Raw genomic sequence first — 53,918 nt, forward strand, 5'->3', positions numbered from 1 at the left:
TGCTGATGCAGGTTTTGCTGCTTCTGCTATGTATGATGCCGGTACTGGTATTACATTTGGTGCTGCTTATGACAACGATGTCAACCTAGATGGTGATTTACTCCGTGCCACTGCTGCTGTTGATCTAAGCAAGTATATGGCAGCTCCTGTAACTGTGGGCGCGATGTACCAAGTTGCTGATTTCGATGCCAGTCAGAAAATGGGCACTAGAGGTAGTGAGAAAGAAAAAGGTCTAGTCGTTAGTGCTAAGATGGGTCTAAACAACTTTGCTAAGCCAGCAGCTGTTTATATTCAGTATAACAATACTGACAACTTACTCGGCTTCAGTGATGCTGATTCTGATCAGATCGTTGTCGGTGGCGAATACAATTACAAACCTAACATGATTGCTCATGTTTGGGCCGGTCAAAACTCAGCTGACCTTGGTGGCAGTGATTATGATCTACTCGCAATTGGTGGTGGTCTAGAATACAAATTCTAATCTAAGCATTAGAATCTGATTAAAAAAACTCATCCTTCGGGGTGGGTTTTTTATTGTGTAGTACTTAAATTATAGAAAAATGTTGATTACCAACACGAAAACATAATAGTTTCTGACAGTTTGCATTTTTGCCCTATATTTTATAGCGTATTTTTAGTAAAATCCTTCTTTACCAATTACCGAAAGAGTACTATGACCAAGTTTATATTTGTGACCGGTGGGGTAGTGTCCTCACTAGGAAAAGGTATCACCGCAGCATCGCTTGCCGCTATCTTAGAAGCACGTGGTGTGACAGTCACGATGACCAAGATGGATCCGTACATCAATGTCGATCCAGGTACGATGAGCCCATTCCAACATGGCGAAGTTTTCGTTACTGAAGATGGCGCAGAGACAGATTTAGATTTGGGCTACTACGAGCGCTTTTTACGCCATTCAAAGATGAGTAAAAGCAATAACTTTACCAGTGGTCGTATTTACCAAAACGTCTTAAACAAAGAGCGTCGCGGTGAGTATCTCGGCGGTACAGTGCAGGTTATCCCGCACATCACTGATGAAATCAAGAGTAAAATCTTGGCCAGTGGTGAGGGTTATGACATCGCTATCATCGAGATTGGTGGTACAGTCGGCGACATCGAGTCACTGCCTTTCATGGAAGCAGTACGTCAAATGCAAGTAGAGCTTGGCCGTAATAGAGCCATGCTGATGCATTTAACGCTAGTACCTTATATTGCTAGCGCTGGTGAGACCAAAACCAAGCCTACCCAACATTCTGTAAAAGAGCTGCGTTCTATTGGTTTGCAGCCTGATATATTGATTTGTCGTTCTGAACATCATATTTCACAAGACAACCGCCGTAAGATTGCGCTATTCACTAATGTGGAAGAGCGTGCGGTTATTATGTGTGAAGATGCTCAAAGTATTTATCAAATACCGCGTACGTTACATGAGCAAGACCTTGATGACTTGATTTGTGAGCGTTTTGGTCTTGATGTACCTGAAGCAGATTTGAGCGATTGGGATAAAGTCGTTGAAGCTCAGCTTAATCCTGAGACGACTGTTACCGTAGCGATGGTTGGCAAGTATGTCGAACTGCCTGATGCGTATAAGTCTATCAATGAAGCATTACTTCATGCTGGCATCACACATAAAGCAGACGTGAAGATTGATTATATCGATGCCGAGCGCTTGGAAAGTGATGATAGTTTATTCGCGCAGTTGAATAATGCTGATGCTATCTTAGTACCAGGCGGTTTTGGAGAGCGTGGTACTAATGGCAAAATGAAAGCCATTACTTATGCACGTGAAAACAGCGTACCTTATCTAGGTATTTGCCTTGGTATGCAGCTGGCAGTGATTGAGTATGCTCGCAATGTGCTTAATATTGATGCCAACTCTTCTGAGTTTGATCGCAAGACTGCTGAGCCTATCATCGGTCTCATCACTGAGTGGTTAGATGAGCGCGGTGAGCTACAGATTCGTAGTGATGATTCAGATCTTGGTGGCACTATGCGTCTAGGCGCACAGCAAGCTGAATTAGTTGCTGGTAGCAAATTAAGCCAAATCTATGGCGCGAGCAATATTACGGAACGTCATCGTCATCGTTATGAGATGAATAACCGTTATATCGAACCACTAGAGCAAGCAGGTATGACCATATCTGGTTATTCTGCCAAGCAGCATTTGGTTGAGTCAGTTGAGATTAGCGAGCATCCATGGTTCGTTGCTGTACAGTTCCATCCTGAATTTACTAGCTCACCACGCGGTGGTCATCCACTGTTTAACAGCTTTGTAAAAGCGGCGAAAAACCATAACGAAGCTAGATAATTCAAACCCAGTCGTTATCAACGTATTCAATGTTTACATGTATAAAAAAGACTGATTTTCGAATCGGTCTTTTTTTGAGCCTATATTTTAGGATTAGGATTAGGATTAGGATTAGGATTAGGATTGGAGAGTATGGCTATGGCTAATATGACGATTGATTATAGATAATATCAAACCCAAAAAATATAATTAATCACGTTAAAAGTGCTTAGTCTACTAAATGAGGTAGTTGCCCTCATTTCCCTCACTATTCTAATTTTTAGGAATGGTATGATTACGCTTGGATACTTTTATTAATTGGGCTATCGGTTACAATATGCGATAGAACTACGGATAACAATAAAGAGGATAGTTGTTTAATGGATAATTTATTAAAAGCACAATCACATATTCAGCTTAATACGCCTAACAATAATATTATTAATATTGGTAACGATCAGCCGTTTGTATTGTTCGGCGGTATGAATGTCTTGGAATCTAAAGAGTTAGCATTTGAGATTGTTGAACAGTATATTGAGATATGCCAACGTTTGGGCATCGACTATGTCTTTAAGGCCAGCTTTGACAAGGCCAACCGTTCAAGCCTGCACTCTTATCGTGGCCCGGGTTTGGCGAAAGGCATTGACTGGCTTGGTCAAATCAAAGAGAAGTTCCAAGTTCCAATCATTACTGACGTTCATGAGCCTCATCAAGCAGCACCTGTCGCTGAAGTGGCTGACATCATCCAGTTACCTGCATTTTTGTCACGTCAGACTGATTTGGTCCATGCGATGGCGAAGACAGATGCCATTATCAATATCAAAAAAGCCCAGTTTTTAGCACCACATGAGATGCGTCATATCGTTAATAAATGCCTAGAAGGTGGCAATGACAAACTGATATTGTGCGAGCGTGGCAGTGCTTTTGGTTATAACAATTTGGTCGTCGATATGCTTGGTTTTGATACCATGAAGCAGATGGATATTCCTGTATTTTTTGATGTGACTCATAGTTTGCAACAGCCAGGCGGACGTAGTGATAGTGCAGGCGGTCGTCGCGAGCAAATTACGACGCTTGCACGTTCGGGTATGGCAGCAGGGTTGGCAGGATTATTTTTAGAAGCGCACCCAAGTCCAGAAACAGCCAAATGTGACGGTCCTTGTGCACTACGTATGAGTCAGTTAGAGCCGTTTTTATGTCAGCTTAAGCAGATTGATGATTTGGTCAAAGGTTTTGAAACGTTAGACACTCATTAGCAGTGCACGCTAATAGAGTAAGGATAGGAGGCTAATGTAATGGCGATTCAAATGGCGCAAGTCAGTATTAAAAACATTGATGATACGGTAGGACTAGATAGTGTGATGACGGCATTAAAGAACATTACGGGCGTAACAGCTATCGATTTGGATACTACTCGCCACGTTGCCACTGTGCGTTATGAAGATACCGATACGAGTATCTATGCTCTGACGGCAGCGATTAGTATGGTTGATTATGTTACTCAGCCATTTCCTATCGATGCACCACAAAACCCACATCATAGTGATTAGTCTTTGATAGCGGGTGTTATTCTTCGAATGATATCTCAGATAAGATCTGCGTATCATTCATTTGAAACAGTATTATATTAATAAATAAAAATAAGGAGTCTCATATGACAGACCAAACTCGTATTATCAAAATCGACGGCATGACTTGCGGTGGCTGCGTAGCCAGTATATATAACGCTACTGCTGATATTGATGGCCTAGATGATATCAGTATTGAGCTGATAGACAATCAAGCAACCGTTACTTTTGACGATAGTAAAACAAATATACAAGCCATTGTTTCAGCCATTGATGACGCTGGCTTTGATGTGACCGTCGCTAACTCATAAGTACCGTCCCTCATTCGAAAAAACCAGCTATTATGGCTGGTTTTTTAATGGTTGAAGAGTAGAGATATTAGATTGCTTTCTAGATGGCTATAAATAAATGGATTGATTTGAATGGATAGTAATCCTGAGTATTTTTTAATTTAGACTCATCTATCCACTGATATTTTTATGGTTCATCCAATTTTACAAACGCTATAACGAATAAATGCCATACCGAGTTTTCTTTATGAATGATATTACCCGCACCACTAATGACAAATCCTACGATGTTGAAACTGAGGTTCAGTCAAATACGTCACTTACGCCGCAGCGTGCGCATCTACAACTGGCGATTGATGGTATGACATGTCAGGCTTGTGCCTCACGAATCGAAAAGGTACTTAACAAAAAGCCATCGGTATACGATGTGAGTGTGAATTTTGCAGGTAAGACTGCCAATGTCGATTATGATCCGACTCAGACCACACCAGAGCAGGTTGCAGAATGGGTGAATAAAACTGGTTTTGTGGCTAATTTACAAGTAGGTGAGAGCTTGTTTGAAAGAACAGACAAGGTTACAGCAACTGAGTATCCTTGGCGCTTGATTGGGCTATGGGTTTGCTTAGTACCCTTTTTAGTGGGTATGGCAGGCATGCTGACGGGTTTTGGTATGGCGTGGATGCCACCGGTTTGGATACAGTTCCTCATAGCGACGATTGTGCAATTTGGACTGGCACTGCCATTTTATAAGAGTGCGTGGGCATCGATTAGAGGTGGTCTTGCCAATATGGACGTATTGGTCGTTATCGGTACGGTCACCATTTGGGCATATTCAACTTATCTTTGGCTGACACATGGCGATGGCACTCTAAATAGCTTGCTGCAAGATGCCCACATGGGTGGTTATGGTGCAGGTAATAGCCCAGCCGTGTATTTTGAAGCAGGAGTGATGGTTATTGCTTTTGTTCGTACGGGTAAGTATTTAGAAGAGCGTACCAAAAAGCACAGCCTAAACAGTATCGATTTATTACTGTCGTTGACGCCTGATGAAGTAGAGCAGCAGCAGTCAAATGGTGATTTTCATAATGTTGCACTCCAAAATGTGCAAGTTGGTGATATTCTTCGCGCTAAGCAAGGTAGCCGAGTAGCCACCGATGGCATGGTTATAGGTGGTAATGGTTGGTGTGTGGAGAGTCATTTAACTGGTGAGTCAGTACCGCTCAAAAAAGAAGAAGGCGATGGTCTACTAGCAGGCGCTCTAGTCGAAAACGGCAGCTTACTATATCGCGTCAGTGCTAAAGGTAGCGATACCAAGCTAGGTGATATGGTGCAAGCACTCAGCGATGCACAAGGCTCAAAAGCCAATTTAGCGCGTCTGGCTGATAGAGTGACAGCTATTTTTGTTCCTATTGTGGTTACTATTGCATTGGTTACTTTTGGGGTCACGTGGTGGCTGACAGGTATGGTGGATACAGCACTAATGCACGCAGTATCTGTATTGGTTATTGCCTGCCCTTGTGCGCTTGGCTTGGCCACACCCGCTGCAATTATGGCGGGTATGGGCGTTGCTGCTCGTCATGGTGTTTGGTTCAAAGACGCACAAAGCCTCGAAGCAGCGGGCGACATCGATACCGTTGTTTTGGATAAGACGGGCACATTGACTATTGGCAAACCTACTATCGTTGACCATGTCATGGTGGACAAATCGCTTGCTGTTGATGATGTCTTGCAGATTGCAGCGAGCGTTGAGGCACATGCTAGCCATCCGCTCGCCACAGCGTTGGTTAACACTGCTAAAAATCGTAATTTGCCATTAATGAGTGTTACTGATATCAGTGTGATCAAAGGCGCGGGTATACAAGCAAATATTGAAGGCCTTGGTCTTATTAAGGTTGGTACGGCAGAGTTTGCTCACTTGACGCTGCCAAAGTTTATGCCAAAAGCATGGCAAGTGGCCAGTACGGTTGCAGTTAGTATTAATGACGAACCACTAGGCGCTTTTGCTTTAGCGGATGACCTAAAAGCGGATACACCACAAGCAATTACTGCACTACAGGCTGCGGGCATTAATGTGATTTTAATGAGTGGTGACAAGCAGTCAGTCGTCGATTATGTCGCAGGGAAACTGGGTATCAAGGCTGCTTACGGCAAGATGAGCCCGAGAGATAAGGCGAGCCAAATTGCTAAATTGCAAACGGCGGGTCATAAAGTCGCTATGGCAGGTGATGGTGTCAATGATGCACCAGCGATGGCAACAGCCGATGCTAGTTTTGCTATGTTTGAAGGCACTGACGTGGCACAGCACAGTGCCTCAGCACGATTGATGGGTGAGTCATTGATGCATATCGATGCGGCACAAAAAATCGCACAAGCAACATTGCGTAATATTAAGCAAAATTTGTTTTTTGCCTTTATTTATAATTGCATTGGCATTCCACTCGCTGCTTTTGGGTTTTTAAATCCTATGATTGCAGCGGCAGCCATGGCGCTTAGTTCCATCTCAGTATTAATGAATGCACTGCGATTGACACGATTTAAGACAGAGGTGGAGCTGGATAATACAGTCTCTAACACTAATATTGACGCAGAGCGTTTGTCTAACGTATAAACATCCATTCGCTTTTTACATCGTCATGAATAAAAGGATTCGATAACGGCTGACATTGCTGCTCATATTTTATTTTATGGGCGCAAGTTGGTGTAAGATAAGGGAAGTTTGGCAAAATTTATGCTATGATGCCAAGCACTATAGCCCGCTGTCGATACGCCAAATAAACCTTTAATCGTACTTAGAATGGGCCGATTTTACAAATAGGCAAGGCTGTTTTAAGCGCACAGGCTATACGATAATTTGCTTTATATTTTTTGTATTCTAGTTGCCGTTATTTACCCCATAAACTTGGCATGACCAAAGGAATTAACAGACATTATGTACGCTGAAGAAACCAACAACGTCACCGCAATTAAAGACATTCGCGCTCGTGAGATTTTAGACTCACGCGGTAACCCAACGATTGAAGCCGATGTTATCTTGGCTGATGGTACGATTGGCCGTGCTGCTGCACCAAGTGGCGCGTCAACTGGCTCACGTGAAGCGCTTGAGCTGCGTGATGGCGACAAAGATCGCTACATGGGTAAAGGCGTGAAAAAAGCCGTTGCCAATGTGAATAGCCAAATCCGTAGCGCTTTGATGGATAAAGACGTTACAGAGCAGCAAGGCATTGATGATGCAATGATTGCGCTAGACGGTACAGAAAACAAAGACAGCCTTGGTGCCAACGCTATGCTAGCGGTGTCACTTGCCACTGCTAAAGCGGCTGCCAAATCAAAGAACTTGCCATTACACCAGTATATTGCTAATTTGCGCAATCAGACGTCGCTTACTATGCCTGTGCCAATGATGAATATTTTAAACGGTGGCGAGCATGCTGATAATACCGTTGATATCCAAGAGTTTATGATTGAGCCAGTTGGGTTTACGAGCTTCTCAGAAGCATTGCGTGCAGGTACAGAGATTTTCCACAGCTTAAAGTCTGTTCTAAAATCACAAGGCTTGAATACAGCGGTCGGTGACGAAGGCGGTTTTGCACCAAACCTACGTAGCAACGAAGAAGCCATCACTGTGATTATGCAAGCGATTGAGCAAGTCGGCTATAAAGCCGGTGAAGACATTCATCTTGCGTTAGATTGTGCAGCGAGTGAATTCTATAAAAATGGTCAGTATATCTTGGCAGGCGAAGGTAACAAATCTTTTGATAGCCAAGGTTTCTCAGACTATCTAGTTGGTTTGGCACGTCAATATCCTATTATCTCTATCGAAGATGGTCTTGATGAGTCAGATTGGGATGGTTGGAAGTACTTAACTGAGCAAATTGGTGATAAAGTGCAATTGGTTGGTGATGATTTATTCGTAACCAATCCTGCTATCTTGCAAGAAGGGATTGATAAGAAGATTGCTAACGCGATTTTGATCAAGTTCAACCAGATTGGTACGCTATCAGAAACGTTAGATGCAATTTATCTGGCGAAGAAAAATGGTTATGCGACGATTATCTCGCATCGTTCTGGCGAAACGGAAGACAGTACTATTGCAGACCTAGCAGTTGGTACTGCTGCTGGTCAGATCAAAACTGGCTCACTATGCCGCTCAGATCGCGTTGCAAAATACAATCAACTGCTTCGTATCGAACAGCAAGTACGTGCAAGCTATCGTGGCCGTGAAGAGTTCATCGGTCTACGTGGTTAATAAGTCCAAGTTAATCAGGACTTAATGTTAAAGCTGAGCATTATGTAATCATTATTATGTTTATATATTGCTTAGCTGCTTTAGCTAATTTTTACTATATCTCTGTCGTTTGGCGTTATCCTCTTATGAAATATTTTAGCCAATTTATGTTACTCGCGTTAGCCGTTGCCGTTCTTTTAGGGCTGCAATATCAGTATTGGCTAGGCGAAAATGGTCGTTTCGAGCACAACGAACTGATGACTCAGACAGAAGAGCAACAGCGTTTGAATGAAAGCCAAGTAGCAGCAAATAATTTGTTACGTACCGACGTATATGATTTAAAAAATGGTCTCGAAGCAGTAGAAGAACATGCTCGTTTAGATTTGGGTTTGATTAAACCAAACGAGACATTCGTGCAAGTATCTACGGCACCTACTACACACAGCAATTATTAATTGTTCTTAATTTTCGAAGAAATACTATCTATTAGTATCTAGAATAGATATTCGGTTTACCTCAATCTCTTTACCTCTCTTAGCACTTACCTTTCCTTAGCCATATTGTCATGGATCTTAACCATGAGAGCTGTTTGATGAGTACTATCCTATGAATACCACCCCTCATATACATGCCATGATCGTCGCTGCTGGTCGCGGTAGTCGTTTTGGTGCATCTGTTGCTAAGCAATACACTCTGTTGCAGGGACAGACATTGCTACAGCATAGTGTGGCAAGGCTCGCCTGTAGTGATTATATTGATAAGTGCTTGCTGGTCATTGCAGCAAATGACACCACCGCTCAAACGCTCGATTTTGCACTTCCTATAGATTATGCCATTGGCGGCGCTGAGCGTTGGCAATCAGTGCAGGCAGGTGTAGAGGCAATCAGTCATTCAGGTGCTGACGATTCAGACTTAGTTTTGATTCATGATGCTGCGCGTCCTGCTGTACCCAGTAATGATATTGATCAAGTGATCGAAGCGGCGATGACAGAGCTATATGGTGCTATTCTAGCAACACCTGTAGCTGATACGCTAAAAGAGTCGCATATCTATTCTACGGCTCAGTCTGAGCTTGCAAATAAGCCTATCAGTAGCAGCACATACTCTTATGCCAAACGTACTATCGACCGCAGTAACATGTGGCAAGCGCAAACCCCACAAGTATTTCGACTCGGAGAATTGAAGAGGGTATTGGCTTATGTTCGTACCCATAACCTTTCTATTACTGATGAAGCCAGTGCGTTTGAGTACTTGGATCTCCCCATTCGTTTAGTGTCTGGCAGTCGCCAAAATATAAAGCTCACTTATCCCGACGACGCCATCTTTCTTGCAGCGATTCTGAAAGCCCAATTATGATTATTCTAAAATATTTCCCATAGTCCTTTCCTATGCATTTGTGATTATTCACATCGTATCGAATACGTCTATTTAATACAGGTGTAGAGATGTAGGTATGCTTATATCTTGCATATCTCAGCTGACATCTATGAAAAAATAAAAACATAGGCTACTTCACTCATTTTGAGTCTTTCTTTATCGTGGAAAATAAACAGTATTATTAAACATATATTGCTTTGATGACCAAACTAGCCTATGATGTAACCAACTTAATACAATTAATATAAACATTTATAAAATCAATAATATACCAGACCAATTTGATGCTTTTAAAAGTCTTGTCTCTATGTTTTTTCTAAAGTTAGTATGGTTGTTTTAGCTCCATTTATCTAAAAATAGGGAGAATCGAATTGTCACAAATTAATGATTCGACAAATCCAGTTACAACCGACCTCTGCCAGCTTGTATATATCAGTCAAATCACTTCGACTGGTCTTTCAGGCCCTAGTACGCTTAATGATATTTCAGAGACTTCGATTGAGCAGAACCAAGCCGATAACGTCACAGGTATTCTTTGCTATGGCAATGGTTACTTTTTACAGTGTGTAGAAGGGTCAGAACAAGCTCTCACTAATTTAAAGAATCGATTACTAATAGATGATCGACATAAAGAACTACAAATTTTAGATTTTTCAGAAATTACCCAACGCCGCTTTACGAATTGGTCTTTACGTTCTATCACACTTGAACGTTGGATGACTAAAGAACCTGAACTGAAAAAGTTTATGCCGTTTAAGCCTTACGACTGGGATTCTAGTGAATGGCCAAAGTTTTTAGATATCCTAAAAGGGTATTATGAAGAGCAGGCAAGAACAGGCAATATGGACACGCCACCTATTAAGTACAGTACATTAGGGGTGACCTTAAGTAAGGTAGTCGGTCAGCACCAAGCGTTCTTTTTGATCCAGACCATACTTGGTGTGATGGTTGTCATGACATTGTTGTGGTTGATGTTATCAGATAAAATCTGGTAGATTATTATAAAAAATCGTATTTGATCTGAAAAGCCAGCATTTGATGTTGGCTTTTTTGTGAGTAAATTTTGATAATATCTTTAATATAAATACAGCAGTAAATCAATTCACGTATTCATAGTACACATTACGAGCTGCATTTAATTAATGGTGATAGATATTCGAAGGTTTTAAGCATTATTTTTGAGAAAGTCAAAAGGCAGGCATAAAAAAAGCCCAATCACAATGTGATTGGGCTTTTAGATGGTACGCTTGTTAGTCTTAATAGATGCTTTGCAGCAAATTTGCTAACGAGTGACGCCAAATAGTGGCGTCCCCAGGGGGATTCGAACCCCCGTTACCGCCGTGAAAGGGCGGTGTCCTAGGCCTCTAGACGATGGGGACTAGTAACACAACACCTCAGCTGCTTTCACCATTTATGCTGAAGTGGTGCGTATTCTAATAGTGTCTGCGCCTTCTGTCAAGCCTTTTTCTTCGTCTTTTTAAAATTAAATATCTTTTTTTGATTGCACGGCGAGGATGTAAGTCTTTACGCTTTAAATGATAGCGAATCCATAAAGAAGTACAGGCGCTAATAGTTAAAGCTAGCAGCATATAGCCTATGATTGTTCCCCATAATTTGAGTTGTGGATCCATGATAAAGTCCCTCCTATCAAGCCTGATAGTATGAGCAATGTCACGCTATCAGGCAGTGTGGGTAACTTAAACCATCTATAGGATACGACAACACCATTTTAAAGTGCATAATCACAGGTCGTCGACTCGTTTGTTACTTTTGAATGATTGCCATAACATGCTCAATAGTGAAACGAGTGGCTTGTCTATCATGATATCAATCATATCCCTATTGATTGCGAAATCAAGATGCCAAAGTCATCAAGTATTAAAAATAGCACTATTAGGAGAAGTGGGCAATGTAGGATATGTGGCTTATTTATTATCGCCGTCAGGCAACTCATCTGTATTTGCTTCATTGTGCATTGCATTAGCCAGCATAGGGTAATGGTTAAGAATATGACAAAACAGCTCGGCAGTCTTTTGCGTATCATATAGCGCTGAGTGAGCGTCTTTACCATCGAAATCTAGCCCTGCTGCCTTACAGGCGCGTGCTAGTACAGTCTGACCAAATGCGAGCGCTGATAGCGTCACGGTATCAAAGACTGAAAAGTTATGGAACGGATTGTGGCTCTTATTATTGGTACGTAGCACAGCTGCATTCAAAAACGCCAAGTCAAAATGGGCGTTGTGTCCGATCAATACACATTGACGGCAGTCTTCCTCACGGCGTACTTCTTTTAAACCCTTAAAAATCCGGCGTAAGGCAGTTTTTTCATCTTCAGCAATGGCTTTACGCAGTGGGTTTTTAGGATCAATCCCTGTAAAGGCGAGTGCGCTTGGCTCTAGATTTGCCCCTTCGAAAGGTTCGATATGAGCATTGAAAGCCTCCCCTGGATAAAATACACCTTGCTCATTGAGTAGCACGGGAATACAGGCAATTTCTAACAAAGCATCGGTTTGTGCATTAAAACCGGCTGTCTCTACATCAACGACGACAGGTAAAAATTTACGAAAGCGCTCTTTTAAGCGCATAGGTGTTTGCTCATCTGTCGCGGTATTTTCAGTAGCAGTATTTTCAGCGCCAGTATTTGTAGCCGTATTCAGATTATTATCTGTATGATTTGAAGAATCGTTGTCAGTATCGTTAGGCAAGGTGGCATCGTTTTGAGTGGTCATATCAGGTAAAATCGCTTTTATCAGTCGTATTGTTATATTGAATTAAAAAATAAGCATGTGATGTTATCTGTCATATCGCCTTAGGCAAAGATATGACAGGTATTATAGGATGAAATATAGAGGGCTTTATGTCAGGTATGTCATCAATTAGTTTACTTAGCACTTAGCACTTAGCACTTAGCACTCTTAAATTTTACACTCTAAATGATGAAATACCTTAGCGTGCTCTAGTCTTTAAGAGACCATGGTAGTGTTTCACCTGCCATGAGCGGGGTGAGAGAACTACCATCGAAGTAAGGATAAGCGATAGGCACCTGCATAGGCGTATTGACAAGCGTAATCGTACTCTCATTTAATGGCATGCCGTAGAACTGGGCACCAAAACGACTGGCAAAACCTTCTAGCTTGTCTATTTTACCAACGCTATCAAAAGCAGTGGCATACAATGGCAAGGCAGTCGCAGCACTATAACAACCAGCACAGCCACAAGCGGCTTCTTTTTTGTCTGTCGCGTGCGGAGCAGAATCAGTACCTAGGAAGAACTTTGGATTGCCACTAGTTGCTACGTCTAATAATACTTTTTGATGGCTTTCACGCTTTAGGATAGGTAAGCAATAAAAATGCGGTTTGATACCACCGACCAATAGATGATTGCGGTTAAACATCAAATGCTGCGGTGTAATAGTGGCGGCAACATGATTGCCTTGCGCCAGTACAAAGTCTGCGGCGTCACTGGTAGTGATATGCTCGACTACGATTTTCAAGGTAGGGAACTTTACGATAATTTGTGCCAACACTTCATCTAAAAAGCGCTTTTCACGATCGAAAATATCAATATGATCTTGAGTGACCTCACCATGTATTAATAAGGGCAAGTCGTATTTCTCTAGTGCTTCGAAGACATCGACACAAGCATTAATATTGGTGACGCCGTCAGCAGAGTTGGTGGTTGCTCCAGCAGGATAGAGCTTAACGGCCTGTACGATACCTGATTTTGCTGCCATCTCGATGTCTTGTGCAGTCGTTTTATCCGTCAGATATAAGGTCATACGGGGGTCGAACGCCGTTTTGCGCTCTGTGCTCAAATCGCTAGTTTCTAGATGCGACATGATACGCGCGCGGTAAGCACGTGCATCGTCGACATTCTTGACGGGTGGTACTAGGTTTGGCATGCAAATCACACGATTAAAGCTATTTGCGGCATGCGGTACTGTTGTACTCAATGCTGTGCTATCACGTAAGTGGATATGCCAGTCGTCTGGTTGAAGGATGGTCAATTCTCTAATCGAATCAGTCATAATGTCGTAGCGCTCTGTGTCGTCATATATGGGAATAAAACGGAGTGGTGTTATGTGGATATCATAACAGATTTGCCCACTTGACTAAATATGCGACTAACGCTCTGTACATAATTCATTAATTGTACTGTAGAAGGTTTTGAGTGTTCTGCTAGCATTCTATGGAGAGTAATGATTTCTAAATGTATAAAATGGTCTTGTTTATCATGATTAGATAACAATCTCATAGAGATAGCTTATATCCATTGGTCCACCATTCAACCAAAAGCTCACTCCTTATGGCCGTGGCACTTTTGCCTATAGTAAATATGATGTACACTGAGTAAGTAGTTTACCTTTCGATTGAATCTTAGCGCTTTTACCAAAATTAAATTCTCATAATAGGAGTTATTCATGGCTCAACTTGATCCGAAAAATATTAATAAAATCGTATTGGCATATTCAGGTGGTCTTGATACCTCAATCATCGCTAAATGGCTGCAAGAGACTTATGATGCAGAGGTTATTACCTTTACCGCAGATATTGGTCAAGGCGAAGAAGTTGAGCCAGCACGCGCTAAAGCAGAAGCCATGGGCATCAAACATATCCATATTGAAGACTTGCGCGAAGAGTTTGCCCGTGATTATGTATTCCCAATGTTCCGTGCCAATGCTATCTATGAAGGCGAGTATTTGCTCGGTACTTCTATCGCCCGCCCGCTAATCGCCAAGCGTTTGGTTGAGATTGCTAAAGAACATAATGCTGATGCCATTAGCCATGGGGCTACTGGTAAAGGTAATGACCAAGTACGTTTTGAGCTGGGTGCTGTCGCCTTGTCACCAGACGTAGTTACCATTGCTCCTTGGCGTGAGTGGGACTTGTCTAGCCGTGAAAGCTTGATGGAATATGCGAAAGAGCACAACATTGCGATTGACTATGCAGGTAACAAGAAAAAATCTCCATACTCAATGGATGCTAACCTGCTACATATCTCTTATGAAGGCGGAATCCTAGAAGATCCATATGCTGAAGCAGAAGATGATATGTGGCGTTGGTCAGTCAGCCCAGAAGAAGCGCCTGACGAAGCACAATATCTAGAGCTAGAGTATCAAAAAGGCGACATCGTTGCTATCGATGGCGAAGCACTCAAGCCTTTCGAAATCATGATCAAGCTCAATGAGATTGGCGGTAAGCATGGTATCGGACGTTTAGATATCGTAGAAAACCGTTATGTTGGCATGAAGTCACGTGGCTGCTATGAGACGCCAGCTGGTACGATTATGCTAAAAGCACATCGCGGTATTGAGTCATTGACCTTAGACCGTGAAGCCGCGCATCTAAAAGATGAGCTAATGCCACGCTATGCTAAAACTATCTACAACGGCTACTGGTTCAGTCCTGAGCGTATGATGTTGCAAGCGTTGATTGACAAATCACAAGAATACGTCAACGGTACGGTTCGCGTGAAGCTATATAAAGGTGCGGTGAGCGTGGTTGGACGTAAGTCTGATGATTCGTTATTTGACGAAAAAATCGCAACTTTTGAAGATGATGCAGGCGCTTATGATCAAAAAGATGCAGAAGGCTTTATCCGTCTTAATGGTCTACGTCTAGCTATCGAAGCCAGCCGTGGTCGCGATTTATCGAAGTAAGATTGTTAGATTATTCGTAATCAATTAGAAAATTAAATCGCACAAAAAAGAGGCCTTAGATATAGGGCCTCTTTTTTATTGCTGATAGTTTGTGATTGAATACTTATGACAACAGCTACGTTTAAATAGTTGTTTACGTCTACTCAGCTTCAGCTGTTTCTGCAACATCTTCATCGTCTACCATCACGATTGCGACATCCTGCTGCTGGCGTTCTTCGAGAGTCTTTTGTTCTAATAGCACTTCTTCTGTTGCCAACATAGCACCGTCAGACTTTTGCATCTGATATTTGAGGGTTGCCAATCCACCCAGTATACTAATGACCAAAATGATAATGAGAATAACGGGGTTTTTCCAAAGTGGTGTGGCAGCCTCGTATTCAATCGGTTTTTCACTGATCGTTGCTGGCGTGTTGTCGCTATTGCCACCGATGAGTCCTAAGCTAACCAAAGGTGGCTTGGGCGGGGTAGCAGGTTCGGAATTTACGCGCAGTCGATTTCGACTGAGATAGATGTCTGATATTTTTGCGAGTTGTAGTAACCAACGTTGATGTGGTAATGCAATATCATGCATTTCAGCAAACACCAGCATGTCGTTATGGCGTCCTTGTTGCAAGTTATCAGGTGAGCGGCCAATGGCTTTTAGATAGTTACCTGTAGCCAGTTGCATGTCTTGAACAGGCTCATAGCTTTCAGGTTTGAATGCCGTCAGTTCGTACCAGTAAGGATTGAAAGGAGGTGGGTTGTTTGAGAGCTGCTCAGTACTTAATAAGCCAACCTCTGATGGACTTTCTGTTCCCATATTTACCGTATTTTCGGCTGCTGAAACAGGCACTTCGTCATTGTTGTCAGCCAGTTCGGCTGATAGAGTGTTTGGTTCACTGACTGTAAAACGTGCTAATGACAAAAACTGTGGTTGTAGAGCAAACCATTTGTTAATCTCGTTATTATCGAGTTGACTGTATTCTGCCAATATAGCCAGCTCACGGAGTACAACCACGCATAAAGAGGTCAATAAAATTTGGACTTGTTGTGTCGTTGCGTCAATTTGACTAGCAATATGGTCACTTGCTTTTATGACCCGAGCATTATCAGAGAATATGGCATCTGCCGCATCGTGACGGTGATATAACGTCGCACTGATGGTCGCAAAATTCATAGAGTTATACTGTCGTAGCTCTTTGACAGCACCACGCCCAAATAGCTTCTTACTTACTGCCTGACCATCGTAACGCTGTTGGTAAGCGAGAAGGGCACTAATAATTGCCTGCAAACTGGCATCCATTGCTAAGCGGGCTTGTGGTAATGAAAGCTTTGCGGCATCTGCCAATAATGACACCATCGGTATGGTATCTTGATATAGAAAATCATACATCGACACACGTGTCGGTGAAATAGTCGTCATAATCTGCTAGCATCAAAAAGTGTGCCCCTATATTACGGTGCCCAATGCCTTGATACAATCCCTTGATAATAGAAATTTTCAATCATTTTACGAGGATGTGTTGAATAATCCGAATATAGTCACTGTGAGTGACCTAGTTGAAAGTTCAATATGTCCTAATTACCCTAACAGTATTTTTACGAATAACTGATAGTTGGAAGCATTTATGACAAACAGCAATAATCTTAATATACAGATAGTCATCAGCGTCGCTCAGCAACACTTAACATTACACCAGCAGAATAAAGAAATAGCACGATACTCGATATCGACTGCTAAAAATGGTATCGGCAGTCAGCAAGATAGTGGCTGTACACCGCTTGGCAGACATATCATTGCCGAAAAAATAGGGGGTAGTGTTTCTAGCAGCGCCGTGTTTATAGGTCGTGTACCTACAGGCGAGATATATGATGCGGAGCTCGGTAAGTCTCATCCTGAACGCGATTGGATATTAAGTCGTATTTTATGGCTAAGTGGTCTCGAGGAAGGAGTGAATAAAGGTCGTAACAGCCAAGGTGGCTGCGATACTTATGAGCGCTATATCTATATACACGGCACACCAGATACTGAGCCAATGGGCGCACCATTTTCACATGGCTGTATACGTATGCGTAACGCGGATATCATTCAGTTATTTGAGCAAGTCAGCGAGGGTACGTTTGTGACTATTGCTGCTGAATAGTATAGTCAATCCTTTATAGATTGGATACGGTGTCAATCTCGCTTAGTCTACTGTTTGTAGTACTTTCACTCGACTTCCTTGTCTCCAAATTATATTGAACCGACTGTGGTATAGATGAATGAAATAGAATGACAGTACAAACATATTGATACCATAATCTATATTAATTTGCTTGAGTTAAAAGTTATAAAAAAGACAGCTCACTCTATGAAGGCTGTCTTTTTTATTCTACGTTTTTGCTATTTTACGATGAATATTTTACCAAAATATCGAACGATCTCTAACTTTGGCCAAGCATTTATCGCTGCGTTTCGTGTCTTTTTTGAGTAGGGCTGCAAACCAACCTGCACCATATAATGCATTATTATCTACAGCTGATTTTATCTGATAACGCTGTTGATATTGTGCATAGCTATGATGTTTATCTAATGATTTTTGCGCTTTGATCAAATATTTTAGCTGGCGTTCGGTGCGTTTTTTAGACCCTTTCTTACTTAACAGAGGCGCACAAAACTCAGTGATGTAGCGCAAATCTGTTAGATGATGCAATTCAAAGTCTGCTTGGTCATCAGTATCAAGGTTTGAGTACGTACTTTCTAAATCAACATCCTCTAAATCAATGTTTTTTAAATCAACGTCTTCTAAATCCATACTATCGCTTTCAACATTGTTTTCCTCACCAAGCTCGTCATTGGTTTGGAGCAGATTTTCATATTGCTTGGATAGGATTTTTATGATTTTATCGATAGCAAGCTTGTTGTTTTGAGGCTCAAGGCTTGGATCACTCATGGTAAAAGCAATGAGTTCTAATAAGGTCAGCTGAAAATCAGGGACGCTGATGGCATCGATAGGCTTGATTTTGAGAGCATCAATACCCGTCGTCCAGTTAGTTATAGGCGCGCCATATTCTTGCAGCTTAGGTTCGATATAATTTGCTAGGTAATCCAGCTCTTGATAATCGCCAAGTAAGGTGGCCGTTTGGTTTAGGATTGGCTGCCAATCAGGGTTGATTTCATCAGAGAAGCTAGCAAATGCATTTAGGGCAGCACATAAGCGGCGAATGCCTATCTGTAACTGCAAGATGTGGCTACTGTCAGTGCTACCAGCTACAATAGCACTGCTGTTCGGTAGTATTTGCAGCAGACAGTTATGTACGGCAGCCCTTACAAAGGCAGGCATGCTAACTTTTTTTCTGATGTTTAGCTGGCTAAGATCAGCGCTAACGGCTGGGCTATGATTTTGTCCGTTGATGAGCAATCCACCACGTTCAGCTTTGGTTACGGTAGATAAGCACAGCTTATAGCGCTGACACCAAGTTTTGGCTGTCATAAACAGAAAATCTAAATCTCCTGATACCAGCTCGAACTCTATCTCTTGAATGACTTCTCGCTGGGCATCATCGTTACCATGAATAATCTCTCCATGATCGTAGGCAATCTCAATACTGTTTTCCATTTGATCGCCATTATCTTCTACTAGCAATCGAGTGGTGCGCTGTATATCCGTGACATACAGTCGCGTCAATTTTTTTGCCAGCTTTTTGAGCTTAAAGTCAGACAATGCAGGAGCGATTGGTGTGTCTTTATAAATGGTCAAATCAGGCATGAGGGAGTTGGTATCGAGCATTGCTTGTACTTGTTCGTTATCTAACACCGCATTGTGCTCTAAGCGCGCTGCAATACCATCGCCGCCAGCTTTGATGGTCTGTACCCACGAATCGCCTTCTTTACGAATCCGCAAGCCAATACCTGCCTGTGCCAACTGTTGATCGGGCGTATCGTAATAATGGGCAGCCAGTTGCGTCAGCTGTGAGGATTTGACTTGAGCTTGACGCATCAAGCCTTTTAGCCGTGGTTCTGGCACCAAAAACTTCAACTCTATCTCTTGCATGGTGGCTCCCTATTATTTTAATAAACGTTAAGTGAGTACTTTAGTCAATCTATAGCTAGTTCAATATAATTTGGATACAAGGAAGTCGAGTGAACGTACTACACATCTGTACTCGGCTACTTTGTGCTTTTTTAGATTGAATCAACTCTATCGTATGAAAGCTATCATTTAATAACAAGTAATATTCTATAGAACTGCCTAGGGCGTGTCATCAATTAGCACATTAATACATTTAGTGGCCTTAAAATGGCCAAATTTTGCTAAACATCGTCAGTAATTTTGTCAATATATTCATATTAACGGTAATTCCTTCCTTGTTTATCTACAATTTTTCTCATTTTAAGCCTCACAATCTAATTGATGACACACCCTAGGTGTTTTTTCTATAAAAAATACACTTTTGTTTTATTGTCGCTATAATTGAGAAAATATTGAACAAAAGTATATTTAATATGAGAAAAATCTTTATGGTATCTGAAAGCCGTCTTTTGAAAAAACAGGTTAGTTTTGATCAGCAGCAGGATTCTATGATGAGTAAGCTTAAAACATCATTACCACCCAATCGTTTGTCATTATCTATAGCTACGGTAATGCTCGGGTCTGTATTACTAATGAGTGGCTGTAGTCAATCTGAGGAATATGCAGAAAGTGTCTCAGAAGAGCCAAGCGATTATGTGAATGAACAAGACGTTAGTGCTGATATAAATACCGTGATGTCTGAACAATCAGCTGTTGCAGAGCTAGAATCAGAGGCTGACAATCAAGCCAATGAGCTGACGGTTGAGAGTTTATCAGAGAGTAGTGAGCAGACACTTGCTAGTCAGGCCGCTAATATCCAGATACAAGGTAAAGAGCTGCTAATCAATGCCAGTGCAAACTTTACTGTCAAAGACGTGGTCAAGAGTAGCGCTGCTATTGAGACATTGACACGGCAGCAGGGTGGCTATGTAGCGCTCAGTAATATTAGCAACTATCCACGTAGTGATAGAACCTTTGTCCAAGGTGATAAAAATATTACAATCACAACCTATAATCGCCAAGCTGAAATGACGGTTCGGGTTCCTCGTGTCAACGTCAATAAGTTCTTGGAGCAAATGCAGCAGCAAGTGGCTTTTTTGAATGGTCAGGAGTTCACTGCACAAGACGTTACTTTGGATATTTATCGTGAACAGCTGGCAAGTCAGCTAAATAGCGATATGGCGGATGAGCTCAGTCAAGAGCGTCTCGAGAGCAAAAATGATAAAGATCAGGGTAGTAATGTCGATGCTATCACCGCTACTTATGCAGCACGTCGCCAAAAAGAATTGGCAAAGCTTGAGCAAATGGATATCGCCGATAAAGTTAAATATAGCACCATCAATCTGAGCTTTATGCAGCCAGATGTCAGTTATAAAGAAACCACGCAAAACCTAGACGTTTTGATAGATGCTGAGCGGCCGAGTTTTGGCACCGAAGTCAACAAATCATTCAAAGATGGTTGGAGTATGCTCAGGTCATTTGCACTTGGCATTATACAATTGTGGTGGCTAGTGGTGCTTGGTGGTGTTTTTTATCTCATTTATAGAATGATAAAAGCGATCTATCGTAAGTTTTTTAAACACAGCCCTCGTGTAGAACACTTACGACGTAATCTGATGGGTGAAAACCAAGACGTCCATCATTCAGAGGGTATAAAGAGCAATCAGGTAGGTGATAATGCCGACAGTGCTAAAGAGAATGATAGCAAGGATGCTAAGCATTAGGGCGTGTTCTCAATTCAAACGAGTGTCCTCTAAATGAGCTAAAAATAGCTAAATTTTGCCAAAAATCGTCAAATAGCTGGTTAATATCCTGATATTATCTGCGCTATTTTCCTCGTTTGACGACAACTTATCTCATTTTTATCATCATTTTTAAAATGAGGACACGCCCTAGAATGGAAAATTAAAAAGCTCACAATAACAGAGTGTCAATAAACAGCCAGAAAAAAGCCGCCCTACATAATGTAGAGCGGCTTTTTTAGCAATGACTTATAGAGAGTCGGTGATTAGAACTGGTTCATTGTGTTCTTGCCGCCGCCGGCTTTAAGTGCGTTGTCACCAGAGAAGATTTCTTTGTGATCATCGCCTAGGTCAGAACCAGCCATTGCTTGGTGCTTAACACAAGCGATGCCTTCGCGGATTTCTTTACGTTGTACACCAGCTGCATAAGCAAGCATACCTTCTTCACCGAAGTAGCCTTTAGCAAGTTCATGAACGCTAAGAGCAGTGGTGTGGTAAGTCGGTAGCGTGATTAAGTGATGGAATACACCAGCTTCACGTGATGCATCACGTTGGAAGTTCTTAGCGGCAACGTCAGCTGCTGCATCAAGCTCAGTACCGTCGTAATCAGCACTCATTAAGTCATCTTTATTGTAGCTAGAGATGTCTTTGCCTTCTTCTTCCCACTGTGCGATAACTTGCTTACGGAAGTTAAGCGTCCAGTTAAATGATGGGCTGTTGTTGTATACAAGCTTCGCTTTAGGCTGTTGCTCTTTAATGCGGTCAACCATCATTTTGATGTGTTCTACATCTGGAGTTGGTGTTTCGATCCATAGTAGATCGGCACCGTTTTCTAAAGCGGTCACACAGTCAAGTACAACGCGGTCGATGTTTGTATCTTCACGGAACTGATATAGACCGTTTTGCAGACGAACTGGACGTACTAGTTTGCCATTGTGCTTAAGTAAGCTGTCGTTTTCTTTTGCATTTTCTAAAGTTACTTCTTCCATTTCGATGAAGTCAATGTATTTAGAAGCAAGATCGCCTGGCTCATTTGATACTGGAATTTTTTGCGTGAGTGATGCGCCTTCAGAATCGGTACGTGCAACGATAACGCCGTCTTCAACACCAAGCTCTAGGAATGCATAACGGATAGCGTTTAGCTTAGAGATGAAGTCTTCGTGCGGTACAGTTACTTTACCAGCCTGGTGACCACATTGCTTAGCATCAGATACTTGGTTTTCAACCTGAATGGCACAAGCACCAGCTTCGATCATTTGCTTAGTCAATAGGTAAGTAGCTTCTTCGTTACCGAAACCTGCATCGATATCAGCAATGATTGGCACAACATGCGAATCAAAGTTTTCGATTTTTTCTACGATAGCTGAAGTATCTTGACCAGCTTCTTCAGCAGCGTTTAGCTCACGGAAGTAATCATTCAATACTTTAGCATCGGCTTGACGTAGGAAAGTATAGATTTCTTCGATTAGCTTAGGTACTGACGTTTTTTCGTGCATAGATTGGTCAGGTAGTGGACCAAACTCAGAGCGTAGAGCTGCAACCATCCAACCTGATAAGTAGATGTAAGTTTTAGAAGTAGTGCCAAAATATTTCTTTTTAGCGTACATAGTTTGTTGTGCAACAAAACCATGCCATGCACCTAGAGACTGTGTGTACTGAGACGTATCATTGTCATAGTCTTCCATGTCTTGACGCATGATTTTTGCAGTATATTTTGCGATATCCAAGCCCGTTTTAAAACGGTTTTGTGACATCATACGTGCCGCATCGGTTTCGCTGATATTCTGCCAGTTACCGTGCTTTTGCTTCAATTCACGTACTAGGTCGATCGCTGATTTATATGCAGTTGACATCTATGTCTCCTTGGTGGGGTGTAAAAACAAATAAGTTAAGTGCTAAAATAATGACGATTGTGTATGACTGAAAAGGTATACATTTAGAATTTATATTAGTGCTATTGACATCTCATAAGGTCAGACAGAATTACAAGCCATCAGTTAAAGCCTTATTTACCCTAAACAAACTTAATCACTAATACAAGAGAATTACTAGAACTTGGTAGTGGAAAAATAATAGGTAATGTATAAAAGGTTGCTGAGCTTGTTCATATATTTCTAAGGCACTTGCGTTCTTTATTGAATGGCAATGTCATTATCGGTGATAAGAGGTGTTACAATAATAAACAGTTTGTGCGATAGATTTAGTCATTTTCTAACGACTATAACGGTCTTTCAGGTAGTCAATTCATCGTATGATGCTACCGATATGGACCATCAATATACTATATAATTATGTCGGTCAAATGAATGTAGCCAGTCTATAAAACTAAGCTGTATCGTTTGCGTTACAAGTCATCCTATGAGACTTACTATAACTGCCTTACCAAGATTTATCTAATTTATGATTATTATCTTGGGTATTTTCTTAAGTTATAATTCATATATAACAGTACCTTACGTTAGACGGTTTGGGTTATACTTAGCAGATATCGGATGAAATCAGATAAAAAGTAGCAGAATTACATTGCTATAGACCATAAATTATTAGAACAGCACCAAAAATGCCAAGCTTATAACGGCACTTATCCAAAGGCCAAGAGAACTATATATGAATTTGCAGCGGGTAGATTTAAACTTATTGGTACATCTAGATGTGTTGTTACGAGAGAAAAATGTCACTCGAGCAGCTGAGCAGCTTGGTATTACCCAACCTGCGATGAGTAACATTTTGCGCCGTCTGCGCAAGTTGTTTAACGACCCTCTATTGGTTCGATCATCTGAAGGTATGACGCCAACGGAGCGGGCTTTAGAATTGCAACCTCGTATTCGTGAGATACTGGCGGATTTGACACAAGTGTTAGAGCCACGTACTGAATTCCGTCCTTATAGTACCTCTCGCGTCTTTCGTATTATGACGTCAGACTATGCGGAAGCGACGCTAGTTCCTAAACTGGTCAAAGCCCTACGCTCAGAAGCACCCAATGTTATCTTGGATTTCTTGACACCATCAGACGTCTCTTATCGTGATATGGAGCAGGGACGTGTTGATCTGGCAATTAACCGCTTTAATGAGATACCACAGAGCTTTCACCAAGTGTTGGTGTGGCGTGATACTTTTAGTTGTCTGCTATCCTCTGACAGTCCTTATGCCAATCGTTTTAATTTAAAAAACTATCTGAAAGCGCAGCATGTTTGGGTATCGAAAACGGGTATGGGTGTGGGCTTCGGTGTCAATCCAGAAAAATCAGGTGGTTTGGGGTCTATCGATCAAGCGCTACAACGTTTAGGACAAAAACGTCAAATCAGTGTTTTTACTCGTCATTATCAGATGCCAGCCATGCTTGCTGCTAACAAAGATTTGGTAGCAACGTTGCCAACTCGTGTGGCAAAAATGCAGGCAAATAACGACAGTATCAAAATGGAAGAGCCGCCATTCTTCATTCCTGAGTTTGAGCTAACGATGGCATGGTCGCCTTTATTGCAGCATCATCCAGCCCATCGCTGGTTACGTCAACTTATCATGCATGTGGCGCGTCAAATCGTTGATGAGGAAGAAAACCCACCACAAGAAATACCTGTGATGAATCATCTATTTTAAATTGATTGTTTTTCAAGACAGATAAGTTTTTTATTAAACCAGCCGCAGGGCTGGTTTTTTATGGGTCTAAACTTACTCAAATACCTCGTCCATAACTCAAACTACTTACAACTTAAGCGTAGTTAATAAGATAGCCACACTCTTAACATCTTATGCACACTTCTCTATATCTTGTAAACCTATCATCCAAATTACCTTGTTATGATGGCCACAGATAGAAAGCAATGCACCAACAAGCTGCTACCTATTTGAGTGATTGGTTGCTATAAGAACTTACGATACAACAAGAACTTATTGCATAACGTTTGGCAAGTATGCTGAGCCAAAAAGCAGTACCGATGCTTATTTTATAAACTGAAAATACTAAACATAAAATAAAATATAATAAGGACAATAATATGTCAGATATCACTACTATCAACCCAACCACGGGTGAAGAGATCAAAAATTACGATTACATGAGCGTAGACGAAGTCAATAAAATTGTTGATGCCTCACATGAAGCATTTTTAGCATGGCGCACTGTTAGCCATGAAGAGCGTGGCCGAGCGATTAAGTCTATCGGCGACAAACTGATTGAGTATAAAGAAGAGCTGGCTAAGCTGATGACAGAAGAGCGCGGTAAACTATACAGCCAAAGTTTAGAGGAGATTGATCTGTGTAAGGCAATCTGTGATTATACTGCTGAAAACGGTGTTGAATCACTGGCTGATGACGTACGTGACATTGAGGGCATGAGAAAAGGATTAGTCAGCTATCAACCTATTGGTATCATTTATGGTATGCAGCCTTGGAACTTCCCAGCGTATCAGGTATTCCGTTATACCATTGCCAACTTGATGGCAGGTAATAGTATCCTGCTAAAACATGCTTCTAACGTAACAGGCTCTGGTTTATTAATCGAGAAAATACTTCATGAGTCTGAACTGCCAAATGATCTTTTCCGTACCATTATCATCGGTCACGACCAGTCAGAAGAATTAATCAACAACGACAAAGTACGCGGTGTGACGCTCACAGGTAGCGATAAAGCAGGTGTCATCGTCGGTCAACAAGCAGCAAAAGCCATCAAAAAAGCCGTGTTAGAGCTTGGCTCAAACGATGCTTTCATCGTATTAGAAGATGCTGATTTAAACATAGCAGTAGAAACTTGTACACAAGCACGCCTAATCAATAACGGTGAAACTTGTGTTGCCGCAAAACGCTTCATCGTAGTGGATAGTGTATACGATGAATTCCGTAAGCGTATTGTTGAGAAGTTTGAAGGTGCAAAATATGGCGATCCTATGGATGATAGCTCAGACATCGGACCATTGGCTCGTAAAGATCTACAAGAGCAGCTACATGAGCAAGTAGAGCAGAGCGTGGCTAAAGGTGCAACGATTGCTGTTGGTGGTAAAGTTCCTGATAGCAAAGGCAGCTTTTATCCAGCCACTATTTTAGAAAACGTTGAGAAAGGTCAACCTGCCTATGATGATGAGTTGTTTGGCCCTGTCGCCTCGCTCATTCGCGCAAAAGACCAAGACGATGCCTTACGTATCGCTAACGATAGTCGCTATGGTTTAGGCGGTGCAATCTTCTCAAAAGATACAGACAAAGCGGTACGTCTAGCACGTGAAGAGTTTGATACTGGTATGGTCTATATCAATGGTTACGGTCTTGCCAACCCTGCATTGCCATTTGGTGGCGTTAAAAACTCAGGTTATGGTCGTGAGCATGGCGGCTTTGGTATCAAAGAGTTTGTAAACATTAAAGCGGTTCATGTTTTTTAATGGCGGTTGATATCACTACTAGATATTGAGATGGTCGTCATTAGATGACCATTGAATAAAAAAAGCCCAGTCGCTCATAACGAGTGACTGGGCTTTTTATTGCATCAAATAGAATGGTAAAACATGCAACTTGATAAGCTGAAACTTTTACGTGTTTACAAACAGCTGTAATGGCAAGGCTGGCAAGTAACTTGCCTTAGTTTTATTACAGGTTTCATTGCTGACTTCATTATTAGTATCCAGCGACAATACTTTATTTGCTAATAGCAAAATTGTCCAAGGCAGCAATTTATGCTCAAGTTTTTGTACACGTGCTTGTAGGCTATCAGCCGTCTCTGTTTGATGGATCTCTAACAGCGCTTGAGTCAAAACAGTGCCTGCATCGAGCTCAGCAGTGACGACATGAATACTACAACCATGATGACGTTCACCTGCTTGTATCGCTCGCTGATGGGTATCAAGTCCCTTGTAAACAGGCAATAGAGAAGGGTGCAAGTTAATCATAGGCGCTGGCGCATTGTCGATAAATGGGCCACTTAACACACGCATAAAACCAGCTAATACTATTAAATCAGGTTGCCATTCAACAAGCTGTGCATTTGCATGAGTTTCAAAAGTTTTGATACCCATGCGTTTGCCGTTAGCAACGTGTGACAGTACCGCGACTGGAATATTAGCATCATTGGCACGTGTGATGGCATAAGCGTCATCACGATTGCTGATGACACCTACTATTTCAATCGGTAGTGCGTCAGCTTGCATGGCATCGATCAATACTTGCAAATTGCTACCACTGCCTGATACCAGAACGGCAATGCGTAATGGCTTGTTGGCGTGACTGGTATTATTGGTTAGCATTAACGGTACACCACTGCATCCACTTCACGACTGACCATTTCGCCTAACTGCCATGCTTTTTCGCCAGCGTCATTCAATATATTGATAGCCGCTTCAGCTTTATTTTTAGGCACGACAATTACAAAGCCGACACCGCAGTTAAAGGTGCGGTACATTTCACTCTGTTCGATGTTACCTTGGGTTTGTAACCAAGTGAATAGCTCTGAAAACTGCCAGCTATTGGTATCGATGCTAGCGGCTAGTGTTTCAGGCAATACACGCGGTAAGTTATCTGTTAAGCCGCCACCTGTGATATGTGACATGGCATGAAGGGCTGAACTACCAAGAGTGTCTTGCAAAGCTTTGATGGCTTTAACATAGATACGAGTAGGGGCCATGAGTGCGTCTTGGATAGGCTGACCGTCTAATTGTGCATCGCTAGTAGTGACATCAACGCCACTCACTTCGATGACTTTACGAACCAATGAATAGCCGTTTGAATGAGCACCACTTGAGCCAAGGGCGATCAATACATCACCTTCTGCGACATTTTCACCAGTGATTACTTCGGCTTCTTCAACCACACCCACACAGAATCCAGCTAGGTCGTAGTCGTCATCTTGATACATGCCTGGCATTTCAGCTGTCTCGCCACCGATGAGCGCACAGTTTGACAGTTTACAACCTTCGCCAATACCAGTAACGACAGTCGCTGCTACGTCAACATCGAGCTTGCCTGTTGCGTAGTAATCTAAGAAGAATAATGGCTCAGCACCGCAAACCAACAGATCATTGACGCACATAGCGACCAAATCAATGCCGATAGTGTCATGACGATTCAGTTGCAAGGCCAGTTTAAGCTTGGTACCGACGCCGTCAGTGCCCGAAACCAATAAAGGTGAGGTGTAACCGGTCGGAATACGACAAAGCGCGCCAAAACCGCCAAGTCCGCCCACAACCTCAGGACGAGAGGTGGCTTTTGCCACTGATTTAATACGTTGAACCAACGCATCGCCTGCATCAATATCAACGCCGGCATCTTTGTAGCTTAAAGAAGGCTTGTTACTCATGGTCATCTCACAAATTTTATAGGGAATGAAGGTCTATCGGTAGAAAAGCGAGTTGGTCGTGTTAATTCTGAATATAGTGGGCGCATTATACCCAAAAACGACCCACACTCGCAAAGCAACTTGCGGATATTTGACTGATATTTAGTGAAGACTTGCTTTAAGTGGCAAATAAAACGTCAAGAAACAAAAAATGACTGATTTTTAACGGTACTCTGCGATAATGGGAATCTAAATCTACTGTCAATAACTGTTTGCTATTAAGGAGTTGTTACTCAATAACACCTATTTAAAAGCAATCATATCGCAACCTTAAATCAGCCTAAGCCTAGGATAACTTGTTATGATGAACCAACCAATCGACCTCTTTTTTCGACGCTTATTTATCGTCGTTGCTATGGTGGTGGTTGTCTTTTTATTGTATTTAATGATGCCCGTCATTATACCGTTTGTCTTTGCTTTCGTACTCGCTTACTTATTCAATCCGCTGGTTAAACGTCTGTCGAAATATATCAAACGCTGGATAGCGATTATCATTGTCTATTCGACTATTACGCTAGGAATGGTGCTGCTACTATGGTGGTTGATACCGACATTGTGGAATCAGTTGCAAGCGGCGTGGGACTACTTACCCAAAGTGTTGAACTGGTATAACCAAGTGGTGCGAGAATGGTTTGTTAATAACAGCCGTATTAGTTTGCCAGAGCTGGAGTCAAAAGGGTTTTCTGAGACGTTGGTCGATTACATGCAAACGAATTATAAGTTCGAAGATGCCAGCACGATGATGAGTCATATTATTACCTCAAGTATGAGCTTTATTAATAATGCAGGACTCATCGTATTAGTGCCTATTCTGACCTTTTATTTCTTATTCAATTGGGATCAGCGTTTACATACGTGGAAAATGGCGGTTCCAGCGGCTTATAATGAAAAGTTTGTTCAGATTGCCAAAGAGTGTGATCGTGCATTGATGGCTTTTATTAAAGGTCAGTTATTGGTGATGGTGCTGTTGGGTATGATTTATGCGGTGCAGTTGCAGCTCATTGGTCTTGAGCTTGGACTTATCATTGGTATGGTTGCGGGGGTTGCTAGCTTTGTTCCTTATTTGGGGTTTGGTATCGGTTTCATCGCTGCCATTACTGCATGCCTTTTCCAGTTTGGACTAGACTGGACTTATCTGTCATTAATCGCTGGTGCATTTTTGGTTGGGCAGGCCGCTGAGGGTTATGTACTGCAGCCGTTGCTATTAGGTGATAAGATTGGTCTATCACCGCTATGGGTTATTTTTTCGGTATTGGCAGGGGCAAGCTTGTTAGGCTTCGTTGGTATGCTGATAGCCTTGCCTGTCTCAGCGGTGCTTAATGTATTGTTCCGCCATTTATACGCTTACTATCGTTCGACTGATTTTTATAAAGGCCGTAAGCAACTGGCTTTGTTTGAAAAGAATTAGATAGTTTACTGTCAGATTAACGTGTCTATCATAAATTGGCAGTAGAATTATGGGAGTGATAAAAGGTGGTTGATAAGGCTTAATAGGTAAAAGACTTGTCAGTCATTTTGCAAATATGTTATATATAGGCGCAGTGTTGATGGTATCAGTGGTTATTCGTTGGCAAGAGCCATTTTTATAATGGTAGTTCAACGATATGTCCATAGCCAAGAACACGGCAGACCAACGCCATAAGTTTATATTAAGTCGTATTGAATACAGTAAAGTCAGTTCTACGACCGTTATGCCTCCTATTTTCCATTGTGTTACGTAAAACGAGTTGATGATTCATGGCAGAAGCACAGCTAAGTCTCAATCTGGACATTAAGCATGATGCAAGTCTAAGCGACTTTGCCGGTCCTGGTTGGATGTCGATTATTGATGCAGTGCGGCAGTTACATGTCGGCCTGATAGGACAGCTGTATCTATTTGGTAGTCCTGCTACTGGTAAGTCTCATTTGCTATCAGCAATCTGTGAGTCGTTTATTGAGATGGATAAATCCGCGATTTGCTTATCACTCAACGAGTTGATTCATGCTGATGTCAACGTACTTTCGTCTCTAGAGAACTTTGATCTGATCGCAATCGACGATTTAGAAGTCCTTGAGCAAAGCAGTCAGTGGCAAGAGGCTTTATTCCATTTGATTAATCGTAGTCGTGAAGGTCAGCGCCAGTTACTGTTTGCAGCCAATAAACCTGCTGATGATTTACCTTTCCAGTTGAGAGATTTATTGACCCGTTTGGCACAAGCGCCTACGTTCAAAGTACCGAATGGCCATGATCTGGCAGATCGTCAGGCATTATTGCAGTCTATCCTGCGTCGACGAGGCTGGCAGTTTGACGATAGGATTATTGACTATTTGCTTACGGAAGGCCCGCACCGTATCGGGGCGATGATGGACGTGCTCAACTATATTCAGCCAATGTTTTCCAATCTTGGCCGCAACAATATATCCAAAGCAGTCATAAGTGATGCATTACGTACTATTGATGAACAGACACTAGCGGCAGAGCTAGCTGATATTGCGCAAGAGACGCAAGTAGATCATGACGCTGCAGATCAAGATCAACATACTATGCCATTCGACTTTTAGTCCTAAAAATACGAATATTTTTATCAAAAACGTTTTTACTATTAATGGAATCACTTATGAAACTCAATGCTTCTTTGCTAAAAAAAATGACTATCGGTACGTTACTTATTGGTGCAAGCTCCGTCTCTATGTTGTCGCAAGCAGAGGTCACTCTGTTAGTTGATGACCACATCAAGGTTACTGCGATTAATGGGCAGGAAATCCAGCAGAGTATTTTTCAGTCGCCGACAAAAACATTTACACTACAGCCTGGACAACATGCCATTACTGCTAAGTATGACCGTTTGTATAACCTGCCTCGTGATGAGCATGATTATTTGCGTTCAGGTAACGTCAGTGTGACCGCACAATTGGCTGATAATCAAACCTATCGTTTGACTATGCCAAGTCAACCAGAAGAGTATAAAGCGGCTAGAGAATATGCCAAACGTCCAACGTTAGCTGTGCAGCAGGATAATACCGTGATCGCTAGCCAGCAAAGTATGGCCAATAACCAAGGCGGATTGTTTTCAGGTTTGGGTAACGTAATAGGCGGTGTGTTTGGTGGCTCGGGTGATGCTGAATTACAAAACCAACGTGTTATTGCATCATTAGACAAGCCAGCTGTAGCAAATCAGAATACTGTACAGCAAACGACAAGCGTTAATTCATCTAACAGTAATTTAGATCAGTTTATGCAGATTTGGCTACAAGCAACGCCTGCTGAGCGTGAAAAAATGAGCCAGTGGATACAAAAATAAATTACCATTTTCGTAAATGTATAGATAATAAAAAAGCACCTAATTAGGTGCTTTTTTTGTTCTAAATTTTGTGGTTTTTGACAGGCATATATTTGACTGACTATATTAGCCTAAAAATGCGTTGTACATCCATACTAACTTTTCTTGCTCTTGTACATAAGCGTCGACAAGATCAGCTGACCCTTGGTCTTCGCTATCTGCTGCTAGAGTAGATACTTGACGCTGTTCTTCGATAAGCTCTTGCAAACCTTTGACCACGCCTTTAACGCAAGTCGTGCCGTCTTTAACGTTCTTGTCTTCGCTAATGCTGGTATGCTGAGCAAAGTCGCTATAAGCATGGAGTGGTGTACCTCCTAGCGTTAGAATACGTTCAGCGATTTCATCAATTTGAATTTGTAGTGACGTATATAGCTCTTCAAATTGTGGATGTAAGGTAAAGAAATGCTCACCTTTAACGTTCCAATGATAGCCACGCACATTGATGTAAAACATATGGTAGCTTGATAATAGGCCGTTTAACTTAGCAATTACTTCGCTCATGTCTGCTCTTTCTAGACCGATTTGGTTAGTCTCATTATTACTCATGATATTATCCTTATAGTGTGAGTGTTGATATAAAAATTAAATGAAGAAAGTTATAACTTTAACTTATTTATATATCCTAGCGCTTCTACAACTTTTCTTCTGATGCCTATTATAATAACAAAGCATTATAGACAAGTTAAGTTTAATAAATACAATAATGCGATTGGTTTACCAAAAGAGCCAAACCCTTTATCGTTAGTTGGACGAGCGATAAAGGGCTGTTCTATTTTATGCTGGTGGCTGTAAGTTTTCAGGGTTCAAACCTTTAACAGCAACGACCTCTTGCAAATGTTGGCGAACCGTATCAACTGGAAATTTCTGTGTTTGCAGGCGTTTAGGTATGATTTGGCTGCCTTGTTGACCTTTCATCTCAAACATCATAAATATATAGTCGTCAGTTTCATCCCAGCTTTTAACCGCAGACCATGGGATAACCGCTTGTTGAGTATTGCTCGCGCGCATCTGCATACCACGCATCTGCGAGTTTTTCATCAAATCAGGTTGATTGACGGGCATTGCCATCACGAGGCCATGTTTTTGTACGCCGAGCTTCATTTGGCGCATTTCATCTGGCATTTCTTGATCGGCCACTTGCTTTTCGAACTCTCTTTTAACATACCATTTAAAACCAAGGGTACGAACCAGTAAGTAAACCACCACTGAAACCAACATCAACCAAAAAATAATGGTTGAGTAGCCTGTGACAAAGACCAACCCTGCAATCGCTAATACCACGACTACTGCCATAATGATCCACTCTTTCGTTTTGATGCTTTTTAGACCAAAAGAAGGGCTGGCACTAGAAAATAGCTCATATTGTGCTTGGTGAAATTCTGCCTCAGTAAGGTTTAAGGCGACAGGTTGCAGCGTGTAGGGGTACAAGGCCATAAAGGTTTCTCAAATACTTGTGTTAAAAGTGTTGGGTTTAAATCGCCAAAGTGAAGTAGCTATACGGCACTTGGCTGAAAGTGGGAAAAAGGTATGGACTTATCTTACCGAAAAGCGCTCTCAAATGAAACATATAAGCAGCTATGAATGTTGATAGTTGTCATATTATTGCCATTAAGCCTTATTATGAGGGTTTGTCGATTTTCAGAGCGGGTTATCAAGTTAAAAATCGCATGCCATTAATCATCAAAGCGATGAATGAAAGTATCGCCAAAACATGGTCAAATGAGATGGGTCTTGGTATTATAGCGGCTACCACTTATTTTGATAAAACCAGCACCTTTAAAAACAGTACCTTTAAAGACAATATCTTTAAAAATAGCACCTTTAAAAATAATACTTTTAAACTTCTCACTCACTTTTAGCGTTACAGGCAACCATTATGATTGATCCAAAACTCTTACGCGGCGATTTAATCGACTTACAACAGCAGTTGGCCACTCGTGGTTACGCACTTGACATGGATTTTTGGCAAACGGTTGAGTCAGAACGTAAATCTTTGCAGATCAAAACTGAAGAGTTGCAGTCGCGACGTAATGCTGGTGCCAAGCAAGTAGGCGCGCTAAAAAAATCAGGCGAAGACGCCCGTGAGCTATTGGCTGAGATGCAAAGTGTCAGCGGTGAGATTAAAGCGGCTGAAGATGAACTGCGCACTTTGCAAGAACGCATCACCAAAGCTGGCATGCAAATCCCTAATATTCCAGCAGCTGATGTGCCAGTGGGTGCGTCAGAAGATGACAATGTAGAAGTGCGCAAGTGGGGCACGCCGCGTACGTTTGATTTTGAGATTCAAGATCACACTTATATTGGTGAGACACTTGGTATGCTTGATTTTGAAGCGGCGACCAAGCTGACTGGCAGTCGCTTTAATGTGCTAAAAGGACAGTTGGCGCAGATGCATCGCGCACTGATTCAATTTATGCTCAATACCCATACCATGAAGTACGGCTATCTTGAGACCTATGTGCCTTATATTGTGAATTCAGACAGCCTCAAAGGTACAGGGCAATTGCCTAAGTTTGAAGATGATTTATTTAAATTGAAAAATCATACTAATAACGAAGATATGGACTTTTATTTGATTCCTACCGCCGAAGTGCCAATGACCAACTTGGTACGTGGCGAGCGTTTGGATATTAGCGAGCTGCCACTTAAGTTTACCGCGCATACGCCTTGTTTCCGTAGTGAGGCAGGCTCACATGGCCGTGACACTCGTGGCCTGATCCGTCAGCATCAGTTTGAAAAGGTTGAAATGGTCAGTATTGCCACGGCTGAGCAGTCTGACGAATTGCTAGAGGCAATGACTGGACAAGCTGAATATATCTTGCAGCAGCTTAATCTGCCATACCGCACGGTTCAGTTATGTACGAGTGATATGGGTTTTGCAGCACAAAAGACTTATGACATCGAAGTATGGTTACCGAGCCAAGATACCTATCGCGAAATCTCTAGCTGCTCTAACTGCGGTGATTTCCAAGCACGCCGTATGGGAACTCGTGTCAAAGACGGCAAGCAAACCAGCTTGGCTCATACTTTGAACGGTTCAGGTTTGGCAGTTGGTCGTACGCTATTGGCTGTCATGGAAAACCATCAAAACGCAGATGGTAGCATCACGATTCCAGAAGTATTGCGTCCGTTTATGGGCGGTGCTGAGACGATTTCAGTTTAATAGCTACCTTGCTTATTATACTAGCTGTGAGCTACTAAGATGACTCACAGCTTTTTAATATAGGGCAGTTTAATAAAACTGATATGAAACATAAACGATTCTGTCATACCATTTCTTAGCTAGCCTTATAGCAAATATGTTAATATTGCACTTTGATTTTATAGTCTATAACTTAGGGGCGCATTTGGCGTCCTTATGCTTATACTCCTTTGAGTAAACTCTCCTCTTATCAGCCATACCCCTCATTTGAATATTAGGACACTCTATGCCAGCTCCAATTAGCGAACGTAAATTAGCCAATGCCATTCGTGTACTGTCGTTTGACGCGGTACAAAAAGCCAACTCTGGTCACCCAGGTGCTCCGATGGGCATGGCTGATATTGCTGAAGTTCTGTGGCGCAAGTTTTTGAAGCACAACCCAACCGATCCACAGTGGCACAACCGTGACCGCTTTGTCTTATCGAACGGTCATGGCTCGATGCTTATTTACTCATTGCTGCATTTATCTGGTTATGACGTCAGCGTTGATGATCTTAAGGGTTTCCGTCAGTTGCACTCAAAAACCCCAGGTCATCCTGAGCTTGGCTATACACCAGGTGTTGAGACAACTACTGGTCCACTAGGACAGGGTATTGCCAATGCCGTTGGTTTTGCAATTGCAGAAAAAACTTTAGCCGCGCAGTTTAATCGTGACGGCCATAACATCGTTGACCATAACACCTATGCATTCTTAGGTGATGGTTGCTTGATGGAAGGTATCAGTCATGAAGTGTGCTCACTGGCTGGCACGTTAGGTCTTGGTAAGTTAGTCTTCTTCTATGATGACAATGGCATCTCTATCGATGGTAATGTCGAAGGCTGGTTCACTGATGATACGCAAGCACGTTTTGAGTCTTACGGCTGGCAGGTTATCAAAGTCGATGGTCATGATGCTGATGCGATCACTCAAGCAACTGAACAAGCGCTTAAAGAGACTACCAAACCAAGTCTTCTGATTTGCAAAACTACGATCGGTGCTGGTAGCCCGAACAAGCAGGGTCTAGCAGCCAGTCATGGTGCGCCGTTAGGTGATGACGAAATCGCCTTGACTCGTGATGCGCTGTCTTGGAAGCATGCTCCATTTGAATTAGATGATGAAATCTATGAAGCGTGGGATGCTAAAGCCAAAGGTGACGTCCAGCAAAAGAACTGGGAAGCTGACTTTGACGCTTATAAGAAAGCCTATCCTGAACTGGCTTCTGAGCTATTACGCCGTCTAAATGGTGATTTGCCTGCTGATTTTGATAGTCAAGCACAAGCTTATATTCAGCAAACGCAAGAAGCGGGTGGCGATGTTGCTAGCCGTAAAGCCAGTCAAAACGCTATCAATACCTTACAGCCATTATTACCAGAATTGCTAGGCGGTTCAGCGGATTTAGCTGGCTCGAACCTGACACTATTCAAAGGCGCTAAAGGCATCGAAAAAGACGCTGACGGCAACTATATTTATTACGGCGTACGTGAGTTCGGTATGACCGCGATTGCCAATGGTATCGCGTTGCATGGCGGCTTTATCCCTTACGTAGCGACGTTCCTAATGTTTATGGAATATGCTCGTAACGCGGTACGCATGGGCGCACTCATGAAGCAGCGCGTCATCCATGTCTATACGCACGACTCTATCGGTCTGGGTGAAGATGGCCCAACGCATCAGCCAGTTGAGCAGTTGACTAGCCTACGTACTACGCCAAATCTACGCACATGGCGTCCGTGTGATGCGACTGAGTCTGCAAGCGCTTGGGTAGAAGCAATCAAGTCTGAAAATAACCCATCAGCCTTGATCTTTAGCCGTCAAAGCTTGCCACATCAAGCACGTGATAATGAGCAAGTAGCCAACATCACCAAAGGTGGCTATGTACTTGCGAAAGAGCAGGGCGAGCTACAAGCTATCATCATCGCTACTGGTTCAGAAGTTGGCCTTGCGATGGAAGCGTACGAGACATTAAGCGCAAATGGTGTTGGCGTCCGTGTAGTGTCTATGCCATGTGCGGAGATTTTCGTTGAGCAAGATGCTAGCTATCGTGAAGCCGTATTGCCTGCCAATATCCGTGCTCGCGTAGCAGTCGAAGCGGCGCATGTAGATTACTGGTATAAGTTCGTTGGTCTAGATGGCAAAGTCATCGGTATGACGACTTATGGCGAATCTGCTCCTGCTAGCGACTTGTATAAAGAGTTTGGTATCACGACTGACGCTGTGGTTGAAGCGGTAAATAGTTTGGTGTAATAAACCTAACTTAATTAGCGTTTAAAAAAAAGAGCTGCCGGAGAAATCTGGTGGCTCTTTTTTATATTTGGATTTTAGTTTTGGAGCAGTTCTTTTGATTCACCTGCATCAGTATTGGCATCGACAGGGTAATTGCTGCAATCAGTATGGAGCTGTATTTCAAATTGAGGATTTGATGGTAAATGTAATTTACACTGAAGTTACCATTTTGATAGTGTGCTATGAGCACTCGAATGAATAAAATGGAATACAATATATTATTGCTAAGTGGATCAAGGAAAATTATGCAAACATTTATTCAAATCATATCTGAAAGTACAGAGTCAAATATTGAAAAATTTAATCGAGTTGAAGAGTTAACTCGTGATGAACTTGAAAATTTAGGCTCAACTAGGTTAGTGCTAACACTTCAAAAGATGCAGTGGGAGAGGAGTATTTTCGCTATAGGAATGTTTTCACTATTTGAGGCAGTAGTTCAAAAGGAACTCAAGATTGAGAAAGGTTCAGCCTTTAAGGAGTTAAAACAAAAGCTTAAAAGTCATAATAAGATAGAACTACTTGAAAGTTTTGAAGAGTTCTATTGCGCAATTAATGTATTAAAGCATGGAAAAGGTATGTCCTATACAAAACTTTTAGAGAAACGAAATAGTCTACCGTTTGAAATCACACCAGCTAATTCAATATTTAGAAATGAAGGTGATGTATCAGAGATTGAAGCTCTGGTTTACGTGGATAACAATTTTTTAGAAAAATGTTTGGCAGTCATTTGTCAATGCTATGAGGAGCTATTCAGAATTTCATCGTAATTTTTATCTTATAGGTTCGCTGGGCGTACCCTGAAAACTAACATCTATTTCATAATAAAAATCAATATTAAAATCGTGGATTAGAGAGGAATTATTTACAGCTTAATCTAGATGTAATAATCATAACAAATGTTTATAATATCGCTATGCAAACGAAAGAGAAAATCAGCATATATAAAACGGTACGACAAATTAGCTAAATGCTATGATTTGTCGTGTTATTGCACTGGGATAAAATCATGTCACTCAATCTCACATCTTCTAAGACAACAACATGCTAAATTACACTGATTCTATTAACTCGCAAAAGCCATTCCTTAAGTCTAATCAACCGACTGTTGAAACAGTAAATGTGCTCTTAGCGTTAGATGATTTCTTTTCTGACATGTCAAAAAAGGTGGGTTCTAATAAGTTAGGTGATTTGACCAAGCATCATGACTTTATATATGAAAAAGAGCTTCGTGACTGCAATCTTGATTATTCACTAAATAGTCTCAAGCGAATTGATGAGTGGTTGCTAACGGTTAAAAAAAGACTGCCTGACTTTACAGAGCATCGAATATTTTCTTCAGAGTACTCGCTGCACAATAGCTCGACTATTGAGATATTGAGCTACTATTTAGGTGAAATCATTGGACGAGCTCGTAGAGAAGCCCCAGTTTGGTACCCTGATGCAAGGGATCATTGTATAGGGGATCAGACCGCATTGACTGAAAACATGTTTGTCGAGTTTGATAGTGATATCCAAGATTTGTGTGATTTTTTCGTTCCTAAGCAAATGATTTACCAAGCATTGATAATAGCTAGTGACGATGGGGCATTACAAGACCAAACAATTTGGCAAAGTGTACTGGAGTTAGTTCCATCTACTATATTAAGTAATACAGATTTAAATCAGCCTTTGCCACCCGTACCCACTATGGAGTTGAAGTTTGATAGAGAGATTGAATTTGCTAATTTAGATCGAGCGGATTTAGCTTACTTACAGATGATGCCTCCAAAATGGATGAAAGACGACGTCTTGTATGAACAGATCAACCAATTGGCCAAGTTATATAAAACAGGCAAAGTAGTATGGGCTCATGTCGTTCAAGCAAATAAAATGCTATGGTCTTCTGATCAGGCATACTCTTGTCCTGCTGGAATAGTATACGATCCGACAGGGCGAACACCAGTTTCTTATCTAGCAGAAATTGCACATGAACTTTATACTTTTAAAAATACCATTCCTGATACAGATGATATAGAAATATTAAAGTATGCTGAGCACATAACTGACGAACATACTAGAATGCTTGGTTTTGACATCCCTAATAGCATTACGCCTTTACCACTAAAGTCTACCAGTCTGTTCGTTTGGCGATTACATTTACCCAATGGTATTTTGCAAAGCTCATTTCCTATTTTAATCAGTGATGAAACAGCTGAGGTTACTGTACTTCCTGCCAAGTTTTGGGAGCAAGCTTATTATGATGAATGGATTCAAGACAGTTATTTTGAAGAAGATATGTATTACGGCGTACGAAAACTTTATGAGAGTGACAATTCTTGGAAAAAGTATGAGAAGCACCTTCGGCCACAAGTGACTGAGCTTATTGATGATATTCCGAGCTTAGCTAATAAAGCATCTTTTAACAGTTATAAGCCTACTTCAACCGATATGGACTTCGTTACAGAATCGATTCAACAGAATTTTGCAGAAGCAAAACAAGAAAGTACAAGCTTCATGAAAATTGTCATTGGCGTAATTATATTTATAGCTGTCTTATATGGGTTTAAGTTCTTTACTTAATAGATATCAACCTAATGAATTATTTTTTGAGAAAGCCACCATGTCTCTAAAATCCAGCTTCAAAGGTTTCCTAGGCGAGACAGTTATCAATGTCGCCATGTGGCTAAAGCTTGAAAAAGATGTCGATAATCTGAAAGAAAAAATTATATAGGCTGAATACGAAGATGAATATCGTGCGTCAAAAAATAGTTATCTATAACAATAAAATTAAAGAAAGTGCTGAGTTAATATTTGAAAGCTATTCGGCTTCTTCTGAAAATGTTGGGCTAACTCTTGTATTGGCTGAATTTGGTAGGTATCAATTTCAAGGCAGTGATTTTTATAAAGCTTTATTTGGACTAAGGGCACTATTAGAGCCTAAAAACATCGTTATATGTATTAATGGATGTAGATTAGATTTTGTGTGCTCAAGTATGGGTCAGCAAATGTCACGAGGACAAGTTGGCTATATAATTGAAATGGGAAAGCAAGGTACTAACCGAGTTAGGACTTTTGATTACTGCGATGATCAAGATAAATTAACCACAGTAAATAAGCAAATGGACTATATCAGACAATGGAGTGAGTCGTTAAAAGGTTAGTTTATTGGTTATATTAAATGAATATTTGATGTGAGTGCCAATATCCGTGCTCGCGTAGCAGTCGAAGCAGCTCATGTAGATTACTGGTATAAATTCGTTGGTCTAGATGGCAAAGTCATTGGCATGACCACTTATGGCGAATCTGCTCCTGCAGATCAGTTATACAAAGAGTTTGGTATCACGACTGACGCTGTGGTTGAAGCGGTAAATAGTTTGGTGTAATAAACCTAACTTAATTAGCGTTTAAAAAAAGAGCTACCAGAGAAATCTGGTGGCTCTTTTTAGGGCTTAATCTTTGGCTTTTCTTTTGGTCTGCTTTCATCAACATGGTGATTGGTAAAATAACTGCTGCAATCAGTACTAAATTCTGTGCCTCAATATAATGATTTAGTGGTAAATTAGAATAGATTGCTCACAAAGTTATATTCTACTTCTTGTGCAGCTCTCATATAAAAATAAATTATATGACTACAGAATTGGAAAAATTAGATGGATAGTATCGAACTGGCAAAAGTTATCACATGGCTAAAACAGATTGGACTAAGTGAAGGCTTGATAGCAGCCTGCATAATCGGAATATTTGGACTATGCGGTATTCTCATTACTCAGAAATCTAAACGCAAAAGGGAGTATGAAGCCTTTTTGAGAATAAAGTTTGAGGAAGTGGCTTTTAGACTGGTTGACTTTGCAGCCATTATTCAGGAAATTCAATCCAAAAGTTTTTCAAGCAATGGCGATGAAGCTTTAGATGTGGATGAATTTTACAGAGAAGGTGGCAAGATAGAAATCTTGATAGCTTTATATTTTCCAGAGCTTGAGAAAAAATATGAGTTGTTTTTAAATGCAGGGGGAAACCTGATAAATGCACAGCAGGAATATGAAACCAATCCTAGCGATAGTACTTTAGAGGTACTTAAACAGTTTGATGAAGAGTATGATCGGGTTTATAAGAGTTTTTATAAACATATCAGATCATGCTCTTCTAATTACGCTAAGTCTGCAAAGCGTCGTAAGAGAATGAGTGCTAATTAATTAAATTTAAAGAGTTTCGTTAGTACGCCTAGCACATTCTATAACCATTCTAAAGATCGCTATTATGTCCCTAAAATCCAGCTTTAAAGGTTTCCTAGGTGAAACCGTCATCAACGTCGCCATGTGGTTAAAACTAGAAAAAAATGTCTATCACCGATTAAACGGTATTACCTTGCCAAGAGCCAACGGTGGTAGTACCCAAATCGATCATATCATCGTCTCTGTATACGGCATCTTTGTCATCGAAACCAAAAATTATAAAGGCTGGATATATGGTAGCGAGAAGCAAAAGCAGTGGACGAAAGTTTTCCCGAATGGAAGTAAATTCAAATTCCAGAACCCATTACATCAGAATTATCTGCATATCAAGACGCTCGCAGATTTATTAGGATTGGAGTTGAGCTACTTCCATTCGATGATTGCTTTCATCGGTGAGTGCGAGCTGAAAACCCGTGATGAGTTGCCCGAGCACGTATTGACAGGTGGTATGGTGTCTTATGTGAAGAAAAAGCAGGATGAAATACTGACTGAAGACGAGGTTAAGTCCATCGTTGAGCAGATTAATAGCAACAGATTTAGTAAGTCTTGGCGCACCAATCGAGAGCATAAAGCCTATCTAAAAGACAAGCATAGCCTGTCAAACAAGCAGCCTAACGGTAACGCTACTGATAAACCAGTTGATAAAGTGGCTAATAAGCCTAAACCAGAGACAATAGTAAAAGAAACCGCGAAAAGAGCCACGCTGAAAAGTAGAGAAGTACTGCAATGGTCTGGTCAGACTGAGATTGATTCTAGAGACTTATCAACTGATAGTCTGAATACGCAGCAGACTAGTACACCATATGATATGGCTAATAAAGTGTTTCTTACACCGTTTGAGGTTATAGATTCTGAGTTGCCGGACAATAATTTTAAAGCGGCTGAATGTGAGATTATCACGTCTGATAGCAGCAATCTTAAAGCTGTTGAGCAAACCAGTCATACTGCTGTGGCAGAGCAAATACCTGCCTGTCCAAGATGTCAGGGAACAATGGTTAAACGTGTTGCAAAAAAAGGCCTGAATCAAGGGCAGACCTTTTTTGGTTGTAGCAAATTTCCTAAATGTCGCGGTGTGGTGAATATCCATTAGCTATTTCATGATAAAAGCGACGTCAAAATCATGGGTTGGCACAAAATTACTTTCTTTGATTTCAAACGTTGTTGATCCAATCTTCTTAACGTTACCCTTACCTTTCCAGCAGAACGATACCAGTTCGTTAGGGTCGCGTTTTACAGCCAGCTTAAAGTTGGCAATCGGTTTGGCCCAATTGGCTCCCGTAGTCAGGATATAGCTTAAGGCATGATAGGGACGACCACCATTCTTGTTAAACCCTTTCTGAGTTGAAGCATCTACGCAAAAATTTGGAAACTCTTCCTCACCTAGATGCACCGAGCCACCCACTAACGGTTTATACGTGTGTTTGACCTTGGTAATCGTATTGGCTTTAAAGGTTTGCTCCCAACTATAAATCACTTGCGAGTCCCAAAGAATATTAGGATCTTCTCTATCATCGATAAAGTTATTGAGTGCCTTACTATTACAATCCAAAAGCCGTTGATTGACGTATTCGGTATCAACTTGATATGTCCAAGGTCCCATCATATCAGCCTCGTTAAGACCACAAGATTTGAATATTGCAGTCGTATCAATAGAGGTGTCTGCATAGGATCTATCACCATCTTTGACGACAATTGGACGCATAAAGGTACGGACATGTAAGGTGGGAGTGATAGGTTTGCCATTGGCCCAAATTTTAAAGTTATTATAAGTGGCACTGGTATCAGCGTAATCTGAGTCTGTAAAGCTAGGCACCGCTGGCATAGGAAAAAGAACCGTCTCAGTAATATCTTTATTACTGAGATTTTTAAACTCATAATTGACACGAACTTCATCTTTTGAGATATATAAATCTTCACTATGCATGCTGATGTTTTTATTTTTCAGATACTCAACACCGCCTGCACCGACATAGCCAGTAGAGTCATTTGCTTGGGCAGTAGTCATCGTTATCAGCACAGCACAAGCTAACGTACCGCTAGACACAAAATGTCTCTTATCCATATATTTCTTCCAAGCGTAAACAAGCCACCAATCGACCATCCCATTCGCGCAGTTGTGGCTCTATTTCGCTGCATTGCTGCTTGGCATAGGGGCAGCGTTTATGTAGGGCACAGCCACTTGGTGGGTTAAGCGGACTTGGTAGTTCACCTTGTAGGGTCAAATCGTTTTTATGGCCATTTACCGTTGGTGCAGCAGCCAATAACGCGATGGTATACGGATGTTTTGGCGCGTTATAAATCGCTTCTTTGGGACCGTGTTCGACCGCTTGACCTAAATACATGACCATCACATCGTCAGCGACGTGGCGTACGACCGACAAATTGTGCGAGATAAAGACATAAGCGGTACGATACTCATCCTGCAAATCCATAAATAGATTTAAGACTTGCGCCTGAATGGAGACATCGAGGGCGGAAGTCGGTTCATCAGCAACGACAATTTTAGGGTTGAGCATCATCGCGCGGGCGAGAGCAATACGTTGGCGCTGACCACCCGAAAACATATGTGGATAACGACCAGCATGTTCGGGACGTAGACCAACATTTCTCATCATCTCGTTGATTTTGTCACGCTTTTCTTCTTTGGACAGTTTGGTATGGATATCCAATGGTTCAGTCAACTGATACCCGATAGTATGGCGCGGATTTAAGCTGCCATAAGGGTTTTGGAAAACCATTTGAATTTCGGTACGCAGATCTTTGAGCGCTTTTCTACTATAGCCAGTGGTGCCTTCATCATTGATAAATAGCTCACCATGTGTAGGCGCTTCGATCAGCGTCAGCTGGCGGGCAAGGGTTGATTTACCGCAGCCTGACTCACCAACGACGGCCAATGTCTTGCCAGCTTCAAGCTCGAATGAGATACCATTGAGCGCTTTCACGTACGCTTTTGCTTTGCCCAGACCTTGTGATACTGGGTAGTGCTTGTGTAGGTTGTCTGCTTTTAAGACCACTTTATTACTCATACTTGTGACTCCAAGGTAGCAGCGTGAGAGGTAAAGTTGCGAGAAGAAGGATCAGAATGAATACAGCGTACCTTGCCAGTAGGCGTATCTAAAATAGGTGGTGGTACTTCACAAGCGGGTTCTTTATATGGGCAACGCGGAGACAATAAGCAACCACTTGGACGATCGTATTGACTCGGCACGACACCGGGCAAGCTGTTTAGACGGTCTTGACCGATAGCGAGCTCTGGGATGGCTTGCAGTAATGCTTCAGTATAAGGGTGAGCAGGATTTTGGAAAATCTCCGGCACAGTACTGGTTTCCACCACTTGTCCGGCATACATGACCGCGACATCACGTGAGTTCTGTGCGACCAGTCCCAAATCATGGGTGATCAATACCATCGCCATTTGTTTTTCACGTTGCAATCGGCTCAGTAAATCCATAATTTGTGCTTGTACCGTGACATCAAGCGCCGTAGTTGGTTCGTCGGCGATAAGTAGTTTGGGCTCACAAGCAATCGCCATCGCAATCATAACCCGTTGGCTCATACCACCTGATAGCTGATGCGGATATACCTTGAGACGATTCTTTGCATCGGGCATCTCAACCAACTCTAGCAGCTCTAATATGCGCGTCTGTACTGCGTCGCCTCGCAAACCAAGATGCTTGCGTAGTACTTCGCCCAATTGCATTTCAACGGTAAAGCTTGGGTTTAGGCAAGACATCGCATTTTGAAAAATCATAGAGATGTCTTTACCAATGATGCCGCGCTTCTCTTTGGCTGGCATGCTAAGCATATCTTTGTTGTCAAACACCACTCGCTGAGCACGCACTGTCGCAGAGGGTGGTAACAGTCCCATTAGCGCCATCATAGTAACGGACTTGCCTGAGCCAGATTCACCAACGACGGCGATGACCTCACCTTGTGTAATCTTTAACGACACATCATCGACTGCACGAAAGGCGCGTATCCCTTGACCGAAAGTAACCGAAAGATTTTCGATATCTAATAACAATGGTGATTCTTTTTTTGATGCGCCATTCATAGAGGTATGGTTGATAGGCGTTTTAATTAATGGATCAGTCATGTTAGGTCACCTGCTTTAATTTGGGATCTAGTGCATCGCGTAAGCCATCACCAGTCAAGTTAATCGACAGGGCAGCCAAGAAAATAGCGACACCCGGCCAAATAGCGAGCCAAACATTACTTTGAATGTACTGACGTGCTGTACCTAGCATGGCGCCCCATTCGGCATCTGGTGGCTGTACGCCAAAGCCTAAGAAACCAATCGCGCCTGCTTCCAAAATAGCAGAAGAGAAAATCATCGTCGCCTGTACGATAAGCGGTGCCATACAGTTGGGTAAAATGGTGATAAACAATAAGCGCAGCACGCCAGCACCCATTACTTGTGAAGCGATAAAGTACTCACGTTGTAGCTCTACCATTGCAGTGGCACGAGTCAGACGAATAAAGGGCGGCGTACAGACCAAAGCGATAGTAATAATCGTATTGGTCATAGAAGGCCCTAAGATAGCGGCAATGATGATCGCCAATAGCAAGCTCGGATAGGACATCAAGATGTCATTGACCAGCATGACGGCCTTGCCCCAGACTTTTGGCCAAAATGCAGCACTCAATCCTAAGGAGATACCAACCAACATCGCAAGAGTCGTGGCGCTCAGACCGATAAACAGTGAATAACGCGCACCATACATCACCCGAGACAGCGTATCTCGTCCAGCATCATCCGTACCGAGCCAAAACATGGTATTGCCGCCATCTAGAAAGGCAGGTGGCAATTGCTCTTGACCGGTGAATAATTCATAAGGGTCATGGGGAGCAATGGTAGGCGCAAGTATGGCAATAAGGACCATCAAAGCCAGTACAATAAAACCAAGTACCGCGCCTTTATTGCGACAAAACGTCGATAAAAATAGCTGCCAAGACGAGGGCGGCGTGAGTGCCGCAAGCTTAAGATCAGAGGGAACAGCAGAAGGCTTCATGAGCATTTCCTATAGTGGCTAACGCGTTACAAGTGTGTAGAGTTCCATTTCTAGCAACCATTCCTAGCAATCATTCAGGAATGTGCTGAAAACGACTCAAAACCAGGCAATCGCTATTTTTCACTACTTATAATATGAGTATTTATCAATGTTAGATTAAGAAGTATGTCGAATACGTGGGTTGATAAGACCATACAAAATATCAATAAATAAACTAACCAAAATCAGGGCGGTAGCGACCAATAAAATACCGTTCTGTACGATAGGATAATCACGAGTGAAAAATCCATCGAGTAGCCAATTCCCAACGCCTGGCCAACTAAAGATGGTCTCGGTAATAATGGCACCTGCGAGTAATGTCGCCATCTGTAGACCAACGACAGTGACTACCGTAATTAAGGCATTGCGCATCACGTGTACCATGATTACGCGGCTTGGTGATAAGCCTTTAGCTCTAGCCGTACGTACGTAGTCTTCATCCAGTACTTCTAGCATCGCCGAGCGCGTCATCCGTGCAATCATCGCAAGCGGAATAGTCGATAAAGCAATAGAGGGCAAGATAAAGTGTTTGACCACGTTCCAGAATGCGCCAGGTTCTCCCGATGTGAGAGAGCCGAGTAGCCATGAGCCATATAAGGGCTGTACATCTAAGAACTGCGCGACAGAGATCACCCCAGCGACAGGTAACAAGCCTAAATAGTGAGCGAATATCCCTGTGAGGATTGGCCCTAATAAATAGATAGGCATAGAGTACCCTGCCAGCGCACCTGACATGAGGGTGTAATCAATCCAAGTACCACGTCGCAGCGCGGCAAAGATGCCCAAGCTCACGCCAATGACACTAGCAATAACAATGGCGCATAGAGCCAGCTCTAAGGTTGGGACGAAATGGGCAAAGAAATCTTGTAATACTGGGGTTCGAGTACGAAAGGACTCACCAAAATCACCCGTCAAGATGCCAGTCAGATAATCCCAATATTGGGCTACAAGAGGTTTGTCTAATCCCAGTCGCTCTAGGGCACGAGCATGTAGCTCTGGATCGACCATACGTTCGCCCATCATAATCTCAACCGCATCTCCAGGGACGAGACGAATCAGAGTGAAGGTCGATAGCGTTAAGCCAAGATAGACAGGAATGAGAATAGCGATTCGACGCAGAATATAAAGTAGCATGGGCTGCTCAATAGTTGTGATTCAATGATAAGAGGGCTTTCGATGATATGAGGGTTCGCGACAACGCGTTTAATGCAGATGAATACGGCTGGTGCAGGAAACCTGATCCAGCCGAATATAAATTAAACCATTATGTATGTCGTATCGAACGTAATCAGTCAGGGTTATTCGACCTTGACGCCATCGAAACGTATTGAGCCAAGCGGACTGATTTTATAATCGACCACATTTGGTGCGGTGAATACCGTTACCACCGAATGCGCCATCGTTGTCCAAGGCAGTTGCTCTTTGAATATCTGCTGCGCTTGTACATATTCATTCACACGCTCATCTTGATCATTGATCTGACGGGCATTGGTGACTAAATTATCGAAGTCTTTGTTACACCAGCGCGAGTAGTTATTACCGCCGACAGCGTCACAAGACAATAATGAGCCAAGCCAGTTGTCCGGATCACCATTATCACCTGTCCAACCCGCTAGAATGACATCAGGCTCACCTTTAGCCGCGCGTTTTAGGTACTCACCCCATTCATAAGTCACAAGCTTGGTATTAATGCCAATCTTGGCCCAATCTGCTTGTAGCATTTCAGCCATCAGTTTGGCGTTAGGGTTATACGGGCGTTGAACTGGCATATACCATAAGTCGATAGAAAGGTTGTCTGCGCCCGCTTCTTTGATAAGGGCTTTTGCTTTCTCAACGTCATAAGGCGCGTCTTTGAGAGACTTGTCGTAACCCCACTGCGTTGGCGGCATCGGATTGGTGGCTTTTAAGCCTTCGCTTTGATAGACCGCATTGATGATAGCGTCTTTATTGATAGCCATGTCTAATGCTTGACGAACTCTCAGATCACTCAATTTAGGTTTTTCGACGTTATAGCCGACATAACCGACGTTAAAGCCAGGTTGGTCAAGTACCGTAGCCTTACCAGAGTTTTTAACCGCTTCAATCTCAGCAGGTTTTGGATAGGCAGAGACATGACACTCGCCTGCTTGGACCTTTTGGGCACGAACGGCTGAATCTTTTGTGATGACAAAGACGAGGTTGTCGATATAGATATCGTCTTTGTTCCAATAGTCTGGGTTTTTGGTATAGCGAATTTGTGCGTCTTTTTGATAAGAAGTAAAGACGAAAGGTCCGGTACCCACTGGCTTGGTATTGATATCAGCCGCATTGCCATCAGTCATTAGTTTGTTGGCGTATTCAGCAGAGTTGATATAAGCAAAAGGCATCGCTAAATTCTGTAAAAACGGCGCGTTGGTTTCGCTTAGCGTGACTTTTACCGTATAGTCATCCACCTTTTCGATATTTGAGATGATATCTGGTAATCCCATACCAACCGAATACGGGAATTCAGCAGGGTAGGCTTTATTAAATTCAAACTCTGGGTTGGTGATACGCTCTAGTGTAAAGACAATGTCGTCTGCATTAAAATCACGAGTCGGGGTAAAGTAGTCAGTTGTACCAAATTTGACCCCTTTGCGTAGATTGAAAGTATAGGTTTTGCCATCTTCACTGACATCCCAGCTCTCAGCCAATCCAGGCTGAATTTCAGTCTCCGCTCTTTTAAACTCTACCAAGCCATTGTAAATAGGAAATGCACTCGCATCGAAATCAGTGCCCGACGTATACTGTGCTGGATCAAAACCAGCAGGACTGCCTTCTGAACAATAAAGCAAGGTCTTAGCTGCTTTAGCGTCTGAGCTGGCAGCAGAATCGTCGGTGGTTTTATTGTCGCCGCCACAGGCACTAATACCTAAGATAAGTGTCGTCAACATGGTAAGTTTAAAGAGGGATTTTTGCATTATTACATCCTATGTAGTGATAGGTAGCTACTCGTATATCTACATGTTCGTACTCGATCATGAATATAATGAGCAAGCATTTAATAACCTTGAAAACGTCTATTTATATGATTTCCATATATACAAAAAGAAACATATTATGGGTTGTTATAACTTTAATTTATATCGTTAGAAACTAAAAATATAAGTAAGTCGTTCGAATATACTCTTTTAATCTGCAGTAACGCAAGTGATAAATAAACTGATTTTGATAAAAAATAGACAAATATGCTGCTTACAGCACGAATTTAGTGGAATATGCGAAATTTTATTATTTTTTGTCTATACATTTAAAGTGGGATATTAAGTGGTATGAAATCACTCAGGTATGGTTCTATGACTAAATACAGACGAAAAGAAATAATATAGTTACGTGTATTTGGCGTAACCACTTATCAACTGTTCTTAGAATGGTTGTGCATACAACGATTTTTTATAGCACAATTTTTTATGTGATAGTGTTTTATGTGCCAGTGTTTTACGTACCAGTATTTTGTGTGCTAGTGCTTTCGGCATGGTTATGCGTTGCCTTGATAATATCTGCCAGTTTTTCAGCAATCATAATCGTTGGTGCATTGGTATTGGCGCTAATCAACGTTGGCATGATTGACGCGTCAATGACTCGCAGTCCGCTTACGCCGCGCACCTTTAATTCTAAATCGACGACTGAGCGTTCGTCTGAGCCCATACGGCAAGTGCCTACCGGATGATAAATGGTATCTGACTTGTTGCGAATATAGCCAAGCATGCCATCTTTTTCGATATAGGGGGCAGGGTAGTCTTCAGTAATGTATTTAGCGAGTGCTGATTCTTGCATGATGGCTCTAGTACGCTCAGCACCAGCCACCATGCACTCTATATCTTTTGGATGAGACAGGTAGTTTGGATCAATCAATACAGCATCAGAGGGGTTGGCAGAATCAAGCCTGACCGTGCCGCGACTCTCAGGACGCAGGTAGCAACTATGGCAAGAGATGGCAAAGCCACGTCTGAGATCGCGACCGTGTTCAATCACGCGAGATATCACAAAATGCAATTGTGTGTTTGGCCACTCTCTTGGGGCATCACCGACACTGAAGAACGCACCTGCTTCGGCATAGTTGGTAGACAGTAATCCTGTACCGTCCTTTCTCCATTGTCGAATACTTTTGGTTAGGCTAGAAATCGTTGCCATACCGATACCGATGACATCCGTGGTATTAACTTCATAATCAAAGACCACGTCTAGGTGATCTTGTAGGTTACCACCCACGTCGGGTGCGTCTACCACAACATCGATACCATGTGATTGCAAATGCTCGGCTGGGCCAATACCTGATAACATTAACACTTTAGGCGAGCCAAAAGCGCCACCTGATAGGATGACTTCACGATTTGCCATGACGGTATGTTTGACGCCATCCTTTTCATAAACCACACCAGTCGCTTGTTTGTCTTCAATGATGACGTGGTTGGCTTGTGCATGGGTAATAACGGTCAGATTTGAGCGGCTTTGAACAGGATGTAGATAGGCTGCAGCGGCAGAGCAACGTTGACCTTGCTTTTCGCCATGAAAATGGGTGACTTGATACAACCCTGTACCATCTTGCTTTTCGCCATTAAAGTCCGTGTTATGGTCAAGACCATTGGCAATCGCGGCTTCTACAAAGGCTTTTGAGATATCGCGTGGGCTGAGCAAATCGCTAACGTGCAGCGGTCCGCTATCACCATGTAGTGCATCGCTACCGTGGACGTTGTTTTCTGCTTTGATAAAGTAAGGTAGGACATCATCGAACCCCCAACCATCACAGCCTTGCTCCACCCAGCGCTCATAATCTAGCGCACTGCCGCGGGTATAAATCATGGCGTTGATAGCGGATGATCCACCTAAGCATTGCCCACGTGGTTGGAAGCCGCGTCGATTATTAAGATGAGTTTGAGGGGTAGTGTGAAAGCACCAGTTATTTAACTTTAATGGCTTACCTGGTACCATCAGAATCAGACCAGCAGGCACACGAATGGCAAGGTCTTTGCCTTCGCCGCCAAACTCTAATAAGCAGACACTGATTTCTGGATTTTCGGTGAGACGGCTGGCAAGTACACAGCCTGCAGAGCCACCGCCCACGATGACGTAGTCAAACGTTTTATCAAGTTCCATTTTATCTTCCTTATAGCATCCATGCTAATCAAAACGAGCTTTTCAAAGTAAGCTACTCTTTACAATATCTACTATTTTGCCAGAATAATAAAATAAAAATGACTAGAGCGTGTAGATAGAGAAAATCAACTATCACTAGGAGCCTATTGATAGATGTCTTGACGATGCCTAGAGCGTGTTATCAATTAGCACATTTATATTGAGCAAACTTTTGAACGTACGATAAAGCGCTTACCTTCTGGTATTTCTAACGAAAAACTGGCGCCGCGCCCGTCCACCACGTCAATGGTCAAATCCGTATTTTGCCATAATTTGTGTTGCGCTTTGCCCATATAAAATGGACAACCAGCAATCTCACCGACCAATACATCTTGGCCACCTACCTTAAACTCACCCAGCGGGTAACACATAGGCGAGCTACCATCGCAGCAGCCACCAGACTGATGAAACATCAGTTCACCGTGCTTGGATTTAAGTAGCTCAATCAAGTCTATGCAGGATTCTGTCGCTGTAACGTTCATAATGATTTCCTTATCATTAAAATATGATTGTAGAAGACGTCTCATTAAGTATGAGTGTCTCATGAACCATAAGGGTCTTATTACTCATAAATCTCATACCCATATTGGATGAGAATATAAAAAGCCGTATCATTTTCACTCACATCATTTATAGCATGTGAATGAAGACGATACGACTGATGGTTTGTGATTAAATGTGTGACGCATTAAGACAATATCAAAATCTCACAAGCAATATAGTCAACCCTCTATAAAAGAGTTACAGCGTTAATCTCACTTGAGGTATCACATATACATCTGCGCTCGGTTGCCTTATATCTCTTTTAAACTGAATCAACTATAACTACATACTATAGTCAATCACAATGCGACCTTCGATTTTGCCGTTACGCATACGCTCAAAGATATCGTTGATGTTTTCAAGTGGCTCCGCAGTAACGGTGGCTTTTACCTTGCCTGCTGCTGCCATGTCCAGCGACTCTTGTAAGTCGAGACGCGTACCAACGATGGAGCCACGAATGGTAATACCGTTGAGCACCGTATCAAAGATAGAAACAGGAAAATCACCGGTTGGTAAGCCGTTAAAGACTACCGTGCCACCACGTCGAACCATGCTTAACGCTTGATCGAACGCGATAGCAGATACGGCTGTTACTAGCACACCATGGGCACCGCCAATTTCTTCTTTTAGATACTCGCCAGGATCGGTATTTTTTGCATTAACGGTAATGGTCGCGCCCAGTTTTTTGGCAAATGCGAGCTTTTCGTCATCGATATCGACTGCCGCAACGTTGAGTCCCATCGCAATGGCGTACTGTACCGCCATATGGCCGAGACCACCGATGCCAGAAATAACGACCCAATCTCCAGGCTTGGTGTCGGTCATTTTTAGACCTTTGTACACGGTGACGCCTGCGCATAAAACGGGTGCAATTTCAATCGAGTCAACACTTTCAGGGATGATACCGACGTAGTTGGCATTGGCCAGTACGTATTCTGAAAAGCTACCATTGACTGAATAGCCTGCGTTTTGTTGACGCTCGCACAAGGTTTCCCAGCCGCCTAAACAATGGGTACAGTGTCCACAAGCAGAGTAGAGCCAAGGCACACCAACGCGGTCACCTTCCTTCACATGGGTCACACCTTCACCAACGGCAGTAATCAGGCCAACGCCTTCATGTCCAGGGATAAATGGCGGACTTGGTTTGACTGGCCAATCACCTTCGATAGCATGCAAGTCGGTATGACAGACACCGGAGGCTTGCATTTTAACCACAATCTCACCAGCACCTGGCGTTGGAATATCAACTTCTTCGATCTGTAATGGTTGATTAAACTCATGTAATACGGCCGCTTTCATCTTATTGCTCATATAGTTCTTCCTTGTTAGATTTTCTGCATAAAAATAATCTGTGAATATACCTAACACACGTTGCAACCTCGATTGCAACGTGCTTCGAACGTTGGCTTAAAAGAACCCCATTTTTTTAGGATCGTAAGACACCAGCATATTTTTGGTTTGCTGATAATGATCCAGCATCATCAGATGGTTCTCACGGCCGATACCAGACTGTTTATAACCACCGAATGCAGAATGCGACGGATAAATGTGATAACAGTTCGTCCATACGCGACCCGCCTGAATACCACGTCCGAAGCGATACGCCTTATGTACACTGCGCGTCCAAATACCAGCGCCTAAACCATATAGTGTATCGTTGGCAATTCTCATTGCATCTTC

46 protein-coding genes, 1 tRNA gene and 1 pseudogene (1 of these 48 cut by a window edge) are annotated in these 53,918 nt (G+C 42.2%); 27 read left to right on the top strand and 21 right to left on the bottom strand.

Annotated features, from left to right (window positions below; translation table 11 throughout):
- The 10 genes from IPZ60_RS10845 to IPZ60_RS10890 all read left to right on the top strand — a co-directional run.
- Positions 1-481, top strand: partial view of a porin gene (locus tag IPZ60_RS10845; RefSeq protein ID WP_194197801.1) — the final stretch only. 572 nt of this gene lie to the left of the window's left edge; the window shows 481 of its 1,053 coding nt (coding positions 573-1,053); its start codon lies beyond the left edge, outside the window; the stop codon is at positions 479-481.
- Positions 482-673: 192 nt separating this feature from the next.
- Positions 674-2,308, top strand: a complete 1,635-nt coding sequence (locus IPZ60_RS10850) for a CTP synthase (RefSeq protein ID WP_194197802.1) — start codon at positions 674-676, stop codon at positions 2,306-2,308.
- A gap of 359 nt (positions 2,309-2,667) precedes the next feature.
- The gene (gene kdsA / locus IPZ60_RS10855; protein ID WP_194197803.1) at positions 2,668-3,543 is read left to right on the top strand and encodes a 3-deoxy-8-phosphooctulonate synthase; all 876 of its coding nucleotides are present in this window, start codon (positions 2,668-2,670) and stop codon (positions 3,541-3,543) included.
- A gap of 39 nt (positions 3,544-3,582) precedes the next feature.
- The gene (locus tag IPZ60_RS10860; protein WP_194197804.1) at positions 3,583-3,837 is read left to right on the top strand and encodes a hypothetical protein; all 255 of its coding nucleotides are present in this window, start codon (positions 3,583-3,585) and stop codon (positions 3,835-3,837) included.
- A gap of 104 nt (positions 3,838-3,941) precedes the next feature.
- Complete coding sequence (locus tag IPZ60_RS10865; protein WP_194197805.1) at positions 3,942-4,166, top strand: heavy-metal-associated domain-containing protein; 225 nt, start codon at positions 3,942-3,944, stop codon at positions 4,164-4,166.
- Positions 4,167-4,392: 226 nt separating this feature from the next.
- A complete protein-coding gene (locus tag IPZ60_RS10870; RefSeq protein WP_194197806.1) occupies positions 4,393-6,753 on the top strand; it encodes a cation-translocating P-type ATPase in 2,361 nt (786 codons plus the stop codon).
- A gap of 321 nt (positions 6,754-7,074) precedes the next feature.
- Complete coding sequence (gene eno, locus IPZ60_RS10875; RefSeq protein ID WP_194197807.1) at positions 7,075-8,391, top strand: phosphopyruvate hydratase; 1,317 nt, start codon at positions 7,075-7,077, stop codon at positions 8,389-8,391.
- A gap of 125 nt (positions 8,392-8,516) precedes the next feature.
- Positions 8,517-8,825, top strand: coding sequence for a septum formation initiator family protein (locus tag IPZ60_RS10880; RefSeq protein WP_194197808.1), 309 nt, complete (start codon positions 8,517-8,519; stop codon positions 8,823-8,825).
- A gap of 151 nt (positions 8,826-8,976) precedes the next feature.
- On the top strand, positions 8,977-9,726 hold the full coding sequence (gene ispD, locus IPZ60_RS10885; protein ID WP_194197809.1) for a 2-C-methyl-D-erythritol 4-phosphate cytidylyltransferase: 750 nt from the start codon (positions 8,977-8,979) through the stop codon (positions 9,724-9,726).
- A 392-nt stretch (positions 9,727-10,118) separates the two neighbouring features.
- Positions 10,119-10,742 carry a BLUF domain-containing protein gene (locus IPZ60_RS10890; RefSeq protein WP_194197810.1) on the top strand — a complete coding sequence of 208 codons (624 nt, stop codon included), beginning with the start codon at positions 10,119-10,121 and terminating at the stop codon, positions 10,740-10,742.
- 308 nt (positions 10,743-11,050) lie between these two features.
- Here the strand turns inward: IPZ60_RS10890 and IPZ60_RS10895 are convergent.
- The 4 genes from IPZ60_RS10895 to pyrC all read right to left on the bottom strand — a co-directional run bounded on the left by IPZ60_RS10895 (position 11,051) and on the right by pyrC (position 13,774).
- Positions 11,051-11,126 (bottom strand) — tRNA-Glu (locus IPZ60_RS10895).
- Positions 11,127-11,180: 54 nt separating this feature from the next.
- The gene (locus IPZ60_RS10900) at positions 11,181-11,378 is read right to left on the bottom strand and encodes a hypothetical protein (RefSeq protein ID WP_194197811.1); all 198 of its coding nucleotides are present in this window, start codon (positions 11,376-11,378) and stop codon (positions 11,181-11,183) included.
- Between the two features lie 294 nt (positions 11,379-11,672).
- A complete protein-coding gene (rnt, locus tag IPZ60_RS10905; RefSeq protein ID WP_194197857.1) occupies positions 11,673-12,332 on the bottom strand; it encodes a ribonuclease T in 660 nt (219 codons plus the stop codon).
- A gap of 371 nt (positions 12,333-12,703) precedes the next feature.
- Positions 12,704-13,774 carry a dihydroorotase gene (gene pyrC / locus IPZ60_RS10910; protein WP_194197812.1) on the bottom strand — a complete coding sequence of 357 codons (1,071 nt, stop codon included), beginning with the start codon at positions 13,772-13,774 and terminating at the stop codon, positions 12,704-12,706.
- A gap of 393 nt (positions 13,775-14,167) precedes the next feature.
- On the opposite strand from pyrC, the gene IPZ60_RS10915 reads away from it, so the two are divergent.
- Positions 14,168-15,406, top strand: a complete 1,239-nt coding sequence (locus IPZ60_RS10915; protein ID WP_110923137.1) for an argininosuccinate synthase — start codon at positions 14,168-14,170, stop codon at positions 15,404-15,406.
- A gap of 139 nt (positions 15,407-15,545) precedes the next feature.
- On the opposite strand, the gene IPZ60_RS10920 is transcribed toward IPZ60_RS10915, so the two are convergent.
- Positions 15,546-16,808, bottom strand: a complete 1,263-nt coding sequence (locus IPZ60_RS10920) for a hypothetical protein (RefSeq protein WP_194197813.1) — start codon at positions 16,806-16,808, stop codon at positions 15,546-15,548.
- Between the two features lie 205 nt (positions 16,809-17,013).
- Here IPZ60_RS10920 and IPZ60_RS10925 point away from each other — a divergent pair, with 205 nt between their 5' ends.
- Positions 17,014-17,529 carry a L,D-transpeptidase gene (locus IPZ60_RS10925; protein WP_194197814.1) on the top strand — a complete coding sequence of 172 codons (516 nt, stop codon included), beginning with the start codon at positions 17,014-17,016 and terminating at the stop codon, positions 17,527-17,529.
- Positions 17,530-17,787: 258 nt separating this feature from the next.
- Here IPZ60_RS10925 and IPZ60_RS10930 read toward each other — a convergent pair whose 3' ends face one another.
- Entirely contained in the window at positions 17,788-19,419 is a 1,632-nt protein-coding gene (locus IPZ60_RS10930; RefSeq protein ID WP_194197815.1) for a CYTH and CHAD domain-containing protein, read from the bottom strand.
- A 452-nt stretch (positions 19,420-19,871) separates the two neighbouring features.
- Between IPZ60_RS10930 and IPZ60_RS10935 the strand changes: the two genes are divergently transcribed.
- Entirely contained in the window at positions 19,872-21,161 is a 1,290-nt protein-coding gene (locus IPZ60_RS10935) for a DUF4349 domain-containing protein (protein ID WP_194197816.1), read from the top strand.
- A gap of 284 nt (positions 21,162-21,445) precedes the next feature.
- On the opposite strand, the gene IPZ60_RS10940 is transcribed toward IPZ60_RS10935, so the two are convergent.
- Positions 21,446-23,032 carry an isocitrate lyase gene (locus IPZ60_RS10940; protein ID WP_110923132.1) on the bottom strand — a complete coding sequence of 529 codons (1,587 nt, stop codon included), beginning with the start codon at positions 23,030-23,032 and terminating at the stop codon, positions 21,446-21,448.
- Positions 23,033-23,786: 754 nt separating this feature from the next.
- On the opposite strand from IPZ60_RS10940, the gene IPZ60_RS10945 reads away from it, so the two are divergent.
- Positions 23,787-24,776, top strand: a complete 990-nt coding sequence (locus tag IPZ60_RS10945) for a LysR family transcriptional regulator (RefSeq protein WP_110923131.1) — start codon at positions 23,787-23,789, stop codon at positions 24,774-24,776.
- 398 nt (positions 24,777-25,174) lie between these two features.
- Positions 25,175-26,548 (top strand): NAD-dependent succinate-semialdehyde dehydrogenase, encoded by a 1,374-nt coding sequence (locus IPZ60_RS10950; protein ID WP_194197817.1) that lies wholly within the window; start codon positions 25,175-25,177, stop codon positions 26,546-26,548.
- Positions 26,549-26,695: 147 nt separating this feature from the next.
- Here the strand turns inward: IPZ60_RS10950 and purN are convergent, their stop codons facing one another.
- Both purN and purM read right to left on the bottom strand, forming a co-directional pair.
- A complete protein-coding gene (gene purN, locus IPZ60_RS10955) occupies positions 26,696-27,406 on the bottom strand; it encodes a phosphoribosylglycinamide formyltransferase (RefSeq protein WP_194197818.1) in 711 nt (236 codons plus the stop codon).
- Positions 27,406-28,455 carry a phosphoribosylformylglycinamidine cyclo-ligase gene (purM, locus tag IPZ60_RS10960; protein WP_194197819.1) on the bottom strand — a complete coding sequence of 350 codons (1,050 nt, stop codon included), beginning with the start codon at positions 28,453-28,455 and terminating at the stop codon, positions 27,406-27,408. The genes purN and purM overlap by 1 nt, the downstream gene beginning before the upstream one ends.
- Before the next feature lie 340 nt (positions 28,456-28,795).
- Here purM and IPZ60_RS10965 point away from each other — a divergent pair, with 340 nt between their 5' ends.
- The 3 genes from IPZ60_RS10965 to IPZ60_RS10975 all read left to right on the top strand — a co-directional run bounded on the left by IPZ60_RS10965 (position 28,796) and on the right by IPZ60_RS10975 (position 31,775).
- Entirely contained in the window at positions 28,796-29,902 is a 1,107-nt protein-coding gene (locus tag IPZ60_RS10965; RefSeq protein ID WP_194197820.1) for an AI-2E family transporter, read from the top strand.
- Between the two features lie 329 nt (positions 29,903-30,231).
- The gene (hda, locus tag IPZ60_RS10970) at positions 30,232-31,035 is read left to right on the top strand and encodes a DnaA regulatory inactivator Hda (protein WP_194197821.1); all 804 of its coding nucleotides are present in this window, start codon (positions 30,232-30,234) and stop codon (positions 31,033-31,035) included.
- A 56-nt stretch (positions 31,036-31,091) separates the two neighbouring features.
- Positions 31,092-31,775 (top strand): DUF2057 family protein, encoded by a 684-nt coding sequence (locus IPZ60_RS10975; protein WP_194197822.1) that lies wholly within the window; start codon positions 31,092-31,094, stop codon positions 31,773-31,775.
- A gap of 105 nt (positions 31,776-31,880) precedes the next feature.
- Here IPZ60_RS10975 and IPZ60_RS10980 read toward each other — a convergent pair whose 3' ends face one another.
- Positions 31,881-32,360 carry a Dps family protein gene (locus tag IPZ60_RS10980; RefSeq protein ID WP_194197823.1) on the bottom strand — a complete coding sequence of 160 codons (480 nt, stop codon included), beginning with the start codon at positions 32,358-32,360 and terminating at the stop codon, positions 31,881-31,883.
- A 228-nt stretch (positions 32,361-32,588) separates the two neighbouring features.
- Positions 32,589-33,248, bottom strand: a complete 660-nt coding sequence (locus IPZ60_RS10985) for a YcxB family protein (RefSeq protein WP_194197824.1) — start codon at positions 33,246-33,248, stop codon at positions 32,589-32,591.
- A 143-nt stretch (positions 33,249-33,391) separates the two neighbouring features.
- Between IPZ60_RS10985 and IPZ60_RS10990 the strand changes: the two genes are divergently transcribed.
- The 9 genes and pseudogenes from IPZ60_RS10990 to IPZ60_RS11030 all read left to right on the top strand — a co-directional run bounded on the left by IPZ60_RS10990 (position 33,392) and on the right by IPZ60_RS11030 (position 42,580).
- Complete coding sequence (locus tag IPZ60_RS10990) at positions 33,392-33,673, top strand: hypothetical protein (RefSeq protein WP_194197825.1); 282 nt, start codon at positions 33,392-33,394, stop codon at positions 33,671-33,673.
- 17 nt (positions 33,674-33,690) lie between these two features.
- Positions 33,691-34,977, top strand: a complete 1,287-nt coding sequence (serS, locus tag IPZ60_RS10995) for a serine--tRNA ligase (RefSeq protein ID WP_194197826.1) — start codon at positions 33,691-33,693, stop codon at positions 34,975-34,977.
- A gap of 265 nt (positions 34,978-35,242) precedes the next feature.
- On the top strand, positions 35,243-37,240 hold the full coding sequence (gene tkt / locus IPZ60_RS11000; protein WP_194197827.1) for a transketolase: 1,998 nt from the start codon (positions 35,243-35,245) through the stop codon (positions 37,238-37,240).
- Positions 37,241-37,524: 284 nt separating this feature from the next.
- The gene (locus IPZ60_RS11005; RefSeq protein WP_194197828.1) at positions 37,525-38,046 is read left to right on the top strand and encodes a hypothetical protein; all 522 of its coding nucleotides are present in this window, start codon (positions 37,525-37,527) and stop codon (positions 38,044-38,046) included.
- 274 nt (positions 38,047-38,320) lie between these two features.
- Positions 38,321-39,838 carry a hypothetical protein gene (locus tag IPZ60_RS11010; protein WP_194197829.1) on the top strand — a complete coding sequence of 506 codons (1,518 nt, stop codon included), beginning with the start codon at positions 38,321-38,323 and terminating at the stop codon, positions 39,836-39,838.
- Positions 39,839-40,002: 164 nt separating this feature from the next.
- A complete protein-coding gene (locus IPZ60_RS11015) occupies positions 40,003-40,419 on the top strand; it encodes a hypothetical protein (protein WP_194197830.1) in 417 nt (138 codons plus the stop codon).
- Positions 40,420-40,455: 36 nt separating this feature from the next.
- Positions 40,456-40,641: pseudogene (locus IPZ60_RS11020) on the top strand (hypothetical protein); the annotation flags it as partial.
- A 267-nt stretch (positions 40,642-40,908) separates the two neighbouring features.
- Positions 40,909-41,451: a hypothetical protein gene (locus IPZ60_RS11025; RefSeq protein WP_194197831.1), complete on the top strand. Its 543-nt coding sequence runs from the start codon at positions 40,909-40,911 to the stop codon at positions 41,449-41,451.
- 64 nt (positions 41,452-41,515) lie between these two features.
- Positions 41,516-42,580 (top strand): nuclease-related domain-containing protein, encoded by a 1,065-nt coding sequence (locus IPZ60_RS11030; protein ID WP_194197832.1) that lies wholly within the window; start codon positions 41,516-41,518, stop codon positions 42,578-42,580.
- Here IPZ60_RS11030 and IPZ60_RS11035 read toward each other — a convergent pair whose 3' ends face one another.
- The 10 genes from IPZ60_RS11035 to IPZ60_RS11080 form a co-directional block, all read right to left on the bottom strand.
- Positions 42,581-43,552, bottom strand: a complete 972-nt coding sequence (locus tag IPZ60_RS11035; RefSeq protein ID WP_194197833.1) for a DUF4424 family protein — start codon at positions 43,550-43,552, stop codon at positions 42,581-42,583.
- Positions 43,545-44,516: a peptide ABC transporter ATP-binding protein gene (locus IPZ60_RS11040; protein WP_194197834.1), complete on the bottom strand. Its 972-nt coding sequence runs from the start codon at positions 44,514-44,516 to the stop codon at positions 43,545-43,547. Before IPZ60_RS11040 ends, IPZ60_RS11035 begins: the two co-directional genes overlap by 8 nt.
- Entirely contained in the window at positions 44,513-45,586 is a 1,074-nt protein-coding gene (locus tag IPZ60_RS11045) for an ABC transporter ATP-binding protein (protein ID WP_265087461.1), read from the bottom strand. The genes IPZ60_RS11040 and IPZ60_RS11045 overlap by 4 nt, the downstream gene beginning before the upstream one ends.
- 1 nt (position 45,587) lies before the next feature.
- Positions 45,588-46,502 carry an ABC transporter permease gene (locus IPZ60_RS11050; RefSeq protein WP_194197835.1) on the bottom strand — a complete coding sequence of 305 codons (915 nt, stop codon included), beginning with the start codon at positions 46,500-46,502 and terminating at the stop codon, positions 45,588-45,590.
- Between the two features lie 156 nt (positions 46,503-46,658).
- Positions 46,659-47,675, bottom strand: coding sequence for an ABC transporter permease (locus IPZ60_RS11055; RefSeq protein ID WP_110923113.1), 1,017 nt, complete (start codon positions 47,673-47,675; stop codon positions 46,659-46,661).
- 164 nt (positions 47,676-47,839) lie between these two features.
- Entirely contained in the window at positions 47,840-49,480 is a 1,641-nt protein-coding gene (locus tag IPZ60_RS11060) for an ABC transporter substrate-binding protein (protein ID WP_194197836.1), read from the bottom strand.
- A gap of 517 nt (positions 49,481-49,997) precedes the next feature.
- Positions 49,998-51,656, bottom strand: coding sequence for a GMC family oxidoreductase (locus IPZ60_RS11065; RefSeq protein WP_194197837.1), 1,659 nt, complete (start codon positions 51,654-51,656; stop codon positions 49,998-50,000).
- Positions 51,657-51,850: 194 nt separating this feature from the next.
- The gene (locus IPZ60_RS11070) at positions 51,851-52,177 is read right to left on the bottom strand and encodes a DUF779 domain-containing protein (RefSeq protein ID WP_194197838.1); all 327 of its coding nucleotides are present in this window, start codon (positions 52,175-52,177) and stop codon (positions 51,851-51,853) included.
- Between the two features lie 343 nt (positions 52,178-52,520).
- Positions 52,521-53,549, bottom strand: coding sequence for an alcohol dehydrogenase AdhP (adhP, locus tag IPZ60_RS11075; protein ID WP_194197839.1), 1,029 nt, complete (start codon positions 53,547-53,549; stop codon positions 52,521-52,523).
- Between the two features lie 96 nt (positions 53,550-53,645).
- Positions 53,646-53,918, bottom strand: a 273-nt coding sequence (locus IPZ60_RS11080) for an aldehyde dehydrogenase family protein (protein WP_194197124.1), incomplete at its 5' end; no start/stop codon positions are given.

Source organism: Psychrobacter sp. NG25, from assembly GCF_015234355.1.
Lineage (GTDB): Bacteria > Pseudomonadota > Gammaproteobacteria > Pseudomonadales > Moraxellaceae > Psychrobacter.

Bases quoted from the DNA above. Each gene is read 5' to 3' on its own strand.
- IPZ60_RS10965 (WP_194197820.1), top strand. From the start codon at position 28,796: ATGATGAACCAACCAATCGACCTCTTTTTTCGACGCTTATTTATCGTC.
- IPZ60_RS11030 (WP_194197832.1), top strand. From the start codon at position 41,516: ATGTCCCTAAAATCCAGCTTTAAAGGTTTCCTAGGTGAAACCGTCATC.
- IPZ60_RS11010 (WP_194197829.1), top strand. From the start codon at position 38,321: ATGCTAAATTACACTGATTCTATTAACTCGCAAAAGCCATTCCTTAAG.
- IPZ60_RS10975 (WP_194197822.1), top strand. From the start codon at position 31,092: ATGAAACTCAATGCTTCTTTGCTAAAAAAAATGACTATCGGTACGTTA.
- IPZ60_RS10850 (WP_194197802.1), top strand. From the start codon at position 674: ATGACCAAGTTTATATTTGTGACCGGTGGGGTAGTGTCCTCACTAGGA.
- hda (WP_194197821.1), top strand. From the start codon at position 30,232: ATGGCAGAAGCACAGCTAAGTCTCAATCTGGACATTAAGCATGATGCA.
- IPZ60_RS10915 (WP_110923137.1), top strand. From the start codon at position 14,168: ATGGCTCAACTTGATCCGAAAAATATTAATAAAATCGTATTGGCATAT.
- IPZ60_RS11050 (WP_194197835.1), bottom strand. From the start codon at position 46,502: ATGAAGCCTTCTGCTGTTCCCTCTGATCTTAAGCTTGCGGCACTCACG.
- IPZ60_RS10870 (WP_194197806.1), top strand. From the start codon at position 4,393: ATGAATGATATTACCCGCACCACTAATGACAAATCCTACGATGTTGAA.
- IPZ60_RS11045 (WP_265087461.1), bottom strand. From the start codon at position 45,586: ATGACTGATCCATTAATTAAAACGCCTATCAACCATACCTCTATGAAT.
- IPZ60_RS10920 (WP_194197813.1), bottom strand. From the start codon at position 16,808: ATGACGACTATTTCACCGACACGTGTGTCGATGTATGATTTTCTATAT.
- IPZ60_RS11015 (WP_194197830.1), top strand. From the start codon at position 40,003: ATGAATATCGTGCGTCAAAAAATAGTTATCTATAACAATAAAATTAAA.
- IPZ60_RS11025 (WP_194197831.1), top strand. From the start codon at position 40,909: ATGGATAGTATCGAACTGGCAAAAGTTATCACATGGCTAAAACAGATT.
- pyrC (WP_194197812.1), bottom strand. From the start codon at position 13,774: ATGACTGATTCGATTAGAGAATTGACCATCCTTCAACCAGACGACTGG.
- IPZ60_RS10935 (WP_194197816.1), top strand. From the start codon at position 19,872: ATGAGAAAAATCTTTATGGTATCTGAAAGCCGTCTTTTGAAAAAACAG.
- tkt (WP_194197827.1), top strand. From the start codon at position 35,243: ATGCCAGCTCCAATTAGCGAACGTAAATTAGCCAATGCCATTCGTGTA.
- IPZ60_RS10925 (WP_194197814.1), top strand. From the start codon at position 17,014: ATGACAAACAGCAATAATCTTAATATACAGATAGTCATCAGCGTCGCT.
- IPZ60_RS11065 (WP_194197837.1), bottom strand. From the start codon at position 51,656: ATGGAACTTGATAAAACGTTTGACTACGTCATCGTGGGCGGTGGCTCT.
- purM (WP_194197819.1), bottom strand. From the start codon at position 28,455: ATGAGTAACAAGCCTTCTTTAAGCTACAAAGATGCCGGCGTTGATATT.
- kdsA (WP_194197803.1), top strand. From the start codon at position 2,668: ATGGATAATTTATTAAAAGCACAATCACATATTCAGCTTAATACGCCT.
- ispD (WP_194197809.1), top strand. From the start codon at position 8,977: ATGAATACCACCCCTCATATACATGCCATGATCGTCGCTGCTGGTCGC.
- IPZ60_RS10880 (WP_194197808.1), top strand. From the start codon at position 8,517: ATGAAATATTTTAGCCAATTTATGTTACTCGCGTTAGCCGTTGCCGTT.
- IPZ60_RS10990 (WP_194197825.1), top strand. From the start codon at position 33,392: ATGAATGTTGATAGTTGTCATATTATTGCCATTAAGCCTTATTATGAG.
- IPZ60_RS10900 (WP_194197811.1), bottom strand. From the start codon at position 11,378: ATGGATCCACAACTCAAATTATGGGGAACAATCATAGGCTATATGCTG.
- IPZ60_RS11070 (WP_194197838.1), bottom strand. From the start codon at position 52,177: ATGAACGTTACAGCGACAGAATCCTGCATAGACTTGATTGAGCTACTT.
- rnt (WP_194197857.1), bottom strand. From the start codon at position 12,332: ATGCGCTTAAAAGAGCGCTTTCGTAAATTTTTACCTGTCGTCGTTGAT.
- IPZ60_RS10930 (WP_194197815.1), bottom strand. From the start codon at position 19,419: ATGCAAGAGATAGAGTTGAAGTTTTTGGTGCCAGAACCACGGCTAAAA.
- IPZ60_RS10860 (WP_194197804.1), top strand. From the start codon at position 3,583: ATGGCGATTCAAATGGCGCAAGTCAGTATTAAAAACATTGATGATACG.
- IPZ60_RS10980 (WP_194197823.1), bottom strand. From the start codon at position 32,360: ATGAGTAATAATGAGACTAACCAAATCGGTCTAGAAAGAGCAGACATG.
- IPZ60_RS10950 (WP_194197817.1), top strand. From the start codon at position 25,175: ATGTCAGATATCACTACTATCAACCCAACCACGGGTGAAGAGATCAAA.
- IPZ60_RS10865 (WP_194197805.1), top strand. From the start codon at position 3,942: ATGACAGACCAAACTCGTATTATCAAAATCGACGGCATGACTTGCGGT.
- IPZ60_RS11040 (WP_194197834.1), bottom strand. From the start codon at position 44,516: ATGAGTAATAAAGTGGTCTTAAAAGCAGACAACCTACACAAGCACTAC.
- IPZ60_RS10985 (WP_194197824.1), bottom strand. From the start codon at position 33,248: ATGGCCTTGTACCCCTACACGCTGCAACCTGTCGCCTTAAACCTTACT.
- adhP (WP_194197839.1), bottom strand. From the start codon at position 53,549: ATGAGCAATAAGATGAAAGCGGCCGTATTACATGAGTTTAATCAACCA.
- IPZ60_RS11035 (WP_194197833.1), bottom strand. From the start codon at position 43,552: ATGGATAAGAGACATTTTGTGTCTAGCGGTACGTTAGCTTGTGCTGTG.
- IPZ60_RS11055 (WP_110923113.1), bottom strand. From the start codon at position 47,675: ATGCTACTTTATATTCTGCGTCGAATCGCTATTCTCATTCCTGTCTAT.
- eno (WP_194197807.1), top strand. From the start codon at position 7,075: ATGTACGCTGAAGAAACCAACAACGTCACCGCAATTAAAGACATTCGC.
- IPZ60_RS10945 (WP_110923131.1), top strand. From the start codon at position 23,787: ATGAATTTGCAGCGGGTAGATTTAAACTTATTGGTACATCTAGATGTG.
- purN (WP_194197818.1), bottom strand. From the start codon at position 27,406: ATGCTAACCAATAATACCAGTCACGCCAACAAGCCATTACGCATTGCC.
- IPZ60_RS11005 (WP_194197828.1), top strand. From the start codon at position 37,525: ATGCAAACATTTATTCAAATCATATCTGAAAGTACAGAGTCAAATATT.
- serS (WP_194197826.1), top strand. From the start codon at position 33,691: ATGATTGATCCAAAACTCTTACGCGGCGATTTAATCGACTTACAACAG.
- IPZ60_RS11060 (WP_194197836.1), bottom strand. From the start codon at position 49,480: ATGCAAAAATCCCTCTTTAAACTTACCATGTTGACGACACTTATCTTA.
- IPZ60_RS10940 (WP_110923132.1), bottom strand. From the start codon at position 23,032: ATGTCAACTGCATATAAATCAGCGATCGACCTAGTACGTGAATTGAAG.